Here is a 56,897-nt window from a genome sequence, read left to right on the forward strand (position 1 = left end):
CGCCGAGCACGCTGCGCAGCACCTTGAGCCGATGCTCCGCCGGCAGGCTGGCGTCCATCGCCCGCACGGCTCAGGCCTGCCCCATCGCGCGCGCGATGTACTGGTTGATCTGCGCCTTGAGGTCGTGCATGGCCGACAGGTCGAGCACGAAGGCGACATAGCCCTGGATCTGGTGCTTCTCGAGCACGAAGTCGATGTGCAGCATCAGCACCACGGCGTCCGGCTCGCTGCCCGAGGCGGTCAGGATCTCGTCGCTGGTGCCCACGTGGTAGGCCGGCAGCGAGCCGCGCAGCTCGCGCTGGAAGATATTGGCCAGGGTGCCGACGCAGGAGTTGAGGATGATGTTGCCGATCTCGCACATGGCCTCCTGCTCCATGTCGGTCAGCTCGGCCAGCGGCACGCTCTCGCCGACCATCAGGCGCACGATCTCCAGGCTTTTGTCCTCGGGGAACATCAGGATCGCTTCGGTCTCGAAGGCGCCCTCGTAGTGCTGGCTCACGCCGCAGATGCGCTCGGGCTCGAACACCCGGTTGCGCAGCAGGCGCGCGGCGTCGGCGCGGTGGATGAAGGTGATCGACGGCACCGACATGCGCACCGCCTCGTTGACGATGGCGCTCATCGAGGCGGCCGCCTGACCGACGCCGATGTTGAAGATTTCGATCAGGGCGTCGTTCTCCAGCTCGGACAGCACGATCATGGACTGGCCTCTTCGAGCGGCGAGAGCAGGCGGGCGATGCGCGCCTCGGTGATGGGTTTTTCGACGAAGCCCACGCCGATCGCCTCGGCCGCCTCGCGCGTGGCCGTCTGCACGTTGGCCGTCAGCAGCGAGATCGGCAGGTCGGGGTTTTCGCGCCGCAACTGCTCGGCGGCGGCGATGCCGCCCATGCCGGGCATGTTCACGTCCATCAGCACCAGGTCCGGGTGCACGTCGCGCGATTTGACCAGCGATTCCTCGCCGGTGCCGGCCTCCTCGACGATCCAGTCGGGGTGCAGGCCGTTGATGTACTGGCGCGCCATCAGGCGCGAGACGCGGCTGTCGTCGACGATCAAGACTGTTTTAGCTTGCGGCATGGAACTCCCCGGACGAGCGTTTGGATGGGATCTGCTGGTTTCATTCTCGCACAATCGGCGGCGCCGCTGGCGAGGTTCGTACCGTCCGCGCCCCCCTTGTGCAAGTCTGCGACACCGGGTCCGGGTCGATGTTGTCCGTGCGCAATTTTTAGCGGAAATCGGCGGCGGGCAGGGACGATCCGTTAAAATGGCGGCATTGGTGGTCGCATCGCGGCCACACCGCTTTCCCTTTTATTATAGAAATAGCATCATGACTCAAGACGAATTGAAGCAAGCCGTGGCGCGCGCCGCCATCGATTACGTGGTCAAGCACGAGATCATCGGCGTGGGCACGGGCTCGACCGCCAATTTTTTCATTGACGAGCTCGCCAAGATCAAGGCCGACATCAAGGGCGCCGTGGCGTCGTCCGAAGCCACCGCCGCGCGCCTGCGCGGCCACGGCATCGAGGTGTTCGACCTCAACGACGTGCCGGAGATCGCCGTCTACATCGACGGCGCCGACGAGATCACCCACACCGGCGCGATGATCAAGGGCGGCGGCGCGGCGCTCACGCGCGAAAAAATCGTCGCTTCGGTGGCGAAAAGCTTTGTCTGCATCGCCGACGGCTCCAAGCTGGTCGACGTGATGGGCAAGTTCCCGTTGCCGGTCGAGGTGCTGCCGATGGCGCGCGCGTCGGTCACGCGCGAGCTGGCCAAGCTGGGCGGCGAGCCGAAGCTGCGCCTGAAGCCGGGCACTGACGAGGCCTTCATCACCGACAACGGCGGCATGCTGATCGACGTGGCCGGGTTGGCCATCACCGATCCGGTGGCGCTGGAAGCGCAGATCAACCAGATCGTCGGCGTGATCGCGGTGGGATTGTTCGCCGCGCGCGGCGCCAATGTGTGCCTGCTGGGCACGGCCGAGGGTGTGAAGACGTTGAAGTTTTAAGAGGCAGACCCCCGGCCAAACCGGGGTCGTACCCAACTGGGTACGACCCCGAACCCGCGGCGGCCGCTGGCCACAACGCTGGTTCGGGGTTTTTAAGATTTACTCGGTCGGCGGCACGTAGCCCATGGCCGCGTCGGCGCCGTCGCCGAAGAAATGCTTTTCCATCTGCTGCGCCAGGTACTTGCGCGCGCGCTGGTCGGCCAGGTTCAGGCGGTTCTCGTTGACCAGCATGGTCTGGTGCTTGAGCCAGGCCGCCCAGGCTTCCTTGGAGACCGATTCGTAGATCTTCTTACCCAGTTCGCCCGGATACGGCGGGAAGTCCAGTCCTTCGGCTTCCTTGTTGAGTTTGACGCATTGCACGGTGCGGGCCATCTGTGTTGCTCCTAAAACGGTTCGATAAACCGTGATTATAAAGATTTAATCAGGACCTGGGATTTGCGCTGCCAGTTATACATGCGTTGACGGTCCTTCGGCAGCGAGTCGACCGTGGTCGGCACGAAGCCGCGCTTCTGGAACCAGTGCGAGGTGCGCGTGGTGAGCACGAACAGTTTGGTCACGCCGATGGCGCGCGCGCGGTTCTCCATGTGCTTCAGAATGCGCTCGCCGTCGCCCTGGGCCTGGACCTCGGGGTTGACGGTCAGGCATGCCATTTCGGCCATTTTCTGCTCCGGGAACGGGTACAGCGCCGCGCAGCCGAAGATCACGCCATCGTGTTCGATGACGGAAAAATAATCGATCTCGCGCTCGATCAGCTCGCGTCCGCGCTTGACCAGGGTGCCGTCGGCCTCGAGCGGCTCGATCAGCTTGATAATCCCGCCGACGTCCTCAATTGTGGCCTTGCGCAGCGATTCGAGGTTCTCGTGCGAGATCATGGTGCCCACGCCGTCGTGGGTGAACAGCTCGAGCAGCGCCGAGCCGTCCATCGCGAACGGCACGATGTGCGAGCGTTCGACGCCGTTGTCGCAGGCCTTGATGCAGTGTTTCAGGTAAAACGCGGTCGAATCGGGCAGGAAGCCGGCCTGCAGCACGGCCTCGGCTTGGTGCGACGACAGCTCGCGGATCTCGGTGCCGGCCGCGTCGACCATCATGTCGGTCTCGGTGATGAACACCAGTTTGTCGGCGTGCAGCGCGATGGCGGCGCTGCAGGCGACGTCCTCCATGGTCAGGTTGAAGGCCTCGCCGGTGGGCGAGAAGCCCAGCGGCGAGAGGAGGACCAACCCGTCGGAGCCGAGGATCGAGTGGATCGTCTCGGCGTCGACCTTGCGGGTGACGCCGGTCAGTTCGAGGTCGACGCCGTCGATGACGCCGAGCGGGCGGGCCGTGATGAAGTTACCGGAAATGATACGAATGGCCGCGTTCGACATCGGCGTGTTCGGCAAGCCCTGGCTGAAGGCGGCCTCGATGTCGAGGCGCAGCTCGCCGGCGGCCTCCTTGGCGCACTCCATGGCGGCCGTGTCGGTGATGCGCACGCCGTTGTGGAAGCGGCCCTCGACGTTACGCAGGGCCAACTGCTCGGCCACCTGCGGGCGCGAGCCGTAGACCACGGTGACGTTGATGTCGAGCGCGTGCAGCAGCGACAAATCGTGCGCGAGCACTTGCAGCGCGCCGGCGCTGACCAGTTCACCAGGGAAGGCGACCACGAAGGTCTTGCCACGGAAGGCGTGGATGTAGGGCGCGACGGAACGCAGCCATTGGACGAATTGGGTAGGGTTTTCCATTAGCCGCATTATAATTCGGTGCGCGAGTTCCGCGCTCCAATCTTGTAAAAAACAATGTCAGAAGCCAGCAATAAACCGAAAACCGCCGCCAACAGCTCGTCCAGCACCCTTGGCCAGCCCCGCAGACCGCAAAACGCTCAGTCCCGCGCTCCACAAGCGCAGGGCCAGCAGGCGCGTAATCCCAGAGGCGAACCCCGAGCCAAGGCGGGGTCTGACCCCGTACGGGGTCAGACCCCCGGCTCCGGTGTGCGGGTTGGACAGCGCGCGCCGAAGCCACGCCTGACACCCGAGGAGCAAGCCGCCCGCGCCGCCGAACGCGCATTCCGCAACCCGCTGCCGCCGATTACCTTCCCGGAAGACCTGCCGGTCTCCGGGCGCCGCCACGAAATCGCCGAGGCGCTGCAAAAGCATCAGGTGATCATCGTCTCGGGCGAAACCGGCTCCGGCAAGACCACCCAGCTGCCGAAAATCTGCCTGGAGCTGGGACGCGGCCAGAAGGCCCTGATCGGCCACACGCAGCCGCGCCGCATCGCCGCCTCGTCCACCGCCAAGCGCATCGCCCAGGAACTGGGCACGCCGCTGGGCGAGACCGTCGGCTTCAAGGTGCGCTTCGCCGACACCCTGATGAAGGGCGCCTCGGTCAAGCTGATGACCGACGGTATCCTGCTGGCCGAGACCCAGACTGACCCGCTGCTGAAGAACTACGACACCATCATCATCGACGAGGCGCACGAACGTAGCCTGAACATCGACTTCCTGCTTGGTTACCTGAAGCAGCTGCTGCCGCGCCGTCCGGACCTGAAGGTGATCATCACCTCGGCGACCATCGACGCCGAGCGCTTCTCGCGCCACTTCGGCACGCCGGACATGCCGGCGCCGGTGATCGAGGTCTCCGGCCGCCTGTATAAAGTCGAAGTGCGCTACCGCCCGATCGAGAGCGACGTCCAGAATCCCGCCGTGGCCAACGCCGAGGGCAAGGGCCAGCGCACCGCCGCCGCCCGCGAAAAGCGCGACCTGATGGACGCGGTGGTCGACGGCGTCGATGAACTGTGCCGCCTCGGCTCCGGCGACGTGCTGGTGTTCCTGCCGGGCGAACGCGAAATCCGCGACGCCGCCGAGGCGCTGCGCAAGCACCATCCGCCGCACGTGGAAATCCTGCCGCTGTTCGCCCGCCTGTCGGCCGAGGAGCAGGAGCGCGTGTTCAAGCTGACCAACGCGCGCCGCATCGTCCTGGCCACCAACGTCGCCGAAACCTCGCTGACGGTGCCCGGCATCCGCTACGTGGTCGACGCCGGCCTGGCGCGCGTGAAGCGCTACAGCTACCGCAACAAGGTCGAACAGCTGCAGATCGAGCCGATCGCGCAGTCGGCCGCCAACCAGCGCGCCGGCCGTTGCGGCCGCGTCGCCGACGGCGTCTGCATCCGCCTGTACGAGGAACAGGATTTCCTGCAGCGGCCCAAGTTCACCGAGCCGGAAATCCTGCGCTCGTCGCTGGCCGCCGTCATCCTGCGCATGAAGTCCCTGCACTTGACCGATGTCGAGACGTTCCCGTTCATCGAGCCGCCGCTGGCGCGCGCCATCGCCGACGGCTACCAGCTGTTGCAGGAGCTGGGCGCGGTCGACGAATACAACCAGCTGACGCCACTGGGCAACAAGCTCGCCAAGCTGCCGCTGGACCCGAGGGTGGGCCGCATGATCCTCGCCGCGCTGGACAACGCGAGCCTGAACGAAGTGCTGATCATCGCCTCGGCGCTGTCGGTGCAGGACCCGCGCGACCGCCCGATGGAGCACCAGCAGGCGGCCGACGAGGCGCATAAGAGGTTCGCCGACGAGAAGTCGGAGTTCATCAGCTATCTGAAAATCTGGCAGTGGTTCGAGAACGCCATCGAGCACAAAAAAACCAACCGCCAGCTGATGGACAACTGCCGCACCAACTTCCTGTCGCAACTGCGGCTGCGCGAGTGGCGCGACGTGCATTCGCAGCTGCTCACCATCGTCAAGGAGCAGGGCTGGCGCATCAACGAGGCGCCGGCCACGTACGAAAACCTGCACCTGGCGCTGCTGACCGGTCTGCTGGGCAACATCGGCTTCAAGAGCGAGGACGAGCCGGGCGCCGGCTACCTGGGCGCGCGCGGCATCAAGTTCAATATCTGGCCGGGCTCCTCGCTGCTCAAAAAACCGGGCAAGTGGATCATGGCGGCCGAACTGGTCGACACTACGCGCCTGTACGCGCGCTGCGTGGCCCGCATCGAGCCGGAATGGCTGGAGAAGGTCGGCGGCCACCTGCTGAAAAAATCGTGGGGTGAGCCGCGCTGGGAAAAACGCGGGGCGCAGGTCAGCGCGTCCGAGCGCGCCACCTTGTACGGCTTGGTGGTGTACAGCCAGCGCCGCATCAACTACGCGCTGCACAACCCGGCCGAGGCGCGCGAGATCTTCATCCGCGACGCGCTGGTCGGCGGCGACTACGACACGCGCGCGCCGTTCTTCGCGCATAACCACAAGTTGATCAAGGAGATCGAGAACCTCGAGCACAAGTCGCGCCGCCTTGACGTGCTGGTCGACGACGAGTTGATCGCCGCCTTCTACGACAAGCTGATACCGGCCGACGTGGTCAACGGCGCCGGCTTCGAGAAGTGGCACAAGGACGCCACGGCGGCCGAGCCGAAGCTGCTATATCTGAACCGCGACGAATTGATGCGCCACGAGGCGGCCGGCGTCACCACGGATTTGTTCCCGAAGATGATGTCGGTGACGGGGCTGGAAATGGCGCTGACCTACCACTTCGAACCGGGCAGCGTGCGCGATGGCGTGACGATGGCGGTGCCGCTGTTCGCGTTGAACCAGTTGCCGCGCGAGCGCTGCGAATGGCTGGTGCCGGGCATGTTGAAAGAGAAGGTGCACCTGCTGCTCAAATCCCTGCCGCAAAAACTGCGCCGCCACTGCGTGCCGCTGCCGGACTACGCGGCCAAGTTCTGCGAGCGGGTGCACGAGGCGGGCATCTTCGGCCGGGGCGACTTGATCGATGCGATCATCGCCGACATCCGGTCGCAGATCACGATCTCGGTCTTGACCACCGACTTCAAGCCGGAGACCTTGCCGGCGCATCACTTCATGAACTTCAAGGTGATCGACGAGCACGGACGCCAGCTGGAGATGGGCCGCAACCTGGCCACCCTGCAGGCCGAATTCGGCGCGCAGGCGCGCGAGAGCTTCCAGAAGATGGCCGAGACGTCGGGCACGCAGGGTGTCACCATGCGGGCGCTGGGGACCGGTGGCGGCGCATCGCCTTCGGCAGCGCCGTCGCGTTCCGGCGGCGGCAACGCCGGGGCGGCGGCTACGCCGGGCAAGGGCAATGACAAGGCTGGCGGCGCCAAGGAAGCGGCCAGCGCCGCCAGCGGCATCACCCTGACGGGCCTGACCAGCTGGACCTTCGGCGAGCTGCCGGAGCTGCTGGAGATCGTCCAGGGCAAGCTGACCCTGATCGGTTTCCCGGCGCTGGTCGACAAGGGCACGCACTGCGACCTGGAGGTCTTCGACGACCCGACGGTGGCGGCGCGCACGCACCGGATCGGCCTGCGCCGGCTGTTCGCGCTGCAGATGAAAGACCAGATCAAGTTCATCGAAAAGGGCATCCCCGGCCTGCAGCAGATGGGTATGCAGTTCATGAGCATGGGCACGCAGGAGGAATTGCGCGAACAGATCATCAACAAGGCGCTCGATATCGCCTGCCTGCAAGATCCGTTGCCGCTCGATGCCGCCAGTTTCGCCAAGCGCAAGGACGAGGGCAAGTCGCGCCTGGTGCTGCTGGTGAACGAGATCGCGCGCCTGCTGTCGCAGGTGCTCACCGAGTTCCACGGCCTGCCCAAGCGCTTGCAGGGGCTGCCGGCGGCGGCCGCCGCCGACATGCAGCAGCAGTTGCAGGCGCTGGTCAACAAACGCTTCCTGTCGGACAACGATTACAGCCAGCTGGCGCACTTCCCGCGCTATCTGAAGGCGATCAACGTGCGCATCGAAAAGCTGCGCGGCGACCCCGCGCGCGACGCCAAACTGATGGCCGAATGGCAGTCGGCGGCGGCGTTGTACCAGCGCGCCAACAAGGACAAATCGGCCGGCAAGAACACCGATCCGAAGATGGTCGAATTCCGCTGGATGCTCGAGGAGTTGCGCGTGTCGCTGTTCGCGCAGGAGCTGCGCACGCCGATGCCCGTGTCGGCCAAGCGCTTGCAGAAAGTGTGGGAGTCGATGTTGCGTTGATGCCGCATCGATCGTCCGGTAAGCGAGGTGGCGAACGCAAGCGGATGGGGTTTTCAGGGTAGACTTTATGGCAACAGGAGGTCGACCCGATGAAGAGTGCTGCTGGTTTGCTGCGTAGTCTGGTGCGTACCGGCACACGTCAGAGTAAGTCCGTCAACAAATTGGTGACGGCGTTGTTCAAGGCCGCCACGCCGCCCGCGCCCAAGCGCAAGCGGGCGCCGGCGGCCAAGGTCGCCAAACCCCCAGCCAAAAAGGGGTTGGACCCCGTACGGGGTCCGACCCCAAAACCGGCAGCGCGGGCGGTCCCGGATGCCGGGGTGCGGGTTCAACGTCCGGCCCGCGCCGCCAAACCCGCCACGCCCGCTTCCAACACCCCGCCGGCGCCGGGCAAGTGGCTGGCCTCGCACTATGCGATGCCGGCCGGCGTGGGCACGCGCGCCCAGCGCCTCGGTTACTGGCTCTACCTGCCGAATAATATTCCCGCCCAGGCGATCCGCAGGGGCTTGCCGCTGGTGGTGATGCTGCACGGCTGCCAGCAGACCGCCACCCAGTTCGCGCAGGGCACGCGCATGAACCAGTGGGCCGAGCAGATGGGTTACGCCGTGCTGTATCCGCAGCAATCGGTCAGCGCGCACGCGCAGCGTTGCTGGAAATGGTACGACCGCGCGACGCAGGAGGGCGGCGGCGAGGTGCCGATGATCGTCGGCATGGTCAACAAGGTCATGACGGAATACGCGATCGACCGTTCCCGTATCTATATCGCAGGGATCTCGGCGGGGGCGGGCATGGCCAACATCGTCGCCCTCAACCATCCGCGTTTGTTCGCGGCGGTCGGCATGCATTCCGGCCCGGTGTTCGGCGCCGGCCACAGCCAGATAGGCGCGCTGGGCGTCATGCAGCACGGCGGCGGCATGCGCGCGGACATGGCGGTGCGGGAAGTGCTGATGCGCCAGCCGCAGTTCCCCGGCATGCCGACGATCCTGATCCAGGGCGATGGCGACAGCGTGGTGCGCCCGATCAATCAAACGCAACTGGTCCGCCAAAGCCAGGCGCTCAACGGCATCGTCGCCGTCGCCCAGCCCAAGACCACGCTCAAATCGCAGGGGAGGGGCGGGCGCCACAACGCCCACCGCATCCACGACTTCTACGACGGCAGAAAGTTGCTATTGCGCGTGGCGCAGATCGAGCAGCTGGAGCACGCCTGGAGCGGCGGCGACGAAACCTTGGCCTACAACACCAAGGCCGGCCCGGACGCCAGCAAGATGATGATGGAATTCTTCAACCGCCACCAGCGCGCCTAAACCCCGTAAACCCCGGGGTCAAGTCTGTCATTCGGACACGGGCTGAACCGCATTGTGGTTGTGTTTGTGTCCGAATGACAGACTTGACCCCCGCCTTTGGTAGGCCAAAACAACAGCGAAATGTTGTTCTTGGTTCATATTCGTTATTATATTGAAATAATAGTTTCTCACTGGTACAATGATTGTGTGCTCGCGTTCGCGGTCATATTGTCATGTTGATAAAAATAAGGATGCCAATGTCTATCCGTAAATTCGCCGCCGCCGCCGCCATGCTTGCCGCCAGCCTTTCGTCCCACGCCGCCGTCACTATTCTCTCGGATAATTTCGACGCCGATAAGACCACCAATAACGCCACCAAGTTCGTGCACGGCTGGACCGTCAGCGACGGTACCGTCGATGTCGACGGCACCGGCTTCGTCCACAACGAGATGCCGGGCAATGGCCACTACGTCGACCTGGACGGGTCGACCAAGCGCGCGGGCGTGTTGAGCAACAGCTTCACCGCCGGCGCCGGCGGCATCTATACGATGAGTTTTGATCTGGCCGGCAACCAGCGCAATTGGGGTTCGGACACGGTCGAGGTCATTTTCGGCACCTCGCGCCAGACCTATGTGATCGGCGCGTCCGATCCGATCACGACCCGCACGCTGACCTTCGCGCCGACCACCTCCGGCGTCTATGGCCTCAGCTTCCACAACCTCGGCGGCGACAACCGCGGCGCCTTCCTGCACCAGGTGACGGTGTCCGCCGTGCCGGAAACCGACACCTATGCCATGCTGCTGGCCGGCCTGGCGTGCGTGGGCCTGGTGGCCCGCCGCCGCGAGCGCCGGGACGCGCCGTTCTGACCTAGTCGATTTGTTTTAACACCTCCAGCACGGCCGCCGTCACGGCGGCCGGCTGCTCGCTTTGAATGTTGTGCGGGGCCCCCGGCACCACGCGTTGCGTACCCTTGGTCGACAACGCGGCGAGCTCCTTGTGGATCTTTTCGTTCTCGTCCTCAATGGCCTTGTTGATGGCGCTTTGCGGTTTGTCGGGGATGGCGTACGGGCTCACGCCGCGCGTGAGCACCAGCAGCGGCAGGTCGCCGAAGGGCTTGCGCAAGGCGCGCAGTTGATCGTCGCTGGCGCCGAAGCCCTGGTATTCGCCCACTACCGTGCTCCAGTATGACTTCTTCTTCATCGACGCCAGCACCTGCGGGCCCAGCACAGGGCCATAGAAGTCGGCCGGATCGCCGATGCAGTCGGCCATCGCCTTGCCGCCCGGTTTGAAGCCTTTGCCCGCTTCGCGCAGGCACTCGGCGTTGCGCCCGGCCACCATCGCGTAGACCTTGTCGATGATGCCGCCCGAGGCCTTGTTGGTGCGCGTGGTTTCGTCCTCGGTCTGCGGCTCGACCAGCACCATGCCCTTGACCTCGCCGGGATGGCGGTAGGCGAAGACCTGCGCGTTGGCGCCGCCGATCGAGTTGCCGACCAGTAGGTACGGTGGCTTGACGCCGGCGGCGGTCAGGCCCTTGTGCAGGTCCTCGACCACGTTTTGCGACGTGTTGGGGCGCTTGGACGGGTCGCTGTAGCCGTAGCCGGGACGGTCGAACGTGCAGGCGCGCGTGTGCTTGGCCACCTCCGGTTGCACCTTGAACCAGGCCCACCCGGCATCGCCCGCCGGACCGTCGAACAGCACGGTGGTCTTGCCGCTGCCGCTGCAGTACAAATTGAGCTTGCGCCCGCCGATGTCGACGCGCAGCTGCGGTTTGGCGAAGGCGCTGTCGCTGGCCCCCGCCTCGGCCGCGAGGACGAACGACGGCAGGCAGACGGCGGCGCCCAGCAGCAGGCCACCCAGTGGTGTTGTTCTCATCATCGATCCCCTCCCTAACAGTTGGCAGGCGGCAAGGTTGCGCCCGGGAAGTGAGATACTAGGATAATTTTAATGTTCCGGCATCGCTTTTTGACAAGTACCGTCAGGCGGCACCGTCCGGCTTACAGCAGCAGGAAGGCGGCCGCCGCGACGATGGTCGGTCCCAGCGCGCCGAGCAGCAGGCCGACGGCGCCGATCGATTCGTCGTTGAAGCCGCGCCGCAGCAGCGACGCGCCGGCCGGGTTGGGCGCGTTGGCGATCACCGTCAGGCCGCCGCCGGCCACGGCGCCGGCCATCAGCATGTATTGCGATTGTTCGGAGATGCCCTGGATCAGCGAGCCGAGGTAGGTCAGCGCGGCGTTGTCGGTGATCGCCGTCAACCCCAGCGCGCCGAAGAACAAGGCCACCGGCGACAGGCTCTCGACGATGGGCTGCAACCACCATTGCTGCATGCCGCCGAGCACCACCAGGCCGGCCAGGAAAAAGCCCACCAGCAAGCCTTCCTTGATGATCAGCGGATTCTGGTAGCGCTGGTAGGCCGACGTGAAGCCGAGGAACAGCATGAACAGGCCGAGGAACAGCACCGGATGGTGGCTGAGCAGGACCACGCCGGCCAGGAAGGCCAGATGGATCAGGGTGACCGGCCACGGCACCGGCAGCGGTGTATCGACCGCGACCGCGTCCGCGTCGGCGCCCGGCGCGGCGGCGCCGGCCAGCGCGCGCAGGTGCGGGCGCAGCAGGAAGCCGACGACGGTGGCGTTGAACGCGACGGCCACAGCCGCCTTCCAGCCGAAGTGGCTCGCCATGTAGGCGCTGTCCCATTGCCAGGTGGACGCGACCATCAATACCGGCGGCGCGGCGTAGGCGGTGAGTGTGCCGCCGATCGAGACATTGACGAACAGCACGCCGAGCGCGCCGTACTTGAGCCATTCCGGCATGCCCTGGCGGAAGATCAGCGGCGCCAGCATCAGGGCCGCCAGGGTCATCGCGGCCGGCTCGGTGATCAGGGAGCCGGTCAGCGGCACCAGCGCCAGGCCGAACCAGGCCAGCGCCAGGTCGGTCGACACCGGCAGCAGCCTGGCCAGGGTGCGCAGCACGCGCCGGACGACGTCGAGCACCGGGCGCGAGGCGGCCACCACCATCACGGTGAAGACGAACAGCGGCTCGGTGTAGTGGCGCGTTTCGACATACGCGATGGCGGCGTCGGGGCCGTCGAGGAAGGCCATCACGGTGATCAGGATGAAGGCCCAGAAGCCGAACACGACCTCGACCTCGCCCAGCAGGTGGAACAGGCCGGCGTGGCGCGGATGGCGGCGCGAGAGCACCTCGAAGGATTTGGCGGTGAAGGTGTGGAGCAGGGCGAGGCCGAAAATGACCGCGCCGACCAGTTGTATTGTGTGCAAAATGTTTTCCTGGTGATGTTTCCCTGGCGTCATGTTACAGCATGCCGCGCGCCAAACATATTGGGCCTTGCCAAAACGGGGGCGAAATAGTACTGTGTATTTGTACAGTATTTGCGCTACAATGCGCTGGTGACATCATGAATCCTTCCCCCCTTATCGCCGCGCCGGAAACCGTCCATCCTTCGCTATGGCGGGCGTCGCAACTGGCGCACAGCGCCACGCGCTGCGTCGACACCGGCTTCGCCGCGCTGTCGGCGCAGCTGCCCGGCGGCGGCTGGCCGCTGGGCACCCTGATCGACTTGTTGCTGCAGCAGCACGGCATCGGCGAGTTGCGCTTGCTGCGGCCGGCGCTGGCCGCGCTGGGCAAGCGCCCCATCGTGCTGTTGCAGCCGCCGCATCCGCCGCAGGCGCTGGCGCTGGCCGCGCTGGGCATCGAGCCGTCGCAATTGATCTGGCTACGGGGCGGGGCCGGTGGCAAGGGCGGCGGCGACGCCCTGTGGGCGGCCGAGCAGGTGTTGCGCAGCGGCTGTTGCGGCGCGCTGCTGCTGTGGCAGAACCACGCGCGCGGCGAAACCTTGCGCCGGCTGCACCTGGCCGCGCAAAGCGCGGACACCCTGTTTTGCATGCTGCGCCCGCTGGCGGCGGCGCAGGACGCCTCGCCGGCGCCGCTGCGCCTGTCGCTGACGGCGGCGCCCGGCGGCGTCGACATCGGTTTCGTCAAGCGGCGCGGGCCGCAGCGCGACACCCCCTTGTTCCTCCCTTTGACCCCTTCTTTGCTACAACGCCATGCGCCTCTGGATCGCCCTACACCTGCCACGGCTGCCGCTCGAAGTGTTTTGCCCGCGCTGGTCTGACGACCACTGCACCGTCGTGCTCGAGCAGGAGCGGGTGGCGGCGATGTCGGCGGCGGCGGGCGCGGCCGGCGTCGAGCCGGGCATGCGGCGCGGCGGCGCGCTGATGCTGGCGCCGCACGCGCAGTTGCAGCAGCGCGCCCCGCAGCGCGAGGCCGAGGCGCTGCAGGCGGTGGCGATGGCGCTGTTGCGGTTCACGCCGCAGCTGGCCATGGCCGAGGAGGCCACCTTGCTGCTCGACGTGGGCGCCAGCCTGCGCCTGTTCGGCGGCGTCAGATCATTGTGCCGGCAAATCGCCGCCAGCCTGCGCGCGCTCGGTTTCACCGCCACGCTCGGGTGCGCGCCGACCGCGCGCGGCGCCTGGCTGCTGGCGCGCGCCAACGCCGGGCGCGCGCTGACGGTGGCGTCGATGCTGCGGCGATTGCGTCGCCTGCCGGTGGGCCTGCTGCCGCCGGCGCGGCCCTACCTGGACTGGTTCGAGGGCATCGGCTGTCTGACCGTGGGAGAAGCGCGCGCGTTGCCGCGCCCGGGTCTGCAGCGGCGCTGCGGGCGCGCCTTGCTTGACATGCTCGACGACGCCCACGGCGAGCGGCCCGAAATGCACCAGTGGCTGGCGGCGCCGGCCAGCTTCCGCGCCAAGCTCGAGTTGTTCGACCGGGTCGAGAACGCCGAGGCGCTGCTGTTCGGCGCGCACCGGCTGCTGCTGCAGTTGACCGGGTGGCTGAGCGCGCACCAGTTCGCCGTCGAGCGCATCGTCTTGTTGATGGAGCACGAGCGCGGCCGGGTGGCGCGGCCGCCGACCGCGATCGAGGTGGTGCTGGCCGAGCCGACCTGGCGCGACGAGCACCTGGTGCGCCTGCTCAAGGAGCGGCTGGCCAAGCAGACGCTGGAGGCGCCGGTGATCGGCCTGTGCCTGGAGGCGCCGCAGGTGCGGCCGATGGCGCCGCCGAGCGAATCGCTGTTCCCCGAACCGGGCGGCAGCAAGGAGGACTGGCAGCGCCTGCTGGAGTTGCTGACCGCGCGGCTGGGGCCGGAGAACGTGCTGCGGGCGGCGCCGCGCGCCGATTACCGCCCCGAGCACGCCAACGCCTGGGTCGGCGTGCAGGAAAAAATGCGCCCGGCCGATGCCCGCGCGCAGCTGCCGCCGGACATGCCGAGCCTGCCGCGTCCGGCGTGGCTGCTGGCCAAGCCGATCGCCCTGCTGATGCGCGACCACCGGCCGTTCTACGGTTCGCCGTTGAAGATCGTGTCGACCGGCGAGCGCATAGAGGCGGGCTGGTGGGCCGAGATGCAGACGCGCGATTATTTCATGGCCGAGGGGCGCGACCACGCGCATTACTGGTTGTACCGGGAGCGGAGCGGCAACGACGCCGAGGCCCAGGCACAGGGCGACCCCGTTATGCGCTGGTATTTGCATGGCTTGTTCGGGTGATAGGGCGGGCGGCGTTTGATGTATTCTTGGGGGAACTCATCCAGGGAGCCCATATGCGATCACAACGACAGGAATTCCCCGGCGCCGACGGCGCCAAGCTGGCCGCGCGCCTCGACGCGCCCGAGGGCGACATCAAGGCGTATGCCTTGTTCGCCCACTGCTTCACGTGCGGCAAGGACGTGTTCGCCGCCAGCCGCATCGCCCAGGCGCTCACCGGCCACGGCATCGCCGTGCTGCGCTTCGACTTCACCGGCCTGGGCGCGAGCGAGGGCGAGTTCGCCAACACCAATTTCTCGTCCAACCTGGCCGACCTGGTGGCCGCCGCCGACTTCTTGCGCGACAATTTCGCGGCGCCGCGCCTGCTGATCGGCCACAGCCTCGGCGGCGCGGCCGTGCTGGCCGCCGCCGACCGGATGCCGGAAGTAAACGCCGTCGTCACCGTGGCCGCGCCCAGCGATCCATCGCACGTGACCGGCCTGTTCAGCGCGCACCTGGATCAGATCGCGCGCGACGGCGAGGCGCAGGTGCAACTGGCGGGGCGGCCGTTCCGCATCAAGCGGCAATTCGTCGAGGACGCCGGCGAGCACAAGTTGAAGGGCAAGATCGCCGCGCTGCGGCGCGCCCTGATGGTGATGCACGCGCCGGGCGACGACACGGTGCCGATCAGCAACGCCGTCGATATCTTCACGGCCGCCAAGCATCCGAAAAGTTTCATCTCGCTCGACAGCGCCGACCACCTGCTGACCCGGCGCGAGGACGCCGTCTACGTGGCCGACCTGATCGCCGTCTGGAGCGGGCGCTACCTCGCCTGACCCGCCGCGCCAGCGGCATGTATTGGATGACAACCTTTTGCCAGATATGCAATAATTGATTTTATTTTAATCAATTGGGGATATGCCATGCGGAAGTCGTCGACGGGGATTGCATTCAAGAGGTGCGCGGCCGGCGCTCTGGCAGCCATGCTGGTGACGGCCGCGCCGGCGCATGCCGACGGACAGTCGGCCGTGCGCAGCCTGTTCGGCAACCTCAAACGCGCGGGACTGGGCATCGGCCTGGCCGAACAGGACGTGCGGGCCGAGCCGACCTTGATTCGCGGCATGTACGCGATGCATGACCGCAACGGCGCGTTCGCCGGCTACATCAACGAGGCCGGTACCCTGCGCGGCGATTATCAAGGCATGCGGGTGATGCCGGCCAAGGCCGGCGAGAACATGCGGTTGATGACGCCGGCCGAGATCACGGAATGGCGCGGCGAAGTGATGAACGCCATCGAGTACGACAAGCTGATCAAGGTCGCCTACGGCGACGGCGGCGGCCGCAAGCTGATCATGCTGTCGGCGGTCGATTGCGGCTATTGCCAGCGCTTCGAACAGGAGTTCGCCAAGCACGGCGCCAAAACCAACACGACTTTCTATGTGCTGCCGTCCGGGTTGAAGCAAATCGAGGCGGGCGGCATGGCCCAGTGGCAGACGGTGTCGAAGATCTGGTGCGCCGACGACAGCGCGGCAGCCTGGAAAACCTATTGGAGCACGCTCAAGGCGCCGACCCAGTCGTCGCGGCAGTGCGCGTTCGATCCGAAGACGGCCGATGCGCAAAGGACGTATTTCACGGAAATTCTGCGGGTGGCCGGGGTGCCGGTGCGGGGCACGCCGTCGATGGTGCGCGAGGACGGCACGGTGATCAACAACCGGATCGACATGGATGCGGCCTATATCGGCCAGGCCTTCGGTCCGGCCGGCGTGGCGCAGGCGCCGGCCAACGCGCAACGCTGGCTGGAGGCGGGCGCGCCGCAACTGGCCGACGAATCGGCACCGGCTCCATCACCGGCACAGCAACAGGGGCCGAAGAAAATCAAACTCAACGACGCCCTCAAAAGCCTGTTTAACTAGTCATTCGCTCATCATTCGTCGCCGAATTCCTCGGCCAGGTCTTTCCAGCCCTTGCCGGCGGCGAAGGTGTTGAATTCGTCGGGCGATTCGAGCACCAGCAGTTTGCTTTCCTGCAGCACCGGATCGCCGGCCGTCAGCGCCGGGCCCTTGTAGCCGACCGTGCGCAGCTGCGCGACGACGGCGTCGATCAGCGATTTGTCCTTGTGCAGGCCGCTGATCGAGCCGGCGAAGTCGACGTAGACGTCGATGGCGCCGTAGCCTTCGTCGAAGATGCGGATCGCCTTGGCGTCGTGGGCACGGCCGGAGCCGTCGGTGGCCTTGAAGGGGCCGCTCAGTTGGATGTCGGTGTCTTTGTTCATACCGCCAGCATACACCAAAGCGCACCGGTTTTCAGCGCGAGACGGTATTGCGCCCCTTGTGTTTGGCCCGGTACAGCGCCTGGTCGGCCAGCTCGTAGATGGCGCCCTGGCCCAAGGTGGAGTCGGGGTCGATGAACGCCAGCCCCAACGACAAGGTGACGTGGCCGCCCGGCGGGTTGCCCACGTGCGCGATCATGCGCGCGGCCACGTCGGCGCGGATCTGCTCGGCCAGCGCGGCGCTTTCGTCGGGGCCGCCGCTGGCGAACAGGCAGGCGAATTCGTCGCCGCCGATGCGGAAGCACAGGTCGCCCGGCCGGCTCAGCGTGCGGCGCATGGTGTCGGCCACCGCCTTGAGCACCTGGTCGCCCTGCGGGTGGCCGTAGGTGTCGTTGTACTGCTTGAAGCGGTCGACGTCGATCAACAGCAGGGTCAGCATGCGGCGGTCGCGGTGGGCGCGCTTTTGTTCCTCGGTGAAGCGGATGTTGAAGTAGCGCCGGTTCTTCAGGCCGGTCAACTCGTCGGTGACGCTGTCGTAGCGCGCCGCCTTGGCCTCGGTGATGTCGGTCGAGACGGCGCAGGTGCCGTAGACCTCGCCGTTGTCGTCGAACAGCGGAAATTTCACCGTCATATAAGTGTGCAGGGTCTTGTCGCGGTGGTAGACCGATTCCTCCTCATGCACCGCGCGTTGTTCCAGCGCCGCCCGGCGGTCGTTGCGCCACAGCTGCTCGGCGATGTCGCGGGGGAACAGGTCGAAGAGGTTGGCGCCGATGAACTTGTCCGGATCGTAGCCGTCGAGGATGTCGAAATGGCGGTTGGCCATCAGCACCGTGCCTTGCAAATCCTTAGTCGAGATCAGCACGGGGGCATGGTCGAGCAGGGCCTGGAACACGCGGTCGGAGGCGCGCAGCCGCTCGAGTTCCGGCTGCGGTTGAGCGGGAGGCGGTTCGGTGCTCGAAGCGGCGCTTTGCGGGCGGTCGGTCATGGGCATCCATCGCGAAGGGGATGCGCCAGTATAACCCGGGATGGCGCCGGAAAAACACGCCGCCGCCATCCCGTCAACGCGCTGGTTCGGCGGCGTACTTCGGCGGCTTACTGCAGCGGCTTACTGCAGCGGCTTGAGGATCGCGTCCAGCCGGTCCGGCGTGCCCTTGATGCGTTCCAGGCGCGGGTACTTCAGGCCGCCGTGATAGTCGAGCGCGTAGGTCTGGTACAGATTGCCCTTTTTGACCAGCAACTGGATCGGCTCCTTGCCGTCCTTGGCGGCGGTGACGGCCGCGCGCAGCACTTCCGGCTTGTAGGCGCGGCCATTCACGGCCAGCAGAGTCGAGCCGCCGGACATGCCGGCCTTGAAGCCGACGCCTTCCCACATGAACGCCTCGAGCTTGCCTTCGGCGCCCACCGAGAAACCCAGCGAATACTGGAAGTTGGCCGACTTGCTCAACTCTTCCTGGGCCTTGAGGAACGGGGTTTGCTGCTCGGCGTAGACCAGCTTCCAGCCGGCGCGCGCCAGGCCGTCGAGCGGCGCGCCGGGGCCGTGGCCGTCCACGCGGCTGCGCAGGAACGCCGCCCAGTCGGACGGCTGCACCGCGTTCAACGCCGCCACCAGCTCGTCGAACGTATAGTATTTGGCGACCCGGGCGCCGTCGTCGACGCCGAAGAAGGCGCGCGCGAAATCGTCGAGCGAGCGCTTGCCGCCGGACAGCTCGCGGATGCGGGTGTCGGCGTCGAGCCAGATCAACTGGCCTTCCTGGTAGTAGTCCTCGCCGCGCTGCCAGTTGTTCCATACCTGCGGGCGGCGGGCGTTGACGATCGGATCGTAGGTCGTGTCCTGCACCGCGCGCCACTCGCGGCCCTTGACGTTGTCCAGGCGCGCGGCCGACGCGGCCAACAGATCGCGCGTGTTCTCCGGCTTGATCAGTCCCGAGCGCGCGGCCAGCACCGCGCCCCAGTACTGGGTCTGGCCCTCGTAGACCCACAGCAGCGAATTGTCGAGCGGCGTGTTGAAGTTAGGCACGTCCTGGCCGTCGGGGCGGCGGAACTTGCCGTTCCACGAGTGCACGAATTCGTGCGACAGCAGCTCGCGCCGCGCCTCGTACTTGGCCCATTCGGTGAAGTAGCCCAGCTTGACGCCGTTCTCGCTCGACTCGTGGTGCTCGCGGCCGATGCCGCCGAATTCGTCGCTGATGGCGAACAGGAAGTCGTAGTGGCGATAGTGCTTCGACTCGAACAGTTTATAGGCTTGCTGGATCAGCGCGCGGTGCGGCGCGATCTGTTCCGGCGTCGCCGCCAGTTGCTCGGCGCTGTCGGCCACCATGTTCAGGTGCACCGGCACCTTGGCGCCCGGATCGAGGTCGATGCGGCGGAAATAGCGGCCGGCGAACAGCGGCGAGTCGAGCAGGGTTTCCAGGTCGAGCGGCTTGAAGGCGATCTCGTCGCCGTTGCGCGCGGCCGTCTCCAGCGCGCTGCCGAATTGCCAGCCGGGCGGCACGGTCAGGTTCGGCTGCACGGTGATGTTGCGGCTGCGGTAGCCGGCCGGATACAGCGCCAGCGACTGCCACTGCACGCCCAGGATGTCGGCGGTGAAGGTGGTGCGGCCCTGGTTGGCCTCGATCGGCGACAGATACTGGAATTCCACGTCGACGGCGGTGGCGTCGGCCGGTACGTCGATGGCGAAGGCCCAGACGTTGAGCGGGTCGCGCTTCCAGTCGAGCGGCTTGCCGTTGGCGCTGGCCTTCAGGCCGGCGAACTGGTTGAGCGCGCCGCTGGGGCCGTGGTTGGCCACTACCCACTGCGGGTACAGCAAGGTCAGCTTGCCGGGCTTGGCCGGGATGGTCTGGCGCACGCGGAAGATTTGCTGGGCAAAGTTGCTGGCGTCGACCTTGAGCACGATGGTGCCCGGGTAGGGCTGCTCGGAGATCGTTTCTGCCTGGGCGCTGAAGGCGGTGGCCAACAGGACGGCAAGTGCGGCACGGATAGGGGACATGGGGCGGCGTGAAAGAAGGTTGAAAGGTTGGGCAAAGGTTGGGCAAGAGAAAGAGTTTAGCACGCGGGCAAGCTGGCAAATGCTCCCGGAATACATGGAGGGGTCTGCCCCCACAGTCCCCTGTAGGAAGTCTTCGATTCCGACTTCTATTTCCTTCTATTTTTCTCTGCTTCTTTCGGCCCGAGAACCGTTATGGACTTAGCAGGTCTAACTAGAAGAAAGCAGAACAAAATAGAAGGGAAAATCGAATGAAATCCACAGTGACCGTGCAGCTGGAAACCAGCACCCTGCTCAAGCTAATCAACCGGCTCAGTGAGCTTGGCGGCACGCAGGATGTATCGGAGGGCGTGTCGTCGGCGATCGAATTCTGGCTGGCCGAACAAGCCAAACTGGCCACCGGCTGCGATCCGGCGAGCGTGCGTGGCTACCAATGGAAAACGCTGTTTTTGCCCGAGGGAACCGTGCTGCGCTCATGGAGCTACGGTGATCACAACTATGCCCGGGTTGAGGGGGATCAGATCATTCACGAAGGGAAGCCGGTGTCGCCGAACCAGTTCGCGCAATCGTTTGCGCGTACCACACGCAACGCCTGGACCGATTTGTATATCCGCCGTCCTGGCGACAAGCGGTTCACGATGGCATGCCGCTTGCGTCAGCAACTTGCCGAGCAAGCGGCGAACCCGGCCGACCCGGCGCCGCCCCCCGGCGTGCCCACGACGATTCCAGAAACCACGGTGATGGCGCTGATCGCTGCCATGCAGGCTCAGGCGCAAGCACAGCCGCACCAGGCCTCGCCGCAAGCCGGGCACCAAGAGGCGCCGTCGGCGCCGCCGCGCGATCCGACGCCCGGTCTCGGATGGACCTTGCCCGAGCGCCGCTCAATGCGTTTCCGACTGGAAGACGTAGCGTTTGACTAAGCGGGCGGGGCGGCCGGCAAGCGCAAAAAATCCAAATTTTTTCAAAAAAAGTGGGCCGCTGGGGATGTTGAAGGCGTTTTTCAAGGCCTTGAAAGCCCCGGAAAACGACCTATATCGGACTCAGTGGTCGCCCAGATGGGGGCCACGATTCCATATCGCTTAACTTGAAAAGGATATTTATCATGCGTACTTTTGACCTCACTCCTCTGTATCGTTCCGCTATCGGTTTTGATCGTCTGGCACAACTGCTGAACGATGCCCAGCGGGGAGATTCCGCACCAAGCTACCCACCGTACAACATCGAGCTGGTTTCCGAAGACAAGTATCGGATCGTGATGGCGCTCGCCGGTTTCGACCGGTCGGAAATCGACATCACCTTCGAACGCGATTCGCTGCAGGTTGTCGGCCGCAAGCAGAAGGACGCCACCGAGCGCACCTATCTGCACCGCGGCATCGCGGCGCGCGACTTCGAGCAGCGCTTCCAGTTGGCCAACCATGTCAAAGTGACCGGCGCGTCCTTCGACAACGGCATGCTCACCATCGAACTGGTGCGCGAGATTCCGGAAGCCCTCAAGCCGCGTAAAATCGTCATCGACGGTAGCGACAACGTCGCGGCTCTGGAGCAACGCCAGGCGGCGTAATCCGGTTGTAGGGTGTGCGCCTTCGGTGGCACACGAGTAGGACCAACTGGCCGGTTTATCCGGCCAGTTGCACGTCCGTCGCGCTCATCCTGATCTTGTCTAAATAATATTGTTTGTAAGAATTTGTATCGATAACATATGTTAAGTGGCGTCTAAGTTTTTTGCCTCATATTGAATACATCTACAAAACCTCATTCAATTCAGGAGTGCATATGTCCCAAACTACTTCGTCCGGATCGAAGACCGCCAAGCGCGCCGTCGCGGCCGTGGCCGTGCTGGCCGCGATCGGCGCGGGCGGTGCGGTGGTGGTCCACCAGAACAGCGCGACGGCCGCCGGCGGCGGCGCTCCTGTCGCCGCCGTAACAACCGCTGCGCCCGCCGCCACCCAGGCCGCGCCGCAGCCCGTGCCGGCCCCCAGCATCTCGCTGCCGGACTTTAGCGTCGTGGCCGCCCACAACGGCCCGGCCGTGGTCAACATCAACGTCACCGGCAGCGTCAAGACCTCGTACGACGGCGGACCGCAAGGCCGGGGTGGCGACGCCTTCGGCGACGATCCGTTCATGGAATTCTTCCGCCGCTTCCAGGGCCAGCAGCAGCCGCGCGGCCAGCGCGAAATGCCGACCCACGGCATGGGCTCGGGCTTCATCATCAGCGCCGACGGCATCATCCTGACCAACGCCCACGTGGTGCGCGACGCCCGTGAAGTGGTCGTCAAGCTCACCGACCGCCGCGAATTCCGCGCCAAGGTGCTCGGCTCCGATCCGAAAACCGACGTCGCCGTGCTCAAGATCGACGCCAAGAACCTGCCGGTCGTGCCGCTGGCCAAGACCGACAACCTGAAGGTGGGCGAGTGGGTGCTGGCGATCGGCTCGCCATACGGCCTCGACAACACCGTCACCGCCGGCGTGGTCAGCGCCAAGGGCCGCACCCTGCCGGACGATTCGTACGTGCCGTTCATCCAGACCGACGTCGCCGTCAATCCCGGCAACTCGGGCGGGCCGCTGTTCAACACCCGCGGCGAGGTGGTCGGCATCAACTCGCAGATCTACAGCCAGACCGGCGGCTACCAGGGCCTGTCGTTCGCGATCCCGATCGATGTCGCCACCAAGATCAAGGACCAGATCGTCTCCAAGGGCAAGGTCGAACACGCCAAGCTGGGCGTGACGGTGCAGGAGATCGACCAGAGCTTCGCCGAGTCGTTCAACCTGGCCACGCCGGAAGGCGCGCTGGTGGCCAACGTCGAGCGCGGCGGCCCGGCCGACAAGGCCGGCCTGCGTCCGGGCGACGTGGTGCGCACGATGAACGGCCAGAAGATCGTCAGCTCGATCGACTTGCCGGCCATGGTCGGCCTGGCCGAGCCGGGTTCCAGGATCAACCTCGAGGTGTGGCGCAACGGCAAACTGGTGCCGCTGACGGCGACCCTGGGCAACGCCAACGACAAGGTTGCCGCCGTCGCCCTCGACCGCCCCGACCAGTCCACCGCCAGGCTGAAGCTGGGCTTGTCGCTGCGTCCGCTCGACCAGATGGAAAAACGCCAGTCCGGCATTCCCGGCGGCCTGGTGATCGAGGACGCCGGCGGCGCCGCCGCCAACGCCGGCATCCAGCCGGGCGACGTGCTGCTGTCGGTCAACGGGCTGGCGGTCAACACCGTCGACCAGGTGCGCCAGGTGGTCGACAAGTCGCCCAAGTCGGTGGCGTTGCTGATCCAGCGCGGAGATGAGAGAATCTTCATCCCGGTGCGACTGGGGTAATCCAGGCCGGTAATTTGCAACACCTCTGGCGGAATTCGACAATAACAAGAAAGGAAACACACCATGCGACTTCTGCTGGTAGAAGACGACACGATGATCGGCGAAGTGGTGCTCGACCTGCTGCGGGCCGAGCACTACGCGGTCGACTGGGTCAAGGACGGCGACATGGCCGACACCGCGCTGCAAACGCAAACTTACGACCTGGTGCTGCTCGACCTGGGCCTGCCGCGCAAGGACGGCCTCGAAGTGCTGCGCTCGATGCGCGCGCGCAAGGAGCTGACTCCGGTGCTGGTGGCCACCGCGCGCGACGCCAAGGAGCAGCGCATTGCCGGCCTCGACGCCGGCGCCGACGACTACGTGCTCAAACCCTACGACCTCGACGAGCTGCTGGCGCGCATCCGCGCCTTGCTGCGCCGCTCGGCCGGCCGCGCCGAGCCGGTGTTTGAACACGGCAACGTCTCGGTCAACCCGCAAACGCGCGAAGTGATCGCCGACGGCAAGCCGGTCAACCTGTCGGCGCGCGAATGGGCCGTGCTCGAAGCGTTGATCGCCCGGCCCGGCATCGTGCTGTCGCGGCACCAGCTGGAGGAAAAACTGTACAGCTGGAAGGATGAGGTCAACAGCAACGCCGTCGAGGTCTACATCCACGGCCTGCGCAAAAAGCTCGGTGCCGAACTGATTCAGAATGTGCGCGGCCTCGGCTACATGGTGCCCAAGCTATGAAGGTGAAGGTGAAGATGCCGTCTTTGCCATCCTTGCCACGGGTGCCGGTGGTCACGCACTCGCTGCGGGGCCGCTTGCTGTGGTTTCTGCTGGCGGCCATCACCATGGCGGCCATCGCCCAGGCGCTGATCGCCTACCGCAGCGCGCTGAGCGACGCCGACCAGATTTTCGACTATCACATGCAACAAATGGCCATGTCGCTGCGCTCGAGCGCGACCCTGACCAACAAGGCCGCCGACGCCGTGGCCGACCCCGAAAACGACGACCTCGTGGTGCAGGTCTGGACCCCCGACGGCGCCCAGGTGTTCCGCTCGCTGTCGCGCGCGGCGCTGCCGCAGCGCGCCGTGCTGGGCTTTTCCAACGTCAAGGCCAACAACACCACCTACCGCATCTTCTCCGTACAAACCAGCAACCAGACGGTGCAGGTCGCCCAGGACATGGCGGTGCGCCAGCGCATGGCCGGCACCCTGGCGTTGCGCACGGTCGGCCCGATCGCCGTCATGGCGCCGATTTTGATGCTGGTGGTGTGGTGGGTGGTCAGCGGCTCGCTCGCGCCCGTTTCCCGCGTAAAACGCCAGGTGGCCGCGCGCCAGGCTGACGATTTGTCGCCGGTGTCGGAAAACGATTTACCGGACGAGGTGCTGCCGCTGGTGCACGAGCTTAACTTGCTGTTCGGCCGCGTGCGCACCGCCTTCGAGGCGCAACAACATTTTGTGGCCGACGCCGCCCACGAGCTGCGCTCGCCGCTGGCCGCGCTCAAACTGCAGGTGCTCAGCCTGGGCCGCGCCCAGGACGAGGCCGCGCGCAACGTCGCCATCGGCCGGGTCACTGCCGGCATCGAGCGCGCCACCCGGCTGGTCGAGCAACTGCTGGTGCTGGCGCGCCAGGAGGGCTCGGTCGACGGCACGACCATGGAGGCGCTCAGCCTGTCGGACCTGGTCAAGCGCACCCTGGGCGACATGGCCGGCTTGGCGCAGGCGCGCCAGATCGACCTCGGCCTGCATCACGCCGACGAGGCCGGCATCGACGGCCAGCCCGACGCGCTCATCATCCTGCTGCGCAACCTGGTCGACAACGCCGTCAAGTACACGCCGGCCGGCGGCACGGTCGACCTCGACCTGCGCCGCGTGCCGGGCGCCAAGTCGGCGCCGGGCAGGGTGGTCCTCAGCGTCGAGGATTCCGGCCCCGGCATCCCGGCCGACGAGCGCGAGCGCGTGTTCAACCGCTTTTACCGCGTGCCCGGCAGCGAGGCCGGCGGCAGCGGCCTGGGGCTGGCCATCATCAAGTCCATCGCCGAGCGCCACGGCGCCGTGCTGACCCTCGACCAGTCGGAGCGTTTGGGCGGCTTGCAGGTCAAAGTCGATTTTCCCGAGACTGCGAAGCCCACTCCGGTCTAAAATGCCCCTTTGACACAGGTTGGAGCGGCGTATGAAGAAGATCGGCTTTTCGGGGACCCTGGACCCGATCACCAACGGTCACATGTGGGTGATCAACGAGGCCCGCTCGATCGCGGACGAGGTGGTGGTCTTCCTGTCCGAAAACACCGCCAAAAAACCCAAGTTCACGGCCGAGGAGCGCAAGAGCATCATCGCGCTCAGCTGCGCCGAGCAGGGCTGGGACAACGTGCAGGTCGTCATCGTCAAGGGCGACTACACGGCGCGCGCGGCCAAGAAACACGGCGCCGACTGCCTGATCCGCGGCATCCGCACCACGGCCGACTTCGACTATGAAAACCTGATCCAGCAGACCAATGTCGACGTGCTGCAGGGCGCCAAGACCATCTTCGTCATGCCGCCGCGCGACCTGGGGTCGGTCAGCTCGAGCTTCGTCAAGGCGCTCGAGGGGCCGATCGGCTGGAACTGGATCATGAAAAAATTCGTGCCCGGCCCGGCCTACCACGCCTGGGTGCTCAGCTGGCTGCGCAAGGAATGGGAAACCCTGTGGGACTATGCCCACGCCGACGTGCCCGCCATCGCCCACGCCGACCAATGGTTCGTGCGCCTGACCGGCGCCACCGCCTACGGCGGCGCCGACCGCCATTACCACAACCTCGACCACCTGGTGCACGGCCTGTGCGAGATCCGCGCCTGGGCCGCCAACACGGGGCCGGATCAGGTCGACGTCGACATCGTCAAGCAGGCGTTCTGGTTCCACGACGCCGAGTACGGGCATCGCGGCGGGCCGGACGAGCTGACCAACGAGGAGGCCAGCGCGCAATTGTGGCTGGGCAGCCACCTGGCGCAGGAGATGGACGATACGGCGCAACTGATACGCGCCACCGACCACTTCCAGGAGGCATCGATCACGCACCGGCTCAAGGACGTCATGCTCAGCGTCGACCTGGCCATCCTCGGCCAGGACGACGAGGTCTATCAAAACTACGCGCGCGGCATCCGGCGCGAATACAGCCACCTGCCGGACGTCAAATACCGTCAGGACCGGGGCGGCGCGCTGGCCCATTTGTGCCGCAAGGCCGAAGCGGGCCAGCTGTTCGGCAACGCCTACTTCGCCGACACCTACAACGAGCGCGCCATCGACAACATGCAACGGGAAATGGCGACCCTCAGCGCCGGCTAGCGACGCCGGTACGGGGCGCGGTGGCGTGGCGCTCTCTGCTACACTGGCCGCGCCGTCAAGATTGTCGCAAGCCGGTCCGCCGTAACGCCGATCCCGTCTCCGTCAGGAGCGGGCGGGTCCGACGGCCGCGCATCCCGATGCCCCGCGAGGCTGGCTTGAGCACGATCCGGCGGCAGTACCGTTTCCCAGCGCTGCCGTCGTGCAGGTCCGCGGAACATGAGAGGTACGCCGTGCACGCCGCACCCACGCCGATCCCGGCTGGCGCGGCCGTTACACGCTTGCACGCCTGTCTGTTTGCGCGGCCTTCCGGCGGCGACTTTTATCGTCGCCTAGAAGGAATGCCATGCCCCACCTGCAAACACTCGATTCCATCGTCCTGTCCACCATCGCCCCGGCCGCGCAGGCCACCGACCGCGACGCCGTCTTTCCGCGCGCGGCCATCAGCGCGCTGGGCCAGGCCGGCCTGCTCGGCCTGATCAGCGCCGAGGCGGTCGGGGGCGCCGGCAAGGGACTGGCCGAGGCGGCCCAGGTGGTCGAGCGCATCGCCCGGGCCTGCCCGTCGACGGCGATGGTGGTGTGCATGCATTACTGCGCCACCGTCGTCATCGAGGCATCCGGGTCCGAGGCCGTGCGCCGCGACATCGCCGCCGGCCGCCACCTGAGCACCCTGGCGTGGTCCGACAGCGGCTCGCGCAGCCATTTCTGGGCGCCGATGGGCACGGCGCGACGCGACGGCGATGACGTCGTCATCGACGGCAGCAAGACCATGGTCACCTCGGCCGCCGAAGCCGACTCCTACGTGTGGTCGACCGGCCCGGCCGACGGCGCCGGCGTCAGCAGCCTGTGGCTGGTCGAACGCGACAGCGAAGGCCTCAGCGAAGCCAAATTCTTCGACGGCCTCGGTCTGCGCGGCAACCGCTCGTCGCCGTTGAGCGCCAGGGCGGTGCGGGTGCCGGCCGGCGCGCTGCTGGGCGCCGACGGCGGCGGCTTCGACATCATGGTCGGCAAGGTGCTGCCGGTGTTCGCCACCCTGACGGCGTCGTGCTCGCTGGGCCTGATGGACGCCGTGCTGGAGGCCGCCTGCGGCCACGTCACCGCCAGCAAGCTCGAACACCTCGACAGCGCGCTGGCCGACCTGCCGACGATACGCGCCTACCTGGCGCGCGCCCGCATCCAGGCCGACATGGTGCGCACCCTGCGCGACGACACCGTTGCCGCGCTGGCTGCCGGTCGCGCCGACGCCATGTTGCGCGTGATGCAGGCCAAGGCCGCCGCCGCCGAGGCCGCGCTGGAGGTCAGCGACACCGCCATGCGCGTGTGCGGCGGCGCCGCCTTCCGCAAGGACCTGGGCATCGAGCGCTACTTCCGCGACGCCCGCGCCTCGTCGGTGATGGCGCCGACGTCGGACGTGCTGTATGACTTCATCGGCAAGGCCGTCTGCGGCATGCCGGTTTTCGGCTAATCACACAATTGATCACACAAGGGAGACACATGACAAGCAAACCACTGATGATGGGCGCGGTCGCCTACGCGCCCAAGGTCGTGACGATCTGGGAAGGCTTCAAGGAATACTTCCGCCGCCACGGCCTGGCCTTCGACTACATCCTCTATTCGAACTACGAGCGCCAGGTCGAGGCGCAGTTCGACGGCACCATCGACCTGGCCTGGAACTCGCCGCTGGCGTGGGTGCGCGCCGAGCGCATGGCCGCCGCGCGCGGCCTGACCCTCGACACCGTGGCGATGCGCGACACCGACCGCGACCTGACGTCGGTGCTGGTCACGCGCGCCGATTCGCCGGTGACCGAGCTGGCCTGGCTGGCCGGCAAAACGATCGGCTTCGGCGCCATCGATTCGCCGCAGGCGCGCCTGATCCCGCTCGACCATCTGCGCCACCACGGCCTGCTGGCCGGACGCGACTTCATGGCCCGCCACTTCGACGTCCTGGGCGGCAAGCATGGCGATCATATCGGCGGCGAGCGCGACGCCGCGCAGGCGTTGGTGCACGGCGAGATCGACGCCGCCTGGATGATCGACGGCAACCACATGGCGTTCTCGCGCGAAGGCTTGCTGGCGGCCGGTACAACGCGCATCCTGGCGCGCACGCAACCCTTCGATCATTGCAACTTCACCGTCAGCCCGGGCGCGCCGGCCGAACCGATCAAGCAGTTCACCGAGCTGCTGCTGGCGATGCGCTGGGACGACGCCGACGTCCGGCCGCTGCTGGAGATGGAGGGGCTCAAACAATGGCTGCCCGGCCGCACCAGCTGCTACGACGCGCTGATCCGCGCCGCCGACGACGAGCATTTCTATGACGAAGCGGGGAACATCATTGCAAGCGACTATCGATATTGAGCAGCTGGGCTTTGACGCCGGCGCCCACGTGCTGGTCAAGCACGCGCTGGCGGCGCTGCCGCCGGGGCAAACCTTGCAGGTGCGCGGCCGCGCCTACGGCTGGGAAGGCCAGCTGATCGCATGGTGCCGCACGCAAGGGCACCGGTGCGCCTTCGAGGAAGGCGGGGAGGGCGGCGGCAACATCGCCACCGTGCGCCGGCATGCCGCTAGCGCCGACAACGCCGACAGCGCCGACGCCGACAACCAAGCCCACGCCGGCGCGGGCGGACGCTGGCGCGGCGCGCTGCGCACCGGCCACGCCGACCCGGCCTTGCCCGGCGCGCTGGCCGAACGCGCCGACGCCCGCTGGGGCCTGGCCGCGCGCGGCGCGACGGTGGAAGCCGGCTCGCCGGCGATCGCCTTCCGCCTGGCCGAGCGCGACGAGGTCTGGGGCGAGCGCGCCGCCGACCTGTACGCGCAGGCAGCCGCCGCCCAGTGGGACCCGCAAACGGCGATCGACTGGGCCGCGCCGTTCGAGCTGCCCGACATCGTCGAGGACGCCGTGGTGCAGGTGCTGACCTACATGATCGAAAACGAAGTGGCCGCGCTGGTGGTGCCGGCGCGCTTCCTCGGCCAATTGCATCCGCACTACCGCGAGGTGCAGGCGGTGCTCGCGATCCAGGTCGCCGACGAGGCCCGGCACATCGACGTCTTCACGCGGCGGGTGCGGCTCAAGGGCCGCGAGCCGGGCCTGTCGACCGCCGGCGGCCAGGCCTCGCTCAAGACCCTGCTCGACGAGCCCGATTTCTCGGTGGCCGAGTTTTTATTGTCGGTGCTGGGGGAGGGCACCTTCGTCAGCCTGCTGCACTTCCTGCACGAGCACGCGCCGGACCCGGTCACGCGCCAGATCGCCCGGCTGGCAGCGCGCGACGAGGCGCGCCACGTCGCCTTCGGCATGACGCACCTTGCCGCGCGGCTGGAGAACGACCCCGGCTTCCGCGCCCGGTTGGCCAACGCCGTGCAGTCGCGCAACGACGCGCTGTCGGCGACATCTGGCCTGAACGAAGAGGTGTTCGACGCGCTGATCCTGCTGGCGGCGGGCGAGTTGACGGTGCCGGCCATCGCGGCCGGCTACCTGAAGGTGCAGCAACTGATGCGCGACATGGCCGAGGGACGCCAGGCGCGGCTGGAAAGGCTGGGCTTCAGCAAGGACGCGGCGCAACACCTGTCGTCGCTACATACGCGCAACTTCATGTAATGGCCTGGGGCCGATGCGAACCCCGGAACCACGTAGGGCGGATTAGCGCAGCGTAATCGGCCATGGTTGCGCCGCCGACGGCTCATCAATGGCCGATTACGGCGTTCCGCCTAATCCGCCCTACGTGTCTGCGCGGTCTTCTGATTCACGTGGTCACGCCTTCGGCAACGTGACCTCTTCCTTGCGCTGGGCCATCTGCATGCCCAGCTCCATCAGGTCCAGCTTGGAGCTGCGCACTTTGGGGAACATCTCGCCTTCCTCCTCCTCGACGTGGTGCATCACCTGCTCGCCCAGCACCTTGACCTTGGCGTCGAACAGCTCGTCGCCGGCGTCCATCTCCATCAGCTGGGCGATCAAGTCCTTGGCCGATGCGTGCTCGACGATCGACTCGTCGACCAGCTCCTCGTTGGCCTTGGCGGCCTTGCGCACGGCGGGATAGAAGATTTCCTCTTCGATGGTCGCGTGCTTGGTCAACTCCTCGCAGATCTGCAGCGCCAGTTTCTGCTTGCTGGCGTGGGCGCGGCTGCCCAGTTCCTCGTACTGTTCGAACAGGGACCGGACCTGCTCGTGATCCTCGGTCAGCAAGGTGATGGCGTCTTGCGGATCGGTCTCGGTGGGGATGGGTTGGGGCATCTTGCCCTCGGATGGGGACGTCTGTTTCATATCGGCTCCTTGGCGTGGCTAATGAAATTGGCGGAACGTGAACAGCGGAAAACATGCGGGGAGCCCGCCATGCGCCCCGTGTCGAATGCCCACGTTACGACCGCCAAAATCGAGCGTCTGTGCGTTGTTCAACGCAGCCACCGCCGGCCATGAGCCAGATCAAGCCCGGATCAAACCGTGATCAAAAACGGTTCCAGTTGTTGCGGCGGTGCTCGGTCGCCTCCTTGAGCAGGTAGCCGGCGCGGCGCTCGTCCCTGGGACTGTGGGCGTCGCCCAGCTGCACCGTCATCGCCAGTTCTTGCAGCGCCGGCGGGTATTCGTGCTCGGCCGCTTCCTCCAGCAAGACGCGCGCCTTGGCCGGGTCCTGTGCCACGCCGCGCCCCTCGCTGTAGAAGTACGACAGCAGGAACATCGCGTGCGCGTTGCCGCCGTCGCTGGCGGTCTCCAGCCAGCGCGCGGCCAGCTTGTCGTCGCGCGCGACGCCGTCGCCGTTCTTGTACAGTTGGCCCAGCACCAGCGCCGCCCGCGCGTGCTGTTGCTGCGCCGCCAGCGTGTACCACGGCGCGGCCGCCGCCGGTTGCGCGGGCAGGCCGGCAATGCCCAGCCGCAGTAGCTCGCCCAGCTGGAAAGCGGCTTCGACGTCGCCGCCGCGCGCCGCCTGCTCGAACAGCTTCAGCGCCTCGGCGCGCTGCTCCGGCCGGGTTTTATACAGCAGCGCCAGCTCGCGCTGGGCCACCGGCATGTCTTGCCGCGCCCACGCCATCAGCTTGCGCTCGGCGCTGGCGTCGGCCTGCTGCAGCGCTTTCATGCCGACCGTTTCGATCTGCGCCGGGTCGGGCGGATCGCGCTGGATCTGGCAACCCTGGGTACCGAGCAGCAGCGCCGACGCCAGCACCGCCGCCAAGATCGTCATCGAAGGTTTTTTCATCGCCGCGCTCCCTGCTTATTTGCTTAGATTATTTGCTCAGATTATTTGCTCAGATCGATCGTGTACTTGGCGAAGCCGCTCGCGTCCAGCGCGCCCTCGGCGGTGACGGCGGTGATGCCGCTGCTTTTGGCCAGCGCCAGGTGGCCGGGCGCCGAGCGCAGGATCACCGGACCGGCCGTGGCCGTCTTGACGAAGCTCCAGCTGCGCGCGCTGCCGTTGCCGGCCAGGGTGACCTTGCCGGTCGACGCGCCCAGCGCCGCCAGGTAGTTGCTGACTACGGTCTGGTTGGCGTCCGGCGACTTGATGATGGTCTTGCTGCCGTCGATGCCGGGCACGGCGCCGCCGCCGCCGGCGCGGTAGTCGTTGGTGGCGACGATGAAGTCGTCGCCGTCGGCCACCGGCTTGCCCAGGTACGTCAAATTGACGATGCGCGCGCCGGCCGGTTTGGTGACGTCGATCTGGTACGTCAGCGCATTGTTCTCGGCGTAGAACACGTCGTAGTTATAGATCGTGCCGTAGCTCGGCACCAGGTCCTGCTCGGCCGTCTTGGCCGGGTCGATCTGGCCGAACTGCTTGGCGGCCGTCTCCAGCCAGGCCTTCAAGTCCGAACCCTTGATCTTGACCGCCTGCAGGTTGTTGTTGCTGTACAGGTAGAGGTCGCCCGGGTTGCGCACCTGCAGGCCGACCGGCGCGGCGGCGCTGGCGCCCGGCGCGACGTCGGTGAAGTCCGACGGCCCGTTGCGGCCGGCCTTGAACGGCGCGCTGCACGAGATCACCGGAATGTTCTTGTAGCTGGCGAGGGTGGCGTCTGTGCTGGTGGCGATGAATTTCTTCACATAGTCGAGCTGCGCCTGGTTGACCAGCTGGATCGCGCTGACGTCGCCGGCCAGCGCGAAGTAGGCCGACATCTCGAAGTCGGTGGCCACGCCCAGCGGCTGCTTGGCGTAGGCGATCGTGGCGGCGTGCTCGGCGGCGACCAGCGGCGCGATGGCCGGATCGGCCTTGACGATGGTGGTGCCGTCGGCGTACTTGAAGCCGCGCGACTCGACCGTCGTCTTGGCCGGCTGCACCACCCACTTGCCGCCCGTGTAGGCCAGCGTCATCTTGATGATGCCCAGGCGCCGGCCCCAGCTTTGCGCCATGACGGTCGGCACGCCGTTGACGAAGCCGTTGACGGCGTCGATCTTGGCGCTGGCCGGGAAGGCGGCGAACGAGGCGTCCAGGGCGGCGGCGCCCGGCTCCTTGCCTTTCGGGAAGATCAAGTGCGAGTGGCCGATCATCAGCGCGTCGATGCCGGTGGTGGTCAGGTGGTAGCTGCCGTTCTCCATTTTCGGGCTGTACGGGCTCGGATCGAGGCCGCCGTGCGACAGCGCCACGACCAGGTCGGCACCCTTGGCGCGCAGCTCGGGCACGTATTGCTTGGCCGCCTCCTGCACACCGGTCACGGCGACCTTGCCGGCCAGGTTCTTCTGGTCCCACTCGAGGATCTGCGGCGGCACAAAGCTCAGCAGGCCGATGTTCATCTTGACGTCGAACTTGCTGCCATCGGGCGCGGTAGCCGAGAAGGTGCGCGGCAGCACGACGTACGGTTGCACGATCGGCTTGCCGCTGGCCACACCGGTGACGTTGGTCAGGGTCAGCGGGAAGGCCGGAGCGCCGCAGGTGCCGCTCGGCTTGGTCACGCCGGGGATGCCGAAGTCGGTGTTGGTGATCTGGCTCAGCAACGGCAAGCCGTAGTTGAACTCGTGGTTGCCGAAGCCGCCGCCGTCGTACTTCATGGCGTTCATGGCCTTGTGCACGGCCATCGTCTCGGAACAAGGGATCGGTTTGGTGACGGCCTGCAAATCGCCCAGCAGGGTGCCCTGGATGGTGTCGCCGTCGTCGAGCAGCACGTTGTTGGGGGTCTCGGCGCGGGCGGCCGCCACCAGGGTGGCGGTGCGTTCGAGGCCCAGGCTGGTGTCCTCGGCCAGCGAGTAATAGTTATAGCTCATCACGTTGGCGTGGATGTCGGTGGTCTCCATCAACGCCAAGGTCACGGTGGTACCTTCAGGAATGGCCGGCACCGGATTGGACTCGCCGCCGCACCCGACTACGCCCGCCGCCACCAACGCCGCCACCATCACCGAATTCGTTCTCATCGCATCCTCGAAAATGTATAAAAATCAAGCTGGCGACTTTAACGAAACTACATGACCGCGCCATTACAAGCGTTAATGTTAGCGCATTTAATTGCCGGCTCAAACCCCGGGGTCAGGTCCGACATTCGGACACGAACACAGCCGCATCACGCATCAGCACGTGTCCGAATGTCGGACCTGACCCCCGTTGTTGGGTCAGTAGGCCCACAGCGGGCCGGTTTTGCCATTGACGGTGTTGCCCTCGATGACGACGAACACGCGGCGCCCGTAGAAGAACGGCAGGCCCCAGTCGAAGGTGTCGCCGTTGCCGGCGGTGGAGATGCCCGTCAGCGGGCCGCCTACTTGCGCCGCCTGGACGGTCGACGCCAGTTGCACCAGGTTGACGATGTTGAAGGCAACCGTGCCGCTGGCGCTGCCATCGGCGGCGCTGTTGGTCGCGCTCAGCGCCAATGTCGCGGCCGGACAGAAGAAGTCGCCCCCGGAGCAGTTGCGGATGGTCGCGTCGGTGAAGAAATAGCCGTTCGAGCCGCTGTCGATGAAGCTCGATCCGTAGGTCTTGCCCTTGTAGGTGGTGTTGAAGTCGCCGCCGCTGTCGGTCGTGAACACCGTCGCGCCGGCGATGGCGTTGTTCGCTTGCGTGCCGACGCCGAAGATCAAGCTGCCGCTGACCGACGTCAGGCCGGCCGCGCCCACCGCCGGCAGGCTCACCAGCACGCCGTTGTTATTGACGGCGAAGGCGGACACCGGATTGACGATCTGCGACGCCAGCGGCATGGCGCTGGCCGTGCAGGCGCCGCCGGCGCAGGCGTAATACGTGCCGGCGATGGCCGTGCGCGCGCAGGCGGCGCCGCAATCCTGCTTGAACAGGCCGACCCCGAGGATGCCCTTGGCGCCCAGCGCGGCGAGCGAGCCGAGGTTGTTGCCGGCGCTGCTGCAGTCGGCCGGCGCGACGGCGTAGCCGGCCCCGGTGTCGCCGATGACCTGGATCGGGATGCCGGCGGCCAGCTCGTCGGCCATTTTGACGTCGGCCCGGCGCACCGCGCCCCAGGTGTAGCCGCTGACGAACTTGCCGCAGGCGGCGGCGTCGGCGCCGGACGCGGTCTGTACGGCCGGCAGCGCCAGGGCGGGGTCGAGCGCCGACGCCAGCAGGCGCAGGCCGTAGGAGCCGGTGTCGAGCATCACATGGTCGATCGTCTGGCAGGTGGCCGTGCCGGGCTGGCACACCGTCACGTTCACATAGGGCACGTTGATGACGCCGCCCACGCCGGCCGGGCCGCTGTCGACGCTGATGGTGGTGCTGTTCGACAGCGCCGCCGTCACGCTCAGCACGGCGCTGGCGTCGGCCGTGCCGTCGGCGCCGCTGCACGCGAGGCTGTAGGTGAAGTTGCCGGCGCCGGCCGGGGCCACCGTCACCGAGCCGGCGGTGGGCCGCGCGCCGCTCCAGGCGCCGCTGGCGACGCAGCCGCTGGCGTTGGCCGACGACCAGCTCAGCACCGAGGTCTGCGCGGTGCTGATGTTGGCCGGCGCCAGGGCCAGACTGGTGCTGGGCGACGGCGGCGGCGTGCTCACGACCACCGCGGCGGTGCCACTGGCGCCGCCGCAGGTGAGCGTGTAGTTTGCCGTGCCGGCGGCGCCGGCGGTGACCGTGAGCGTGCCGCTGGCGTCGCGCGCGCCGCTCCAGGCGCCGGAGGCGGCGCAGCCGGACGCCGGCGGGTTGCTCACGCTCCAGTTGAGGGTGACCACCTGGCCGCTGGTGGTGGCCGTCGGCGTGGCGCCGATGCTGACCACCGGCGTGGCCTGGGTGGTGGTCGGAGTCGGGGTCGAGGTCGAGGTCGGGGTCGAAATCGAAGTCGAAGCGGCGCTGGATGAGGAGCCGCTGCCGCCGCCGCAGGCGACCAAGACCAGGCAGAGGAGGGCGCCGGCCAGTTGGGCGATGCGGCGCGGGACGGTGGCCGGGCGCGCCGTGGCGCGGTGGAACGGACGTGGCATGCGGCGGTCCTATTCGATGGCGGTGGTGTCGAAGCCGGCCGGCAGCGCGCTGGGGATCCAGGCGTGGCCGGCGAACGCGCGCATGTGGCCGCTCGAGACCAGCACCACGTCGGACTGGTCGAGCGCCAGCTGCGAGTGGCCGGCGCGGGCGCGCTGGCCGGCGGCGGCGTTCATGACGGCGAATTTTTCGCCCAGCAAGGTGCGCAGGTCCGGCAGGGTCGGCCCGCGCCAGCTGACGGCGAACACCTTGCCGGCCGTGTCGCTGTATTCGCGCACGACGGTGCCGCTGTCGAGGGTGCTCTGGCTGACGGTGTAGACGGCGTCGGTGGTGGCGGCGGCAGTGGCGGCGGCGCCGCTGGCTGCCAGCCGGCGGGCTGTCGACGGCGGCGTGGCCCCGCCGAAGTCGGACGGCGAACCGCCCAGCGCGGCATAGGCGAGCGCGCCCTGCAGCAGCGTGAGGAAGAACATGAGGGCGATCGCGTGGCGCATGGCGTACTCCGTTGCCTAGAATAAAGACAAGTGTAGGCCGCGATCGGGTTCAATTGCGTTAGTGAAATGTAAGCAAACGTAAAGCGGGTCGAGCCGGATTAAACCAAACGCCCATAAAAAACGGCGCCCGAAGGCGCCGTCGTCAATCAGCAATCAGCTTGGGGCTGGATTAGAACCGCACCCACAGGCGGCCGAAGTAGGAGGCGCCGTTCAGGCCGAACTGCACGCTCTCGTACTTGAAGCCGTTGTCGGTCTGGTCCGGGTCCTGCGCGGTCGGCTTGACGTTGAAGATGTTGTTGCCGCCCAGGGTGAACTTCATGTTCTTGTTGATCGTGTACGTGAAGCTCAGGTCGGCCGAGGTTTTCGATTCGTAGCGCTGGTTCGCCACGCCGTTGGCGGTGCCGTCGAAGGTGCCCAGGGTTTGCGGACCGAAGTGGATGATCTTGAAGTCCGTCTCCAGCGCGCCGGTGACGAAGTCGAAGCCCAGCGTGACCTTCGATTTCGGCGCGCCCTGTTCGATGTACAGGCGTTCCTTCTCCGACAGCAGCACGTCCTCGAAACCTTGCAGTGCGGCCGGCGCGTGGATGCCGGTGACCTCGGTCTTGCTGGCGTTGAGCGCCAGGTAGGTGGTCAGGCGGTTGGCGCCGAAGTTGGCCTTGTGCGAGGCGGTCAGGTCCAGGCCCTGGGTTTTGGTGTCGACCGAGTTGACGAAGAACTGCGCCTCGCCCACGCCCAGCGACGCCAGGCGGTCGGCCAGGTCGGGGTAGTTGTCGGCGTTGAAGCGGCCCGACAGCACGATGCGGTCCTTGATCTTGATGCGGTACAGGTCGGCCGTGACGGAGATCGCGTCGCTCGGGGTCCAGGTCGTGCCCAAGGTGAAGCTGGTCGACTTTTCTTCCTTCAGTTTCGGGATGCCGGCCGCGTTGGCGACGACGCCGCCGTTGGGCGCGAGCACCACTTCCTTCGGCACGCCGCCGATGAAGTCGGTGAAGGTGGTCGACAGGTGGCTTTGCTGCAGCGACGGCGCGCGGAAGCCGGTGCTGGCCGAGCCGCGCAGCAGGGTGCTTGGCAGCACGCGCACCGAACCGGCCAGCTTGCCGGTCACGGTCGAGCCGAAGTCGCTGAATTTTTCGTAGCGCACCGCCGCCTGGGCCTTGACGGCGTCGGTCAGGTCGGCCTCGAGGTCGAGGTAGGCGGCGTTGCTGTGGCGCTTGGCCTTGGTCTCGTCGCCCGGCTGGAAGCCGGGGAAGCCCTGGCTGCCGGCGTTGCCGCCGTTGCCGACGCCGTCCGCGTCGATGTACGAGCCGCGCTCGCCGGCGAAGATCTTGAATTCCTCGCTGCGGTATTCGCCGCCGAAGGCGACGTTCAGGCCGCCGCCGAGCACGCCGTCGTAGTAGCGCGACAGATCGACGTTGGTGGTCAGCTGCTGGAACGAGAAGCCGCCGGCGTCGAAGGCGCTGGCGCTGACGCCGCGGCCGCCGCCGAGCAGGTCCTGGTTGGCGATCGAGGCGTTGATCGTGTTGCTGATGTTGTACATCATCTTGTTGTAGCCGTAGGTCTGCGACAAGTCGGTGTTCCACTCGCCCAGCTTGATGCGGTGGCCGATGGTGCCGTAGCGGTCGTCGATCTTGGCGTTGATGAACGGGACAAAGCCGTTCGGGTACATGGCGGCCGAGTTGCGGCTCGGGATGTCGTCCGAGCCGACGCCGCCGCGCGCGAACGCGGCAGACGAGCCGTCGCGCTTCTGGGCGCCGGCCGTGAAGTACAGCTTGCCCGTGCCGGTGGTCGGCAGTTCGCCGTTCAGATAAATGGTCTGGTTCTCGGTCTTGGTGTCGCCGATGATGCGCGGGTTGTCGGCCTCGGCGCGGTTCGAGCGGCCACGGTCGAGGTATTCGCCGGTGATGCCGATGACGCCGCCGTTGCCGATGCTGAAACCGCAGTAGGCCGAGCCCAGCCAGTTCTCGCCGTCGCCGGCCGAGTACTGGCTGTAGCCGGCGATGGCTTCGCAGCCCAGGCTCTTTTTGAGGCCGATGTCCATGACCCCGGCGATCGCGTCCGAGCCGTACTGGGCGGCGGCGCCGTCGCGCAGCACCTGCACGTCCTTGATGGCCAGCATCGGAATGGCGTTGAGGTCGGTGCCGGTGTTGCCGCGGTTGCGCGCGCCGAACAGGTTGACCAGCGCGGTGGTGTGGCGGCGCTTGCCGTTGACCAGCACCAGGGTCTGGTCCGAGCCCAGGCCGCGCAGCGCGGCCGAGTCGACCAGGTCGGCGCCGTCCGAGCCGCTTTGGCGGGTCGAGTTGAACGATGGCGAGATGTAGGTCAGCGACTGCGCCAGGTCGAACTGGCCGCCCTGTTCGGACACCTTGTTCATCGGGATGATATCGACCGGCACCACGGTGTCGGTGGCCGACGAGGTGGCGCGGCGCGAGCCGACCAGGGTAACCGTTTGCATGGGAGCGGCGGCGGCGTCGGCCGGCGCGGCGGTCTGCGCGTGGACGGCCGGGCTCAGGGTCAGCGCGGCGGCGCCGTAGAGGGTGAATAAGACGGCGTTGCGTAAGGTGGTGTTGGCTGGCACGTTTCGGCTCCCATGAAAAATTTGATTCTATTCAAATAATTTATATTGATATGGGTTTTCTGCCAATTTTGCGTTTAAACACTATTTAGTGTTGTTTTGACGCGCCAACCGGCGTCCCGGACGCTGTCATCGCTACGTAATCCTACGCAGGGGGGGCGGCCGGACGCGCCGGCGTATGTCGCCAATGTGATTAATATCTGTACTGGAACTTGCCGTTGCATTGGAATGCAAACGAGAATGTCGGCCGCTCGAAATCGTACTCGCACAGACGGCGCGGCACGCCGTCATAGGCGACCAGCACGCCGCCTTCGCCAACATAGACCTGGATCGTGCCGCCCCATTCGTTCAGCACGCGCTCGGGCTCGTGGTCGAGGCGCCGCAACGCGGCCATATGTGCGAATTTGTCTTGCTTGAAGCGCGTTCTGGCCGGCATGTCGACCATGCGGCTGAGCGCCGCGTCGGGCATCTGCGCAAGCTTGTACTCGCTTGCCCAGGCGCGCGACTCGGGCGTCAGGATGGACGGCGACAGCGCGCCCGCCGGCATCGGCTCGTCGAGCCGCAACTGGGCATAAAAGGCGATGCCATCGGTTTGCAAGCCGAGCCGCGGCCCGCCGACGAGCGGCCGGTACACCTCCGTGTACGAAAAATAGACGATGGCGACGATCGTCGCGACGAACAGGAAAATTTGGGTGAAAAACGCCGTGTCCGACATCACCGGCTTCCACGGCTCCGGCGCCCACTCCCGGGGCTTGCGCTTGCGCCTGCGTTTTGACTTGCTCATCGGGCATCCCCATTGGTCAGGTACGCGGCACCGCCGACCAGGACGCGGATGCCGCCCGCGCGGATGGCGGCCCGGATGCGGCATGGCTGTCCGAGCTTGGCGCCTTGGTACACGGTCACGTCCGCGCCCAAGTGGACGGCGAGGGCGCCGGCGGCCACGCCGGTGGCGGCGTCTTCCATGGCCGGGTCAAGGTGGTTGAAGTTGCGGCCCTCCAGCGCGCCGTCGGGCCGGCGACACCAGGCGTAGCAGCCGTTGACGCCGTGCCTGCGGCCCCAGTCGGCGATGGCTTGCAGGTCCGGGCGCAGCGCTTGCAGGGCGGCGCCGTCGGCCACCTCCAGTAACAATTTGGGACTGCCGACCGAGGCGACGGCGGGCGCCGATGCAAGTTCGATCCCGGGCGCGGCCAGCAGACGCGCCGCCAAGTCGGTGGCGATCGCCGGCTGCGCCAGCGGTTGCGGCGCCAATTCGACGAACACGTCGTCGCCATCCTCGGGCAACGTGAGCGTCAGCGGCTGGCCACGCATGGCGGTGCGCACGGGCAGACTCGGATGCTCTGGCGACAGCAGCACCCGCGCCGCCGCTAAGGTGGCGTGCAGACACAGGGGGCTGCGCGCGTGGGGATAGTAATAGTCAAGCACGACGGCGCCATCGGGGGCGGTGTCGACGAACACGCAGGCGGGCAGGCCACGCTCGCGGGCGAAGCGCTGGCGCTGGTCTGCGTCGCTGGTGTCGTTCTGGACCACGAGGGCGGCATTGCCGCCGCCGGGGACGATGCCGAAGCAGAGAAGTTGATGAATTATCATGACTTGAGTATACCCTGCGCTTAGGGTGTAAAATACTGTACATAAACACAGTATCCATCATGAGTCCGCCACCGTCACCCCCATCGTCGCAAGGATTGCCGGCCTACGCCGAGCTGTTCTGCATGAGCAACTTCTCCTTCCTGCAGGGCGCGTCGCGGCCCGAGGAGCTGGTCGCGCGCGCCGTCGAGCTCGATTACGCGGGGCTGGCCATCACCGACGAGTGCTCGCTGGCCGGCGTGGTGCGCGCGCACGCGGCGGCCAAGGAGGCCGGCCTGCCGCTGGTCATCGGCAGCCACTTCCATCTGAAGAACCCGGACGGCAGTGCCGCGCTGTCGCTGATCGCGCTGGCCAGGAACCGCGAGGGCTACGGCAATTTGTGCGAGCTGATCACCATCGCCCGCAACCGGGTCGCCAAGGGCAGCTACCTGCTCACGCCGGCCGATCTGGCCGCGCCGGCGCCGGCCTACGCGCATTTGAAAGGCTTGCCGGATTGCCTGATGATCCTGCTGCCGCACTACCCGGCGCACCAGCCCGGCGACGTCGACCGGCTGCATGCGCAGGCGGCGTGGATGGAGGCGACCTTTCCGGGCCGCGCATGGATGGGGCTGAACCTGCTGCAGCGCGCCTTCGACGAGGCGCACCGCCTCAGCATCGACGAGGTGGCGTTGCAGCACGGCATGGCGGTGGTGGCGCTGGGGCAGGTGTGCATGCATGTGCGCTCGCGCAAGCCGCTGCACGACACCCTGACGGCGGTGCGGGTGGGCAAGCCGGTCGGCGAGTGCGGCTACGCGCTGGCGCAGAATGCCGAGCAGCATCTGCGCCCGCGCCTGCGGCTGGCCAACCTGTATCCGCCGGCGGCGCTGTTCGAGACCTTGCGCATCATGCAGGAGTGCACCTTCAAGCTGACCGAGCTGCGCTACGAATATCCGCGCGAGTTGGTGCCGGCCGGCCATACGCCGGCCAGTTACCTGCGCCAGGAAACCTATGACGGCGCGGCGCGTCGCTTTCCTAATGGCGTGTCGGAAAAGGTGCGCCGTCAGATCGAGAACGAGCTCGAGCTGATCGCCGAGCTCGAGTACGAGCCGTACTTTCTGACCGTCTACGACATCGTGAAGTTCGCCCGTGGCGAGGGCATCCTGTGCCAGGGGCGCGGTTCGGCGGCCAATTCGGTGGTGTGCTTCTGTCTTGGCGTGACGGCGGTCGACCCCGAGCGCAGCAACATGCTGACCGGTCGTTTCATCTCGCGCGAGCGCAAGGAGCCGCCGGACATCGACGTCGACTTCGAGCACCAGCGGCGCGAGGAGGTGATCCAGTACATTTATAAAAAATACGGCGCCGACCGCGCCGCGCTGGCCGCCGTCGTCATCAGCTACCGGCCCAAGAGCGCGCTGCGCGACAGCGGCAAGGCGCTGGGCGTCGACCTGGCCATCGTCGAGAAAGTGGCCAAGTCGCACCACTGGTTCGACAGCCGGCACGACCTGGTCGGACGGCTGGCCGAGTGCGGGCTCGACCCGGACTCGCAACTGGCGCAGCAATGGGCCTCGCTGGCGATGATGCTGCTGGGATTTCCGCGCCACCTGTCGCAGCATCCGGGCGGCTTCGTCATCTCGCACGAGAAGTTGTCGCGGCTGGTGCCGATCGAGGCGGCCACGATGGAGGGGCGCTGCGTGATCCAGTGGGACAAGGACGATCTCGAAGAGCTCGGGCTGATGAAGGTCGACGTGCTGGCACTGGGCATGCTGTCGGCACTGCGGCGCGCGCTCGACCTGGTGTCGGCCCGGCGCGGCGAACCCTTGGCCCTGCACGCCATTCCGTCCGAGGATCCCGCCACGTACGCGATGATGTGCCAGGCAGACACCATCGGCGTGTTCCAGATCGAGTCGCGCGCGCAGATGAGCATGCTGCCGCGCCTGCGGCCCAAGGTCTTCTACGATCTCGTCATCGAGGTGGCGCTGGTGCGGCCGGGACCGATCCAGGGCGGCATGGTGCATCCATATTTGCAGCGGCGCATCAATCCCAAGCTGATCGATTTTCCGCACGGGCTGGAAGAGGCGCTGGGCCGCACCCTGGGTGTGCCGATCTTCCAGGAACAGGTGATGCAGATCGCCGTTATCGCCGCCGGTTTCAGCGAGGGCGAGGCCGATCAATTGCGGCGCGCGATGGCGGCCTGGAAACGCAAGGGCGGCGTCGACAAATACCACGCCCGCATCGTCGATGGCATGACCGAGCGCGGCTACGAGCCCGAGTTCGCCGAGTCGATCTTCCGGCAGATTCAGGGCTTCGGCGAATACGGTTTTCCCGAATCGCACGCGGCCAGTTTTGCGCTGCTGACTTACGCCAGCTCCTGGCTCAAATGCCACGAACCGGCCGCCTTCCTGTGCGCGCTGCTCAACAGCCAGCCGATGGGGTTCTACAGCCCGTCGCAACTGGTGCAGGACGCCAAGCGCCACGGCGTGGTGGTGCGCGAAATCGACGTCACCATCAGCGGCTGGGATTCGTCCTTGGAGGAGCCTGTGGGCAAGCTCGGCCAGCCGGCGGTGCGGCTGGGCCTGTCGATGATGAAGGGGATGCGCGACGGCGCCGCCCAGCGCATCGAAGCGGCGCGCGCCCAGGCGCCGTTCGCCAGCGTCGCCGACTTGGCGCGGCGCGCCGACCTGGACCGCCACGACCTGCAAGTGCTGGCCGCCGGCAATTCGCTGGTCCACCTGGCCGGCAACCGCCGCCAGGCGCTGTGGCAGGCCGTCGGCGCCACGCCGGACAAGGACTTGCTGCGGCCGACCACGCCGGACGAGGAGTCGCCGGTATTGAAGCCGCCGAGCGAGGGCGAGGAAATCCTCGGCGATTACCGCTCGCACGGCCTGACGTTGGGTCGCCATCCGCTGGCGCTGCTGCGCGCCAAGTTGCTGGAGCACCGTTTCCTGCCGGCGGCCACCCTGAACACCTACACCAACGGCATGCTGGCGCGCGCCTGCGGCATGGTCACGGTGCGGCAGCGGCCCGGCACGGCCAAGGGCGTGCTGTTCCTCACCCTTGAGGACGAGACCGGCAACGTCAACGTCATCATCTGGCCCAAGCTGGTCGAGGAGCAGCGCCGCGAGGTGCTGGGCGCGCCGCTGCTGGGCGTGTACGGCGTCTGGCAGCAGGACGGCATCGTGCGCCACCTGGTGGCCAAGCGACTGGTCGACATGTCCCATCTGCTGGGCCGCCTGCCGACCATCAGCCGCGATTTTTGTTGAGGTAGAAGTTCTGGCAGAATGGCCGGATGAACAAACTGACCATACGCCAAGCGCGGCCGGGCGACGCGGCCGCCATCAGCGCGTTGATCGTCCCGCTGCTGCCGTTGCTAACCCTGGAGCCGAGCGGCGCCGGCGCCGAAAAATTTATCGAAACCATGCAGCCGCCGGCGATCGGACGTGTGTTGACGGACGAGCGCTACGACTACCAGTTGGGCCATGTCGGTGATGAGTTGGCCGGCGTGGTGGCGGTGCGCGACCACGCGCATTTGTACCATCTGTTCGTGGCGGCCAAGTGGCAGGGAAGGGGTTTTGGCCGGCTGCTGTGGCAGGCGGCCAGGAAGCGCGCGCTGAACAAGAATGTCGATGGCGCATTCACCGTCAACTCGTCGGCGTTCGCGCTGGAAATGTACCGTCACCTGGGATTCGTTCCCGCTGGCCCGCGCGCCGAGCACGACGGCATCGCCTACATTCCAATGCGTTTAGCCACAGTGGATTAGGGGCGCGCGGCCAGGGTTACGCTTACGATTTCCCAGTGCAACAGCCAGTCTGCGGTTTTATCGCAGCGCGCTTTTACCAAACGTTGTATTCGATTCTGGAGCTGTGATAACGGGTACGCAATGATGGGTTCATGGTGTGCGATACGATTGCGGAATCCGCGTAGCGCCTCCATGTCGTCGTAAAGCATCTTCCTGCCCGCTGCCACAGTCAAAGGAAAAGGGAGGAACGGAAACACCGTATGCAAGTACGCATTCCAAATGTGCTGGTCTTGGGCTTTTGTCAGTAACCTGCACCAAAAGGAAAATTTCAGCTCAGCGATGACCTTGCCAGTCGAACCGAAAGGCATACCTTGCCTAGCCGACTGTAGCTCATCCTTAGACCATTTCGGCAGGGAGCGCGCGAAGCCAGTATCCCAAGGCCAATTGCTTCCATATTTCAGTTCCAATGCTTGTGAAATCGCATTACGTACAACTACCTCGGCAATATGAAGTGAGGAAAAGAACGCACCGGACACCAGTGCGTTCCATACATAAATATCCAGTGCTGTCGTGCTCGTTCCAAAGCCGGTGGCATTGAGATATGTACCCATGCGTGCAGGGGACAGGGCGACGGTGATAGCGGAAATTTGGTTTCGTGAGAGTGCCATAGGCCCAGCTTCCGCAAATTTTTGTACGTATTCTTCAAAAGGTATATACTTTGTCGGTGCGTTCTGGGACTTGTTGGCGCGAGCCTCCCCCCGGAAACATGAGAGTTAGAGTGGCCCACCTTGGTGGGCCATTCGCATTTTTGGCCGAGGTTGTCTCCCTGTGCCCCTCAATTATTGCGCTCGCCGAATCGCCTGGTTTGCAGAATATCTAATGACCATAAAAGACTTCGGCCGCCCGTTTGCACGGGCGGCCGAAGCCGTACTACAACGATGCTTGGGAGGTGGTTATCCCTCCAACTCATCGCCTCTTGCGCCGCAGGTGGTCAGCCACCTGGTATTCACGACCGTCGGACCAGCTCGCCAGCGTGACGGGCACGCCGGCCGGCGGCCGCGCCTCCGTCTGGCGCCGGCGGGCGATCCGCACCATCAACGTCGCGGTCAACACGGCCGCGCCGGCCAGCAGCAGGGCGGCCGACATCACAGCGGACCGCTGTCGAGGTTGTCGTAGCGGGTGCCATAGTAGCTGTGGATCTGGCTGGCCCACGTCTGGTTGGCCATGTTCGGCCAATGATCGGTGTCGAAGCCGGGCGCGTTGTCGATGCGCTCCTTGTCGATGTTCAGGGTGAAGCGTTTGTTGACCGTATCCAAGGTCAGCGCCTCCCATGGCACGGCGAACAGTTTCTCGCCGATGGTCAGGATGCCGCCCGACGACATGACCGCGTAGGCGATTTTGCCGGTGCGCATGTCGAGCATGATTTCCTTGATCTCGCCCAGGTGTTCGTTCTTCAGATTGTGAACGTGGTCGCCGATCAGCGTGTCCGCCCCCATCAGTTCAGGGCCTGGACCCTTGTTGCCGTTGTCGACATACATACCGTAAGCATCGCGTTCCGTGTAGCTCATGATGTTCTCCTCTAAGAATGAGTTGCTATTCTGACTTCGTTGTTTGTGACGGTCTGTACGCTGAAACACAGTCGGGTCGGATTGCCAAACCGTCCATTTTTGCAAGTTAGGCAACCGGAGTTTTCCGGCCCGTAGCGGATTTTTCCGGGGGCGATGCTGAAGAAATAACCGTTTTAGGGTATAATTTCAATTTCCCGCACGTGCCGTTCGGCACTATCTGCAATGACCAAATTTGTCTTCGTCACCGGTGGCGTCGTGTCTTCCCTTGGTAAAGGGATTGCCGCCGCCTCCCTCGCCGCGATCCTCGAATCGCGCGGCCTCAAAGTCACCATGCTCAAGCTCGACCCGTACATCAACGTCGACCCTGGCACGATGAGCCCCATGCAGCACGGTGAAGTGTTCGTCACTGACGACGGCGCCGAGACCGATCTCGACCTCGGCCACTACGAGCGCTTCATCTCGACCCGCATGAAAAAGGTGAACAACTTCACCACCGGCCAGATCTACGAATCGGTGATCCGCAAGGAACGCCGCGGCGAGTACCTGGGCAAGACCGTGCAGGTCATTCCCCACATTACCAACGAAATCCAGGACTACATCCGCCGTGGCGCCGAGGGTTACGACGTGGCCCTGTGCGAAATCGGCGGCACCGTCGGCGACATCGAGTCGCTGCCGTTCCTGGAAGCGGCGCGTCAGCTGAGCCTGCGCGCCGGCCGCAAGAACACCGCCTTCGTCCACCTGACCCTGGTGCCGTTCATCGCCTCGGCGGGCGAACTGAAAACCAAGCCGACCCAGCACTCGGTGCAGAAGCTGCGCGAGATCGGCATTTCGCCGAACGCGCTGCTGTGCCGCGCCGACCGCCCGATCCCGGACGACGAACGCGCCAAGATCTCCTTGTTCTCGAACATCGAAGAGCAGGCCGTCATCTCCGTGTGGGACGTCGACACCATCTACAAAGTGCCGCAGATGCTGCACGACCAGGGCCTCGACGCCATCATCTGCGAGGCGCTCGACATCAACCCGGCGCCGGCGGACCTGTCGGTCTGGAGCCGCCTGATCTACACGCTGGAAAACCCGAAGAGCGAAGTGTCGATCGGCATGGTCGGCAAGTATGTCGATCTGACCGAGTCGTACAAGTCGCTGACCGAAGCGCTGCGCCACGCCGGCATCCACAACGAATCGAAGGTCAACATCGAGTACATCGACTCGGAAGAGATCGAAACGACCGGCTGCTCGGCCTTGGCCAAGTACGACGCCATCCTGGTGCCGGGCGGCTTCGGCAAGCGCGGCGTCGAGGGCAAGATCATGGCGGCCCAGTTCGCCCGTGAAAACAAGATTCCGTACCTGGGCATCTGCCTGGGCATGCAGGTCGCGCTGATCGAATACGCGCGCCACATGGCCGGCCTGACCACCGCCAACTCGACCGAGTTCGACCTGGAAACCCCGCAACCGGTGGTCGCCCTGATCGACCAGTGGCAGGGCCAGGACGGCAAGGTCGAAACGCGCGACGCGAACTCCGACCTGGGCGGCACCATGCGCCTGGGCGCGCAGACCTGCGCGATCAAGCCGGGTACCCTGGCGGCCGAGATCTACGGCCCGGTCGTGACCGAGCGCCACCGCCACCGTTACGAGGCCAACAACCACTACCTGCCGCGCGTCGAAGCGGCCGGCCTGGTGGTGGCGGCCCGCACGCCGACCGAGGACCTGTGCGAAATCATGGAACTGCCGCGCACCGGCGACAACTCGCACCCTTGGTACATGGGCGTGCAGTACCACCCGGAATTCAAATCCACCCCGCGTGACGGCCACCCGCTGTTCACGTCCTACATCAAGGCGGCACTGGCCCACAAGGCAGCCGGCGGCAACCGCCCGCACGCCGTCGCTGAGAGTACTGCGTTGCAAGGAGATGCGGCATGAAACTCTGTGGCTTCGAAGCCGGCCTCGATCAGCCGTTCTTCCTGATCGCCGGCACCTGCGTGATCGAATCGCGCCAGATGGCGTTCGACACCGCCGGCGCGCTCAAGGAAATGACGGCCGCGCTGGGCATTCCGTTCATCTACAAGTCGTCGTTCGACAAGGCCAACCGCTCGTCGGGCACCTCGTATCGCGGTCCCGGCCGCGACAAGGGCCTCGAGATCCTCGGCGACGTCAAGCGCGAGCTGGGCGTGCCGGTGCTGACCGACGTCCACTCGATCGACGAGATCGCCGAAGTGTCGGCCGTCGTCGACGTGCTGCAAACGCCGGCCTTCCTGTGCCGCCAGACCGATTTCATCACGGCCTGCGCGCAGTCCGGCCTGCCGGTCAACATCAAGAAGGGCCAGTTCCTGGCCCCGCACGACATGAAAAACGTCATCGACAAAGCACGCGCGGCCGCCAAGGCCAAGGGCTTGCCGGACGACGTCTTCATGGCGTGCGAGCGCGGCGCCTCGTTCGGCTACAACAACCTGGTGTCCGACATGCGTTCGCTGGCCATCATGCGCGAATCGAACTGCCCGGTCGTGTTCGACGCCACCCACTCGGTGCAATTGCCGGGTGGTAACGGCACCTCGTCCGGCGGCATGCGCGAGATGGTCCCGGTGCTGTCGCGCGCGGCCGTGGCCGTCGGCGTGGCCGGCCTGTTCATGGAGACCCATCCGAACCCGGCCGAGGCGCTGTCGGACGGCCCCAACGCCGTGCCGCTGGGCCGCATGAAGGAACTGCTGTCGACCCTGATCGAGCTGGACCGCATCACCAAAAAAGCCGGTTTCCTGGAAACTAGCTTCAACTAAAGCAATCGCAGGCAAAAATGCCCGGCGCGCGTTGGCAAACACCTCTGCGCCGGGTTATATTCCCGTTATCCTGAAATTGTCCATCATGCAACACACGATGGGCAAACACGTTTTCGTCTAACTTTGGAGAATGACATGAGTGCTATTGTTGATATTATCGGCCGTGAAATTATTGATTCGCGCGGCAATCCGACCGTCGAATGCGACGTCCTGCTGGAATCCGGCGTGATGGGCCGCGCCGCCGTGCCATCGGGCGCCTCGACCGGTTCGCGCGAAGCGATCGAACTGCGCGACGGCGATCCGAAGCGTTACTTCGGCAAGGGCGTGCTGCAAGCCTGCGAAAATATCAACACCGAAATCTCGGAAGCGATCATGGGCCTCGACGCCAATGAGCAAGCCTTCCTGGACCGCACGCTGATCGATCTGGACGGCACCGAAAACAAAGGCCGCCTGGGCGCCAACGCCATGCTGGCCGTGTCGATGGCCGTGGCCAAGGCCGCCGCCGAAGAAGCCGGCCTGCCGCTGTACCGCTACTTCGGCGGTTCGGGCGCGATGCAACTGCCGGTGCCGATGATGAACGTCATCAACGGCGGCGCCCACGCCGACAACAACCTGGACATCCAGGAATTCATGATCATCCCGGTCGGCGCCCCGTCGTTCAAGGAAGCCGTGCGCTACGGCGCCGAGGTGTTCCACACCTTGAAAAAGATCCTGCACAAGAAGGGCCTGAGCACGGCCGTGGGCGACGAAGGCGGTTTCGCGCCATCCTTGGCCAACCATGAGGAAGCCATCAAGCTGATCATCCAGGCCATCGAGGAAGCGGGCTACGAGCCGGGCACCCAGATCGCGCTGGGCCTGGACTGCGCCGCCTCCGAGTTTTACAAGAACGGCAAGTACGAACTGGAAGGCGAGGGCCTGTCCCTGACGGCCACCGAGTTCACCAACCTGCTGGCGACCTGGTGCGACAAATACCCGATCATCTCGATCGAGGACGCGATGCACGAAGGCGACTGGGACGGCTGGGCGATTTTGACCAAGGAACTGGGCAAGAAAATCCAGCTGGTGGGCGACGACCTGTACGTCACCAACACCAAGATCCTCAAGGAAGGCATCGCCAAGGGCATCGCCAACTCGATCCTGATCAAGATCAACCAGATCGGCACCCTGACCGAAACCTTCGCCGCCATCGAAATGGCCAAGCGCGCCGGCTACACGGCCGTCATCTCGCACCGTTCGGGCGAGACCGAGGACTCGACCATCGCCGACATCGCCGTCGGCCTGAACGCGCTGCAGATCAAGACCGGCTCGATGTCGCGTTCGGACCGCATGGCGAAATACAACCAGCTGCTGCGCATCGAGGAAGACCTGGGCGACATCGCATCCTACCCTGGCCGCGACGCGTTCTATAACCTGAAGTAATGCAGCAAGCGGCCGCCGGCTTCCGGCGGCCGCGTTCGAACCGAATCGACCATGCGCCTGATCACCCTCGCCCTGGCAGTCTTGCTGCTGCTGATACAGTACCCGCTCTGGTTGGGGAAGGGTGGCTGGCTGCGCGTGGCCGACCTCGAAGCGCAAGTGGGCACGGCGCACAAAAAGAACGCCGAACTGCTGGCCCGCAACGCCAAGCTCGACTCCGAAGTGCGCGACCTCAAGGACGGCACCGGCGCGGTCGAAGAGCGCGCCCGCTACGAGCTCAGCATGATCAAGCAAAACGAAATCTTCATCCAGATCGTCGGCAAGGGCCAAGCCGCGCCACCGGTGCCGCTGGCGGCCCCTCCGGCCTCCGAAGCGTCCCCAGCCGATCAGTAACCCCGGCCGCCGATCGAACCCGGCAAGGCCATCGAACCCGGCCATGACCATCGAACCCGGCAAAATTCTAAAACACGTAGGGCGGATTAGCGCAGCGTAATCGGCCAAGCTCCGCCGACGGCCACGCCAACACCCCGTGACATTTCGCTAGATTTCCACGTGGAAATAAATTGTATGATACCGACAAGCCCCCAGCGAAGTGACCATACCGCCATGACCCAAGCCCCCGCACCAGCCAGCGCCATGCCGGCGACCCGCCGCCACCCCGGCCGCCTCGCCGCCGCCTGCGCCTGGACGGCCATCCTGCTAGCCAGCACGCCCACGCCAGCGGCCGCCACCGCCACCTGCATCCCCGTGCGCGTCGGCTACATGGACCAGCACCGCCCCCCATACTGGCTGGGCGAAGGCACCGACGTCCCCGAGCCGGCCGGCGCCGCCGTCGACCTGATGCACGACGCCGTGCTCGGCGCCGGCTTCGGCTGTCCGCCGGTCTGGGTGCGCCTGCCGATCGCCCGCCTGCGCGTGGCCCTGGCCAACGGCGACATCGACATGTCGCCCATGGGAGAACTCCCCGCTTATCCGCCGGAGATAGCGCTACCACGCGACAAGGCCGGCAACATCGACCTCGACCGCGCCATGCACAACGCCCTGATCGTGCTGGTGCGCGCCGCCGACAAGCTGCCGGCCGGCACCCAGCCGATGCAGCACTTCAAAGGCAAGCTGCTCGGCGTGGCGCAAGGACAAAGCTACGCCCCCCGCCTGCGCGACGCCGGCCTGACCATCGACGACGGCGCGCGCGACCTCGAGCGCAACCTCGAAAAACTGCGGCTCGGGCGCATCGACGGCGTGGTCGTCGCCGCCGTCTCGCCCGAACACCTCAAGGCCATGCTGTCGCGCTACAAGGGCGCCGTCGTGCAACTGCCGCAGCCGCTGATCAACACGCGCGTCTGGCTCGCCTTCAACGACCACTTCTACCGCGCCCACCCGGCCCAGGTCGAGGCGCTGTGGACCTGGCTCGACGTCAACCGCCACCGGCTCGGCTACGTCATGCAGAAATACCGCAAGCAGCAGTAGTGCGCGATGTGGGTGCCGATTTGGTAGAATCCGGCTCCCTTACCGCGACCACCTCCCCGGGCCTGATTTGTTGAAGACGCTGTTTGTAACCACGATAACCACCATGCTGGCGCTGGCCGGCATCGCCGCCGCAGCCCCTGTCACCACAGCCAACCCGGCCGCCGGCGGCCACGACCTGCTGCGCGCGCAGGTGTTGCTCGACCGCGCCCATTTCTCCTCCGGCGAGATCGACGGCAACAAGGGCAGCAACCTGCGCAAGGCCGTCATCGGCTTCCAGAAACTGCACCAGCTGCCGCTGACCGGCGTGCTCGACCCGGCCACCTGGGCCGTGCTGTCGACCGACACCGCGCCCGTGCTCGACGTCTACACCGTCACCGCCGAGGACGCAGCCGGCCCCTACCGGCCGGTGCCGTCCACGATGGCCGACAAGGCCAAGCTGCCGGCGCTGGGCTACGCCAGCGTGGCCGAGGCGCTGGGCGAAAAATTCCACAGCAGCCCCGAGCTGCTGCGCCGCCTCAACCCCGGCAAATCGTTTTCCCGCGCCGGCGATCAATTGCTGGTGCCGAACGTGGCCTCGGCCAAGCCGCTGCCCAAGGCCACCTCGATCCTGGTCGACGCCAGCGATGGCACCTTGACCCTGCTCGACGCCGGCGGCATGCCGATCGCGCAATTCCCCGCCAGCACCGGCAGCGCCCACGATCCGCTGCCGGAAGGGCGCTGGGAAGTGCGCGGCATCGCCGTCAACCCGGAATACCGCTACAACCCCAAGCTGTTCTGGGACGCCAAGGCCGGCGACACCGCCGCCCATATCCCGGCCGGCCCCAACAACCCGGTCGGCGCCGTCTGGATTCAACTGAGCAAGCCGCACTACGGCATCCACGGCACGCCGGAGCCGGGCAAGATCGGCAAGACCCAATCGCACGGCTGCATCCGCCTGACGAACTGGGACGCGCGGACGGTGGCGCGTGTCATCTCGCGCGGCGCGGTGGTGTTGTTGCAAGGTTAGTGACATTTCAATAGATTCTGCGCGGAAATAATCCGTAGAATTGGCTGGTCGATTCTTCTTGAGAACAATCTGCCATGACCCGCCACTTCGCCGCCGCCGCATTGCCATTGTCCTTGTCGCTGTCCCTGGCCCTGGCCCTGCTGGGCGCCAGCGGCGCCGTCCACGCCGACATCTACAAATGGGTGGACGCCAACGGCGTCACCAACTATACCGACAATCCCGACCTGGCCGGCGGCGCGCGCGTGCAGATGCTCAAAACGTCGGCCGCGCCGGCGGCCAATCCAGCCGGCACCTGGCAACAACGCGAGGCCGAATTCCAGCGCCGCCAGCAGCACAAGTTGATGGCGCCAGCCTACCGCCCGCGCGACGAGGCCGGCGGCGGGGCGGGGACGGTCGTCCATCGCGGCGGCGAGCCGGAAACCGACGCCACCCGTTGCGCGCTGGCGCGCGCCGTCGCCGAGGGCGCCGTACGCCACGTCAACGACCTGCCGATCGACCAGCACGACCGCGACGTTGCCAACAACGATATCCGCACCTATTGTCGCTAAGTTAATTTAAAATGGCCGCAGGAGGTGCGTATGGCCATATCCCTGGATCACCTGATGGTGCCGTCGCGCGACAAGATCGCGGCGGCCAAACTGCTGGCCGAGCTGCTCGGCGTGCCGTGGTCGGCCACCGGCATCGGCCCGTTCGCCCCGGTCTACGTCAACGACGGCCTGACCCTCGACTTCGATGAATGGGCCGAGCCCGTTCCTTTGATACACTACTGCTTCCGCGTCGACCAGGCCGAATTCGACGCCATCCTCGCGCGCATCCGGTCGGCCGGCATCGCCTACCGCAGCGCCGTGCATGGCCAGACCGACTTCGCCATCGACACGCAGCACGGCGGCAGCATCGTCTATTGGAACGAGCCCGATGGCCACCAATGGGAAATGCTCACCGTCAGCTACGCACGGCCACCACCAGACAAGGACACCGGATGAGCGACACCCCGCTGCACGAAACCTTCGCCGACACCATGCTCAGCCCACGGCTGCAATGGCACTGCGAGCCCGCCCACTGGCAGGTCGACTACGCCGCAAACAGCCTGCGCATCCACACCGACGCCGCCACCGACTTCTGGCAGCGCACCCACTACGGCTTCCAGGTCGACAACGGCCACTTCCTGCACCTGCAGGCCGAAGGCGACTTCGTGCTCACGACCAAGGTCACCTCGCGCCCGGCGCACCAGTACGACCAGGCTGGGCTAATGGTGCGGCTGTCGTCAGGCTGCTGGCTCAAGACCTCGGTCGAGTTCGAGCCCGACGGCGACAACCGCCTCGGCGTCGTCGTCACCAACGGCCATTATTCGGACTGGTCGACCCAGCCGCTGGCCAAGGACATCGACACCGTCTGGTTCCGCGTCCGCGCCGAGGACAACGACTGCATTGTCGAATCGTCGCTCGACGGCGAGCAGTGGACGCAAATCCGCATGGCCCACCTCCACGAGCGCGCCAGTGCCGATTCGGTCGCCTGCGGCCTGTACGCCTGCAGCCCCAAGGAAGCCGGCTTCGAGGCCGAGTTCTCCTTCCTCAGTTTTATTCCGGGACGCATCTGATGAAGACCATCGGACTGATTGGCGGCATGAGCTGGGAATCGACGGTGCCGTACTACCGGCAGGTGAATCAAACGGTCAAGGAGCACCTGGGCGGGCTGCACTCGGCCAAGGTGGTGCTCGTCAGCGTCGACTTCCACGACGTGGAAAAATTGCAGCGCGCCGGCGACTGGGACGCTGCCGGCGCATTGCTGGCCGACGCCGCCCGTTCGCTGCAAGCCGCCGGCGCCGACTTCATCGTGGTGTGCACCAACACCATGCACAAGGTCGCGCCGGCCATCGAGGCGGCGGCCGGCATCCCGCTGTTCCACATCGCCGACCCCACGGCGGCCGCCATCAAGGCCGCCGGCCACACCAGGATCGGCCTGCTCGGCACGCGCTTCACGATGGAACAGGCGTTCTACAAGGACCGGCTGCGCGAGCTGCACGGCCTGGACGTGATCGTCCCTGAGCCGGCCGAGCGCGACATCGTCCACCGGATCATCTACGAGGAACTCTGCCTCGGCAACGTCGTCGACGCCTCGCGTGACGACTACCGCCGAATCATCGCCGCGCTGGTGGAGCGGGGCGCGCAAGCCATCATCCTCGGCTGCACTGAAATCTCGCTGCTGATCGCGCAGTCCGACGCGGCCGTGCCGCTGTTCGACACCACCGCCATCCACGCCCGCACGGCCGCCGAGTTCGCGCTCGGCCTTCCACTCGACACCACGGAGAAGAAATGAAACTGATCGGCATGCTCGACTCACCCTATGTCCGCCGCGTCGCCGTGTCGCTGCAGCTACTCGATGTGCCGTTCGAACACCAGTCGCTATCGGTGTTCCGCACCTTCGACCAATTCCGCCAGATCAATCCGGTGGTCAAGGCGCCAACCCTGGTGACCGGCGACGGCACCGTGCTGATGGATTCCACCCTGATCGTGCAATACGCCGAAACCCTGGCCGCGCCGGAGCGGCGCCTGACGCCGTCCGACCCCGCCGCGCTGTTGCGCTCGCTGCGCGTGCTCGGACTGGCGCTGGCCGCCTGCGACAAGGGCGTGCAGATCGTCTACGAACGCAACGTGCGTCCGGCCGAAAAGCTGCACCAGCCGTGGGTTGAAAGGGTCACCCTGCAAATGCTGTCGGCCTTCGACGCGCTCGAAGCCGAGCAGCGGGACAAGCCGCTGATCATCGGCGGCCCCGGCACGGAACACGGCGCGGTCATGACCGCCGTCACCTGGCATTTCATGCGGCAAATGCTGCCCGAGCTGGTGGCCGCCGAAAACTATCCATCGCTGGACGAACTGTCGCGCCGCGCCGAAGCGCTGCCGCAATTCGCCGCCGCGCCGCACGGCGACAGCACCTATTCCCCCCACTGACTTTTCCGGACCTCCATGCCTTTATCCCCGTATCTCGACACCAGCCCCGTCCTTGGCGACGGCACCTATCTGCACGCCACGGCGCAAGTCATCGGCGACGTCCGCATCGGCCGCGACAGCTCGATCTGGTGCAACACCGTGCTGCGTGGCGACGTCAACCGCATCGTCATCGGCGACTGCAGCAACGTACAGGACTTCGCCATGGGCCACGTCGCCCACAGGCACCCGGGCAAGCCGGACGGCTCGCCGCTGATCATCGGCGACTACGTCACCATCGGCCACTCGGTGCTGCTGCACGGCTGCACCATCGGCAACGAATGCCTGATCGGCATGGGTTCCATCATCATGGACGACGTCGTGGTGCAAGACCGCGTCATGATCGGCGCCGGCAGCCTGGTCTCGCCGGGCAAGGTGCTGGAAAGCGGCCACCTGTACGTCGGCCGCCCGGTGAAAAAGGTCAGGGCGCTCAGCGCCGAGGAAATCGCCTACCTGAAGTACTCGGCCGAGCACTACGTCCGCGTCAAAAACAACCACGTCAGCAGCGAGAGCAAAGCAGCGCAGAGTCAGACCACCAGCGCCAAATAAAATCGATATTGGCCCGTCGGCGCCCAACCCGCACCGCCGGGCGGGGTCGTACCCCTCGGGGTACGACCCCTAAGTGGTAACGCCGGCGTTTCGCTAAACGCATACGGGGTTCCTCCTCTCCGCCGAGCAACTCAATGATCATCTTTACATGTTCACCACTTGTAAATGAGAATCATTATTGTTAGTATGCGTTTTTGCCAGCAATCGCCGTAAGTCCGAGAGCCAGCCGTCCACAACTCTCTCTTGGAACTCTATGGCCACCACCACCATGGGCGCCCGGCATCTGGCCGCGCCTACCCACAACCTGCGGCCGCGCCTGATGGGCGTCGCAGTGCGCTCCGCAATGATCACCCTGATGGCCGCCGCCATGCTCCCTGCCCAGGCAGAGCAAGCGCAAGCCCAGGCGGCGGCCGCCGCCAGCGCCCCGGCCCTCGGCGAAATCGTCGTCCAGGCCAAGCGCGACGACGCCGCCTCCACCCGCGACGGCACCACCACCGTCATCAAAGCCGAGCAGCTGGAACAAAACAACGCCATCGACATGGCCAAGATCGCCCGCTACTCGCCGCTGATCAGCGTGCCGGCCGCCGCCAGCGGCGGCGCCAACGTATGGGACAGCGCCGGCAACACCGGCATCAACATTCGCGGCGTCGAAGGCAACCGCGTCAGCCTCGAAGTCGACGGCATCTCGCTGCCGGACGCCGCCCCGCGCCCGGAAAGCACATCGATGAATTCGTTTGGCATCGGCCGCGACTACTTCGACCCCGAGATGTTCCACTACGTCAGCATCGGCTCCGGCGCCAGCCCGGCCGGCGGCGGTACCCCC

At 66.1% G+C, this 56,897-nt stretch carries 53 protein-coding genes (2 of these 53 only partly in view); 32 read left to right on the forward strand and 21 right to left on the reverse strand.

Going from position 1 to position 56,897, the window contains the following annotated elements; all coding sequences use genetic code 11:
* The 3 genes in view from NHH88_09105 to NHH88_09115 are tightly spaced (at most 12 nt apart) and all read right to left on the reverse strand, a layout consistent with a single transcriptional unit that may run on beyond the window.
* Positions 1-58 carry the 5' end (the start) of a GGDEF domain-containing protein gene (locus tag NHH88_09105; protein ID USX17303.1) on the reverse strand. Its footprint begins 911 nt before the window's first position, so 58 of the gene's 969 nt are visible here — the first part of the coding sequence; its start codon is at positions 56-58; its stop codon lies off the left edge, out of view.
* 12 nt (positions 59-70) lie between these two features.
* On the reverse strand, positions 71-697 hold the full coding sequence (locus tag NHH88_09110; protein USX15919.1) for a chemotaxis protein CheC: 627 nt from the start codon (positions 695-697) through the stop codon (positions 71-73).
* On the reverse strand, positions 694-1,071 hold the full coding sequence (locus NHH88_09115; protein USX15920.1) for a response regulator: 378 nt from the start codon (positions 1,069-1,071) through the stop codon (positions 694-696). The genes NHH88_09110 and NHH88_09115 overlap by 4 nt, the downstream gene beginning before the upstream one ends.
* 250 nt (positions 1,072-1,321) lie before the next feature.
* Here NHH88_09115 and rpiA point away from each other — a divergent pair, with 250 nt between their 5' ends.
* The gene (gene rpiA / locus NHH88_09120; GenBank protein ID USX15921.1) at positions 1,322-1,999 is read left to right on the forward strand and encodes a ribose-5-phosphate isomerase RpiA; all 678 of its coding nucleotides are present in this window, start codon (positions 1,322-1,324) and stop codon (positions 1,997-1,999) included.
* A gap of 99 nt (positions 2,000-2,098) precedes the next feature.
* Here the strand turns inward: rpiA and NHH88_09125 are convergent, their stop codons facing one another.
* Complete coding sequence (locus NHH88_09125; GenBank protein USX15922.1) at positions 2,099-2,371, reverse strand: oxidative damage protection protein; 273 nt, start codon at positions 2,369-2,371, stop codon at positions 2,099-2,101.
* Positions 2,372-2,406: 35 nt separating this feature from the next.
* Positions 2,407-3,717, reverse strand: coding sequence for an amino-acid N-acetyltransferase (gene argA / locus NHH88_09130; protein USX15923.1), 1,311 nt, complete (start codon positions 3,715-3,717; stop codon positions 2,407-2,409).
* Positions 3,718-3,771: 54 nt separating this feature from the next.
* On the opposite strand from argA, the gene hrpA reads away from it, so the two are divergent.
* From hrpA to NHH88_09145, 3 genes are all read left to right on the forward strand, one after another.
* Complete coding sequence (hrpA, locus tag NHH88_09135; protein ID USX15924.1) at positions 3,772-7,971, forward strand: ATP-dependent RNA helicase HrpA; 4,200 nt, start codon at positions 3,772-3,774, stop codon at positions 7,969-7,971.
* An 89-nt stretch (positions 7,972-8,060) separates the two neighbouring features.
* Entirely contained in the window at positions 8,061-9,272 is a 1,212-nt protein-coding gene (locus NHH88_09140) for a PHB depolymerase family esterase (protein ID USX15925.1), read from the forward strand.
* 236 nt (positions 9,273-9,508) lie between these two features.
* The gene (locus NHH88_09145) at positions 9,509-10,117 is read left to right on the forward strand and encodes a pyruvate-binding protein (protein USX15926.1); all 609 of its coding nucleotides are present in this window, start codon (positions 9,509-9,511) and stop codon (positions 10,115-10,117) included.
* Between the two features lies 1 nt (position 10,118).
* On the opposite strand, the gene NHH88_09150 is transcribed toward NHH88_09145, so the two are convergent.
* Together NHH88_09150 and NHH88_09155 are read right to left on the reverse strand one after the other, a co-directional pair.
* Positions 10,119-11,123 (reverse strand): alpha/beta hydrolase, encoded by a 1,005-nt coding sequence (locus NHH88_09150; protein ID USX15927.1) that lies wholly within the window; start codon positions 11,121-11,123, stop codon positions 10,119-10,121.
* Positions 11,124-11,245: 122 nt separating this feature from the next.
* A complete protein-coding gene (locus tag NHH88_09155) occupies positions 11,246-12,526 on the reverse strand; it encodes a putative Na+/H+ antiporter (GenBank protein USX15928.1) in 1,281 nt (426 codons plus the stop codon).
* A gap of 137 nt (positions 12,527-12,663) precedes the next feature.
* Here NHH88_09155 and imuA point away from each other — a divergent pair, with 137 nt between their 5' ends.
* From imuA to NHH88_09175, 4 genes are all read left to right on the forward strand, one after another.
* Positions 12,664-13,380: a translesion DNA synthesis-associated protein ImuA gene (imuA, locus tag NHH88_09160; GenBank protein ID USX15929.1), complete on the forward strand. Its 717-nt coding sequence runs from the start codon at positions 12,664-12,666 to the stop codon at positions 13,378-13,380.
* Positions 13,313-14,809: a DNA polymerase Y family protein gene (locus NHH88_09165; protein ID USX15930.1), complete on the forward strand. Its 1,497-nt coding sequence runs from the start codon at positions 13,313-13,315 to the stop codon at positions 14,807-14,809. The genes imuA and NHH88_09165 overlap by 68 nt, the downstream gene beginning before the upstream one ends.
* Before the next feature lie 53 nt (positions 14,810-14,862).
* Complete coding sequence (locus NHH88_09170; GenBank protein ID USX15931.1) at positions 14,863-15,621, forward strand: alpha/beta fold hydrolase; 759 nt, start codon at positions 14,863-14,865, stop codon at positions 15,619-15,621.
* An 87-nt stretch (positions 15,622-15,708) separates the two neighbouring features.
* Positions 15,709-16,698, forward strand: coding sequence for a thioredoxin fold domain-containing protein (locus NHH88_09175; protein USX15932.1), 990 nt, complete (start codon positions 15,709-15,711; stop codon positions 16,696-16,698).
* A gap of 11 nt (positions 16,699-16,709) precedes the next feature.
* Here NHH88_09175 and NHH88_09180 read toward each other — a convergent pair whose 3' ends face one another.
* The 3 genes from NHH88_09180 to NHH88_09190 all read right to left on the reverse strand — a co-directional run bounded on the left by NHH88_09180 (position 16,710) and on the right by NHH88_09190 (position 20,040).
* A complete protein-coding gene (locus tag NHH88_09180; GenBank protein ID USX15933.1) occupies positions 16,710-17,057 on the reverse strand; it encodes a hypothetical protein in 348 nt (115 codons plus the stop codon).
* A gap of 31 nt (positions 17,058-17,088) precedes the next feature.
* Positions 17,089-18,039: a GGDEF domain-containing protein gene (locus tag NHH88_09185; GenBank protein ID USX15934.1), complete on the reverse strand. Its 951-nt coding sequence runs from the start codon at positions 18,037-18,039 to the stop codon at positions 17,089-17,091.
* Positions 18,040-18,159: 120 nt separating this feature from the next.
* On the reverse strand, positions 18,160-20,040 hold the full coding sequence (locus NHH88_09190; GenBank protein ID USX15935.1) for a peptidase M61: 1,881 nt from the start codon (positions 20,038-20,040) through the stop codon (positions 18,160-18,162).
* Between the two features lie 248 nt (positions 20,041-20,288).
* Here NHH88_09190 and NHH88_09195 point away from each other — a divergent pair, with 248 nt between their 5' ends.
* The 9 genes from NHH88_09195 to NHH88_09235 all read left to right on the forward strand — a co-directional run bounded on the left by NHH88_09195 (position 20,289) and on the right by NHH88_09235 (position 30,238).
* Complete coding sequence (locus NHH88_09195; GenBank protein USX15936.1) at positions 20,289-20,957, forward strand: hypothetical protein; 669 nt, start codon at positions 20,289-20,291, stop codon at positions 20,955-20,957.
* A 182-nt stretch (positions 20,958-21,139) separates the two neighbouring features.
* The gene (locus tag NHH88_09200; protein USX15937.1) at positions 21,140-21,598 is read left to right on the forward strand and encodes an Hsp20 family protein; all 459 of its coding nucleotides are present in this window, start codon (positions 21,140-21,142) and stop codon (positions 21,596-21,598) included.
* A 212-nt stretch (positions 21,599-21,810) separates the two neighbouring features.
* A complete protein-coding gene (locus NHH88_09205; protein USX15938.1) occupies positions 21,811-23,349 on the forward strand; it encodes a DegQ family serine endoprotease in 1,539 nt (512 codons plus the stop codon).
* A 63-nt stretch (positions 23,350-23,412) separates the two neighbouring features.
* On the forward strand, positions 23,413-24,072 hold the full coding sequence (locus NHH88_09210) for a response regulator transcription factor (protein USX15939.1): 660 nt from the start codon (positions 23,413-23,415) through the stop codon (positions 24,070-24,072).
* A 14-nt stretch (positions 24,073-24,086) separates the two neighbouring features.
* Complete coding sequence (locus NHH88_09215; GenBank protein ID USX15940.1) at positions 24,087-25,469, forward strand: ATP-binding protein; 1,383 nt, start codon at positions 24,087-24,089, stop codon at positions 25,467-25,469.
* A 31-nt stretch (positions 25,470-25,500) separates the two neighbouring features.
* Positions 25,501-26,649: a pantetheine-phosphate adenylyltransferase gene (gene coaD, locus NHH88_09220; GenBank protein USX15941.1), complete on the forward strand. Its 1,149-nt coding sequence runs from the start codon at positions 25,501-25,503 to the stop codon at positions 26,647-26,649.
* 343 nt (positions 26,650-26,992) lie between these two features.
* Entirely contained in the window at positions 26,993-28,111 is a 1,119-nt protein-coding gene (locus NHH88_09225) for an acyl-CoA/acyl-ACP dehydrogenase (protein USX15942.1), read from the forward strand.
* A gap of 29 nt (positions 28,112-28,140) precedes the next feature.
* Complete coding sequence (locus NHH88_09230; protein ID USX15943.1) at positions 28,141-29,001, forward strand: PhnD/SsuA/transferrin family substrate-binding protein; 861 nt, start codon at positions 28,141-28,143, stop codon at positions 28,999-29,001.
* On the forward strand, positions 28,979-30,238 hold the full coding sequence (locus NHH88_09235; protein USX15944.1) for a ferritin-like domain-containing protein: 1,260 nt from the start codon (positions 28,979-28,981) through the stop codon (positions 30,236-30,238). Before NHH88_09230 ends, NHH88_09235 begins: the two co-directional genes overlap by 23 nt.
* Positions 30,239-30,391: 153 nt before the next feature.
* Here the strand turns inward: NHH88_09235 and NHH88_09240 are convergent, their stop codons facing one another.
* The 8 genes from NHH88_09240 to NHH88_09275 form a co-directional block, all read right to left on the reverse strand.
* On the reverse strand, positions 30,392-30,901 hold the full coding sequence (locus NHH88_09240) for a hemerythrin domain-containing protein (GenBank protein USX15945.1): 510 nt from the start codon (positions 30,899-30,901) through the stop codon (positions 30,392-30,394).
* A gap of 181 nt (positions 30,902-31,082) precedes the next feature.
* Positions 31,083-31,829, reverse strand: coding sequence for a sel1 repeat family protein (locus NHH88_09245; protein USX15946.1), 747 nt, complete (start codon positions 31,827-31,829; stop codon positions 31,083-31,085).
* A gap of 41 nt (positions 31,830-31,870) precedes the next feature.
* Positions 31,871-33,967 carry a bifunctional 2',3'-cyclic-nucleotide 2'-phosphodiesterase/3'-nucleotidase gene (locus NHH88_09250; protein USX15947.1) on the reverse strand — a complete coding sequence of 699 codons (2,097 nt, stop codon included), beginning with the start codon at positions 33,965-33,967 and terminating at the stop codon, positions 31,871-31,873.
* A 195-nt stretch (positions 33,968-34,162) separates the two neighbouring features.
* On the reverse strand, positions 34,163-35,956 hold the full coding sequence (locus tag NHH88_09255; GenBank protein ID USX15948.1) for a DUF3443 domain-containing protein: 1,794 nt from the start codon (positions 35,954-35,956) through the stop codon (positions 34,163-34,165).
* Between the two features lie 9 nt (positions 35,957-35,965).
* The gene (locus NHH88_09260) at positions 35,966-36,445 is read right to left on the reverse strand and encodes a DUF2844 domain-containing protein (protein USX15949.1); all 480 of its coding nucleotides are present in this window, start codon (positions 36,443-36,445) and stop codon (positions 35,966-35,968) included.
* Positions 36,446-36,614: 169 nt separating this feature from the next.
* Positions 36,615-39,020, reverse strand: coding sequence for a TonB-dependent receptor (locus NHH88_09265; protein USX15950.1), 2,406 nt, complete (start codon positions 39,018-39,020; stop codon positions 36,615-36,617).
* A 190-nt stretch (positions 39,021-39,210) separates the two neighbouring features.
* Positions 39,211-39,801 (reverse strand): hypothetical protein, encoded by a 591-nt coding sequence (locus NHH88_09270; GenBank protein ID USX15951.1) that lies wholly within the window; start codon positions 39,799-39,801, stop codon positions 39,211-39,213.
* Positions 39,798-40,604, reverse strand: coding sequence for a PhzF family phenazine biosynthesis protein (locus NHH88_09275; protein ID USX15952.1), 807 nt, complete (start codon positions 40,602-40,604; stop codon positions 39,798-39,800). Before NHH88_09275 ends, NHH88_09270 begins: the two co-directional genes overlap by 4 nt.
* Positions 40,605-40,663: 59 nt before the next feature.
* On the opposite strand from NHH88_09275, the gene NHH88_09280 reads away from it, so the two are divergent.
* Positions 40,664-43,840 carry an error-prone DNA polymerase gene (locus tag NHH88_09280; GenBank protein ID USX15953.1) on the forward strand — a complete coding sequence of 1,059 codons (3,177 nt, stop codon included), beginning with the start codon at positions 40,664-40,666 and terminating at the stop codon, positions 43,838-43,840.
* A gap of 26 nt (positions 43,841-43,866) precedes the next feature.
* On the forward strand, positions 43,867-44,337 hold the full coding sequence (locus NHH88_09285) for a GNAT family N-acetyltransferase (GenBank protein USX15954.1): 471 nt from the start codon (positions 43,867-43,869) through the stop codon (positions 44,335-44,337).
* Here NHH88_09285 and NHH88_09290 read toward each other — a convergent pair.
* From NHH88_09290 to NHH88_09300, 3 genes are all read right to left on the reverse strand, one after another.
* A complete protein-coding gene (locus NHH88_09290) occupies positions 44,334-44,984 on the reverse strand; it encodes a hypothetical protein (GenBank protein USX15955.1) in 651 nt (216 codons plus the stop codon). The genes NHH88_09285 and NHH88_09290 overlap by 4 nt on opposite strands.
* A gap of 298 nt (positions 44,985-45,282) precedes the next feature.
* The gene (locus NHH88_09295; protein ID USX15956.1) at positions 45,283-45,462 is read right to left on the reverse strand and encodes a hypothetical protein; all 180 of its coding nucleotides are present in this window, start codon (positions 45,460-45,462) and stop codon (positions 45,283-45,285) included.
* A complete protein-coding gene (locus NHH88_09300; protein USX15957.1) occupies positions 45,462-45,884 on the reverse strand; it encodes a PRC-barrel domain-containing protein in 423 nt (140 codons plus the stop codon). Before NHH88_09300 ends, NHH88_09295 begins: the two co-directional genes overlap by 1 nt.
* Positions 45,885-46,106: 222 nt before the next feature.
* On the opposite strand from NHH88_09300, the gene NHH88_09305 reads away from it, so the two are divergent.
* From NHH88_09305 to NHH88_09365, 13 genes are all read left to right on the forward strand, one after another.
* Positions 46,107-47,801: a CTP synthase gene (locus tag NHH88_09305; protein ID USX15958.1), complete on the forward strand. Its 1,695-nt coding sequence runs from the start codon at positions 46,107-46,109 to the stop codon at positions 47,799-47,801.
* Positions 47,798-48,652: a 3-deoxy-8-phosphooctulonate synthase gene (gene kdsA, locus NHH88_09310; GenBank protein USX15959.1), complete on the forward strand. Its 855-nt coding sequence runs from the start codon at positions 47,798-47,800 to the stop codon at positions 48,650-48,652. The genes NHH88_09305 and kdsA overlap by 4 nt, the downstream gene beginning before the upstream one ends.
* A 135-nt stretch (positions 48,653-48,787) precedes the next feature.
* Complete coding sequence (gene eno / locus NHH88_09315) at positions 48,788-50,071, forward strand: phosphopyruvate hydratase (protein ID USX15960.1); 1,284 nt, start codon at positions 48,788-48,790, stop codon at positions 50,069-50,071.
* A 51-nt stretch (positions 50,072-50,122) separates the two neighbouring features.
* The gene (ftsB, locus tag NHH88_09320) at positions 50,123-50,461 is read left to right on the forward strand and encodes a cell division protein FtsB (GenBank protein ID USX15961.1); all 339 of its coding nucleotides are present in this window, start codon (positions 50,123-50,125) and stop codon (positions 50,459-50,461) included.
* 213 nt (positions 50,462-50,674) lie between these two features.
* On the forward strand, positions 50,675-51,535 hold the full coding sequence (locus tag NHH88_09325; GenBank protein ID USX15962.1) for a transporter substrate-binding domain-containing protein: 861 nt from the start codon (positions 50,675-50,677) through the stop codon (positions 51,533-51,535).
* 103 nt (positions 51,536-51,638) lie between these two features.
* Complete coding sequence (locus tag NHH88_09330; GenBank protein USX15963.1) at positions 51,639-52,541, forward strand: L,D-transpeptidase; 903 nt, start codon at positions 51,639-51,641, stop codon at positions 52,539-52,541.
* A gap of 74 nt (positions 52,542-52,615) precedes the next feature.
* Positions 52,616-53,089: a DUF4124 domain-containing protein gene (locus NHH88_09335; protein ID USX15964.1), complete on the forward strand. Its 474-nt coding sequence runs from the start codon at positions 52,616-52,618 to the stop codon at positions 53,087-53,089.
* A 30-nt stretch (positions 53,090-53,119) separates the two neighbouring features.
* Positions 53,120-53,524: a VOC family protein gene (locus NHH88_09340; GenBank protein ID USX15965.1), complete on the forward strand. Its 405-nt coding sequence runs from the start codon at positions 53,120-53,122 to the stop codon at positions 53,522-53,524.
* On the forward strand, positions 53,521-54,138 hold the full coding sequence (locus NHH88_09345; GenBank protein USX15966.1) for a DUF1349 domain-containing protein: 618 nt from the start codon (positions 53,521-53,523) through the stop codon (positions 54,136-54,138). The genes NHH88_09340 and NHH88_09345 overlap by 4 nt, the downstream gene beginning before the upstream one ends.
* Positions 54,138-54,857: an aspartate/glutamate racemase family protein gene (locus tag NHH88_09350; protein ID USX15967.1), complete on the forward strand. Its 720-nt coding sequence runs from the start codon at positions 54,138-54,140 to the stop codon at positions 54,855-54,857. The genes NHH88_09345 and NHH88_09350 overlap by 1 nt, the downstream gene beginning before the upstream one ends.
* Positions 54,854-55,489 (forward strand): glutathione S-transferase, encoded by a 636-nt coding sequence (locus tag NHH88_09355; protein USX15968.1) that lies wholly within the window; start codon positions 54,854-54,856, stop codon positions 55,487-55,489. Before NHH88_09350 ends, NHH88_09355 begins: the two co-directional genes overlap by 4 nt.
* 15 nt (positions 55,490-55,504) lie before the next feature.
* Positions 55,505-56,074, forward strand: coding sequence for a gamma carbonic anhydrase family protein (locus NHH88_09360; GenBank protein USX15969.1), 570 nt, complete (start codon positions 55,505-55,507; stop codon positions 56,072-56,074).
* 253 nt (positions 56,075-56,327) lie between these two features.
* On the forward strand, positions 56,328-56,897 hold the 5' portion of the coding sequence (locus tag NHH88_09365; GenBank protein ID USX15970.1) for a TonB-dependent receptor. 1,788 nt of this gene lie beyond the right edge of the window; the window shows 570 of its 2,358 coding nt (coding positions 1-570); it begins with the start codon at positions 56,328-56,330; its stop codon lies beyond the right edge, outside the window.

Source organism: Oxalobacteraceae bacterium OTU3CAMAD1 (genome assembly GCA_024123915.1).
Taxonomy (GTDB): Bacteria; Pseudomonadota; Gammaproteobacteria; order Burkholderiales; family Burkholderiaceae_D; genus Rugamonas.

Excerpts from the sequence above, each read along its gene's own strand:
- NHH88_09110 (USX15919.1), bottom strand. The coding sequence starts at position 697 with ATGATCGTGCTGTCCGAGCTGGAGAACGACGCCCTGATCGAAATCTTC.
- NHH88_09115 (USX15920.1), bottom strand. The coding sequence starts at position 1,071 with ATGCCGCAAGCTAAAACAGTCTTGATCGTCGACGACAGCCGCGTCTCG.
- rpiA (USX15921.1), top strand. The coding sequence starts at position 1,322 with ATGACTCAAGACGAATTGAAGCAAGCCGTGGCGCGCGCCGCCATCGAT.
- NHH88_09125 (USX15922.1), bottom strand. The coding sequence starts at position 2,371 with ATGGCCCGCACCGTGCAATGCGTCAAACTCAACAAGGAAGCCGAAGGA.
- argA (USX15923.1), bottom strand. The coding sequence starts at position 3,717 with ATGGAAAACCCTACCCAATTCGTCCAATGGCTGCGTTCCGTCGCGCCC.
- hrpA (USX15924.1), top strand. The coding sequence starts at position 3,772 with ATGTCAGAAGCCAGCAATAAACCGAAAACCGCCGCCAACAGCTCGTCC.
- NHH88_09140 (USX15925.1), top strand. The coding sequence starts at position 8,061 with ATGAAGAGTGCTGCTGGTTTGCTGCGTAGTCTGGTGCGTACCGGCACA.
- NHH88_09145 (USX15926.1), top strand. The coding sequence starts at position 9,509 with ATGTCTATCCGTAAATTCGCCGCCGCCGCCGCCATGCTTGCCGCCAGC.
- NHH88_09150 (USX15927.1), bottom strand. The coding sequence starts at position 11,123 with ATGAGAACAACACCACTGGGTGGCCTGCTGCTGGGCGCCGCCGTCTGC.
- imuA (USX15929.1), top strand. The coding sequence starts at position 12,664 with ATGAATCCTTCCCCCCTTATCGCCGCGCCGGAAACCGTCCATCCTTCG.
- NHH88_09165 (USX15930.1), top strand. The coding sequence starts at position 13,313 with ATGCGCCTCTGGATCGCCCTACACCTGCCACGGCTGCCGCTCGAAGTG.
- NHH88_09170 (USX15931.1), top strand. The coding sequence starts at position 14,863 with ATGCGATCACAACGACAGGAATTCCCCGGCGCCGACGGCGCCAAGCTG.
- NHH88_09175 (USX15932.1), top strand. The coding sequence starts at position 15,709 with ATGCGGAAGTCGTCGACGGGGATTGCATTCAAGAGGTGCGCGGCCGGC.
- NHH88_09180 (USX15933.1), bottom strand. The coding sequence starts at position 17,057 with ATGAACAAAGACACCGACATCCAACTGAGCGGCCCCTTCAAGGCCACC.
- NHH88_09185 (USX15934.1), bottom strand. The coding sequence starts at position 18,039 with ATGACCGACCGCCCGCAAAGCGCCGCTTCGAGCACCGAACCGCCTCCC.
- NHH88_09190 (USX15935.1), bottom strand. The coding sequence starts at position 20,040 with ATGTCCCCTATCCGTGCCGCACTTGCCGTCCTGTTGGCCACCGCCTTC.
- NHH88_09195 (USX15936.1), top strand. The coding sequence starts at position 20,289 with ATGAAATCCACAGTGACCGTGCAGCTGGAAACCAGCACCCTGCTCAAG.
- NHH88_09200 (USX15937.1), top strand. The coding sequence starts at position 21,140 with ATGCGTACTTTTGACCTCACTCCTCTGTATCGTTCCGCTATCGGTTTT.
- NHH88_09205 (USX15938.1), top strand. The coding sequence starts at position 21,811 with ATGTCCCAAACTACTTCGTCCGGATCGAAGACCGCCAAGCGCGCCGTC.
- NHH88_09210 (USX15939.1), top strand. The coding sequence starts at position 23,413 with ATGCGACTTCTGCTGGTAGAAGACGACACGATGATCGGCGAAGTGGTG.
- NHH88_09215 (USX15940.1), top strand. The coding sequence starts at position 24,087 with ATGCCGTCTTTGCCATCCTTGCCACGGGTGCCGGTGGTCACGCACTCG.
- coaD (USX15941.1), top strand. The coding sequence starts at position 25,501 with ATGAAGAAGATCGGCTTTTCGGGGACCCTGGACCCGATCACCAACGGT.
- NHH88_09225 (USX15942.1), top strand. The coding sequence starts at position 26,993 with ATGCCCCACCTGCAAACACTCGATTCCATCGTCCTGTCCACCATCGCC.
- NHH88_09230 (USX15943.1), top strand. The coding sequence starts at position 28,141 with ATGACAAGCAAACCACTGATGATGGGCGCGGTCGCCTACGCGCCCAAG.
- NHH88_09240 (USX15945.1), bottom strand. The coding sequence starts at position 30,901 with ATGAAACAGACGTCCCCATCCGAGGGCAAGATGCCCCAACCCATCCCC.
- NHH88_09245 (USX15946.1), bottom strand. The coding sequence starts at position 31,829 with ATGAAAAAACCTTCGATGACGATCTTGGCGGCGGTGCTGGCGTCGGCG.
- NHH88_09250 (USX15947.1), bottom strand. The coding sequence starts at position 33,967 with ATGAGAACGAATTCGGTGATGGTGGCGGCGTTGGTGGCGGCGGGCGTA.
- NHH88_09255 (USX15948.1), bottom strand. The coding sequence starts at position 35,956 with ATGCCACGTCCGTTCCACCGCGCCACGGCGCGCCCGGCCACCGTCCCG.
- NHH88_09260 (USX15949.1), bottom strand. The coding sequence starts at position 36,445 with ATGCGCCACGCGATCGCCCTCATGTTCTTCCTCACGCTGCTGCAGGGC.
- NHH88_09270 (USX15951.1), bottom strand. The coding sequence starts at position 39,801 with ATGAGCAAGTCAAAACGCAGGCGCAAGCGCAAGCCCCGGGAGTGGGCG.
- NHH88_09275 (USX15952.1), bottom strand. The coding sequence starts at position 40,604 with ATGATAATTCATCAACTTCTCTGCTTCGGCATCGTCCCCGGCGGCGGC.
- NHH88_09280 (USX15953.1), top strand. The coding sequence starts at position 40,664 with ATGAGTCCGCCACCGTCACCCCCATCGTCGCAAGGATTGCCGGCCTAC.
- NHH88_09285 (USX15954.1), top strand. The coding sequence starts at position 43,867 with ATGAACAAACTGACCATACGCCAAGCGCGGCCGGGCGACGCGGCCGCC.
- NHH88_09290 (USX15955.1), bottom strand. The coding sequence starts at position 44,984 with ATGGCACTCTCACGAAACCAAATTTCCGCTATCACCGTCGCCCTGTCC.
- NHH88_09295 (USX15956.1), bottom strand. The coding sequence starts at position 45,462 with ATGTCGGCCGCCCTGCTGCTGGCCGGCGCGGCCGTGTTGACCGCGACG.
- NHH88_09300 (USX15957.1), bottom strand. The coding sequence starts at position 45,884 with ATGAGCTACACGGAACGCGATGCTTACGGTATGTATGTCGACAACGGC.
- NHH88_09305 (USX15958.1), top strand. The coding sequence starts at position 46,107 with ATGACCAAATTTGTCTTCGTCACCGGTGGCGTCGTGTCTTCCCTTGGT.
- kdsA (USX15959.1), top strand. The coding sequence starts at position 47,798 with ATGAAACTCTGTGGCTTCGAAGCCGGCCTCGATCAGCCGTTCTTCCTG.
- eno (USX15960.1), top strand. The coding sequence starts at position 48,788 with ATGAGTGCTATTGTTGATATTATCGGCCGTGAAATTATTGATTCGCGC.
- ftsB (USX15961.1), top strand. The coding sequence starts at position 50,123 with ATGCGCCTGATCACCCTCGCCCTGGCAGTCTTGCTGCTGCTGATACAG.
- NHH88_09325 (USX15962.1), top strand. The coding sequence starts at position 50,675 with ATGACCCAAGCCCCCGCACCAGCCAGCGCCATGCCGGCGACCCGCCGC.
- NHH88_09330 (USX15963.1), top strand. The coding sequence starts at position 51,639 with ATGCTGGCGCTGGCCGGCATCGCCGCCGCAGCCCCTGTCACCACAGCC.
- NHH88_09335 (USX15964.1), top strand. The coding sequence starts at position 52,616 with ATGACCCGCCACTTCGCCGCCGCCGCATTGCCATTGTCCTTGTCGCTG.
- NHH88_09340 (USX15965.1), top strand. The coding sequence starts at position 53,120 with ATGGCCATATCCCTGGATCACCTGATGGTGCCGTCGCGCGACAAGATC.
- NHH88_09345 (USX15966.1), top strand. The coding sequence starts at position 53,521 with ATGAGCGACACCCCGCTGCACGAAACCTTCGCCGACACCATGCTCAGC.
- NHH88_09350 (USX15967.1), top strand. The coding sequence starts at position 54,138 with ATGAAGACCATCGGACTGATTGGCGGCATGAGCTGGGAATCGACGGTG.
- NHH88_09355 (USX15968.1), top strand. The coding sequence starts at position 54,854 with ATGAAACTGATCGGCATGCTCGACTCACCCTATGTCCGCCGCGTCGCC.
- NHH88_09360 (USX15969.1), top strand. The coding sequence starts at position 55,505 with ATGCCTTTATCCCCGTATCTCGACACCAGCCCCGTCCTTGGCGACGGC.